Origin of the sequence: Streptomyces sp. NPDC048258 (assembly GCF_043201995.1) — a bacterium.
Lineage (GTDB): Bacteria > Actinomycetota > Actinomycetes > Streptomycetales > Streptomycetaceae > Streptomyces.
The window spans coordinates 217,225-274,895 of the sequence record NZ_JBICZH010000012.1; the positions used below are offsets into that span (position 1 = coordinate 217,225).

Consider the following 57,671-nt stretch of genomic DNA (forward strand, 5'->3'; position numbering starts at 1 on the left):
CTTGTCGTTGAACACCGACGGGATGATGTAGTTCGCGTTCAGCTCGTCCTCGCCGACGACGTCCGCCAGGGCGGTCGCGGCGGCCAGCATCATGTCGGTGTTCACCGTCCGCGACTGGGCGTCCAGCAGGCCGCGGAAGACACCCGGGAAGACCAGCACGTTGTTGATCTGGTTCGGGAAGTCGGAGCGGCCCGTGGCCACCACGGCGGCGGTCTGGCGGGCGACGGCCGGGTCCACCTCGGGGTCCGGGTTCGCGAGCGCGAACACGATCGCACCCTCCGCCATCGCGGCCACGTCCTCGCCGGACAGCACGTTCGGGGCCGAGACGCCGATGAAGACGTCGGCGCCGACCACGGCCTCCTTCAGAGTGCCCGTGTAGCCCTCGGGGTTGGTGTTGTCGGCGATCCAGCGCAGCGGGGAGTCGGGGGCCGCGTCGACGAGGTCGGGGCGGTCCGCGTGCACGACTCCGTGGATGTCGGCGCTGACGGCGTTCTTGACGCCCGCCGCGAGGAGCAGCTTGAGGATGGCCGTACCGGCCGCGCCGGCGCCCGACATGACCACCTTGACGTCCCCAACTGCCTTGCCCACGACGCGAAGTGCGTTGGTGAGCGCGGCGAGCACGACGATCGCGGTGCCGTGCTGGTCGTCGTGGAAGACGGGGATGTCGAGGGCCTCGCGCAGCCGGGCCTCGATCTCGAAGCAGCGCGGCGCGGAGATGTCCTCCAGGTTGATGCCGGCGAAGCCCGGGGCGATGGCCTTGACGATCGCGACGATCTCGTCGGAATCCTGGGTGTCGAGGCAGATCGGCCACGCGTCGATGCCGGCGAACCGCTTGAAGAGGGCCGCCTTGCCCTCCATGACGGGCAGGGCGGCCATCGGGCCGATGTTGCCCAGGCCCAGCACGGCGGAGCCGTCCGTCACGACTGCGACGGAGTTGCGCTTGATGGTGAGGCGGCGTGCGTCCTCGGGGTTCTCGGCGATCGCCATGCACACGCGGGCCACGCCCGGGGTGTAGATCATCGACAGGTCGTCACGGTTGCGGATGGGGTGCTTGGACGCCATCTCGATCTTGCCGCCGAGGTGCATGAGGAAGGTTCGGTCGGAGACCTTGCCGAGGCTGACGCCCTCGATCCCGCGCAGCTTCTCGACGATCTCGTCCGCGTGCGCGGTGGAGGTCGCGGCGATGGTGACGTCGATCCGGAGCTTCTCGTGGCCGGAGGCGGTCACGTCGAGGCCGGTGACCGAGCCGCCGGAGGACTCCACGGCGGTGGTGAGCTGGGAGACCGCGGTTCCGCTCGCGGGCACTTCCAGGCGGACCGTCATCGAATACGAGACGCTGGGCGCCGTTGCCATGGCCGTGTTCCTCTTCTGTCCCTGGTTTTCGCTGTACACACAGGGCCCGGCACACAGCTGGTGTGGCAGGACCTGTTGTCCGATCGTCCCACCTACCCGCCGGTACAAGGTAACCAGCTACAAATTTCGGAAGAACACTTCCACCATACGAGATAGCCGGGGCCCTTCGGAATGGTGGGTCCATACAAAACAGGTCCGCGCCCCCCACGGAGTGGAGGGCGCGGACCTGGTGATGCATCTACGTCGGTGATGCAACTACGTCTATGACACCGACCCGCCATGCTCGCCTCGCGGCAAGTGGTCGCTCTAAGCGACGAAGGTTGGGCCCGGGGGCTTGGATCGAGTCGGTGCCTTCACCAGGCTAACAAAGGATCGCCGGATACGGTCCCCCTCCCGGCAGCCGGTTCCGCACACCACGCTCCTGGCGGCGGACCATACGGCCGAACGGCCCGGGAGCCCTACGGAACCAGCAGCTCCGGCACCCCGTCCGCGTCGGGCTCGTCCCGGTCGCCCGAGACCACCGTCAGCTGCTGCGTCGCGCGCGTCAGCGCCACGTACAGCACCCGCAGGCCCGCCGGGGACTCGTCCGCGATCTCCGCCGGGGAGACGACCACCGTGGCGTCGTACTCCAGGCCCTTGGCCTCCAGGCTGCCCAGCGCCACCGCCCGCTCGCCGAGGTCGGCGAGCCAGCCCGCCGCCTCCGCGCGGCGGTCCATGGCGACGACGACACCGACGGTGCCGTCCACCTGCTCCAGCAGCCTGCGGGTCTCCTCCCGGACCGCTGCGCCCAGATCGCCCCGCGCGGCCGTGAAACGGGGCTCCAGGCCCGTGGAACGCACCGCCGACGGCGGTTCCATGCCGGGCATCGCCAGGCGCAGCACCCGGGAGGCGACCTCGGCGACCTCGGCCGGGTTGCGGTAGTTCACGGTCAGGGTGAACCGCCGGCGCGGCCGGGACCCCAGGGCCTCGTCGCGGGCCGCGGCCGCCTCCTCCGGGTCGGTCCAGGAGGACTGCGCCGGGTCGCCGACCACCGTCCAGGTGCCCATCCGGCCCCGGCGGCCCACCATCCGCCACTGCATCGGCGTCAGGTCCTGGGCCTCGTCCACGATGACGTGCGCGTACTCGGTGCGTTCCGCCGCGAGCCGCTCGGCCCGCTCCCACTGGGTCTCCTCGCGGGTCGGCATCAGCTCCTCCAGCCCGCTGAGCTGGTCCAGCGGGTCCAGCTCCCGCCTCCGCCTCGGCCGTGCGGGGGCGCCGAGCAGCTGCTGGAGCTCGTCCAGCAGCGCCACGTCGTGCACGGAGAGCGGGCCCTTGCCGTCCGGACCGACCCGGCGCAGCGACCGCGCCAGCTGGCGGGTCTCGCGCGGGTTCAGGTCCCGGCGCGACCAGCGGCCGAGCTTGCGCTCGTCGGCCATCGCGGCGAGGACCTTGCGCGGCGTCAGCTCCGGCCACCACGCGTTCAGGAACTCGATGAAGGCGTCCTCGGTGGAGATGTCCTCGTCGAAGGCGGAGCGCAGCTCGGCGGCCAGCTCCGGGTCGCTGTGCCGGCCCGCCCCGCCGGACTTCGCGTACAGCGCGTCGAGCAGCAGCTTGCGGGCGCGCGGGCGCAGCAGGTTGACGGGCGCGGTGCCGCCGAGCACGTTCTGCCGGATCCGGTTCAGCTCGCCGGCCTCCAGCTCCTGGCGGCGGCCGAAGGCCACGACCCGGAGCCGATCGGGGGCGTTGCCGAGCTCCAGAGCGCCCCGTACGGCCTTGCGCAGCACCTTCAGCATCCGCGAGGAGCCCTTGATCCGGGCCACGGCCGGGTCGTCGTACGTGGTCGCCTCGGCGCCGTCGACCAGCGAGCCCAGCGCGCGGATGGCGACCTGGCCCTCCTCGCCGAGGGAGGGCAGCACGCCTTCGGTGTACGCGACGAGCAGCGGGGTCGGGGAGACGATCAGGATGCCGCCGGAGTAGCGGCGGCGGTCCTGGTAGAGCAGGTAGGCGGCACGGTGCAGGGCGACGGCGGTCTTGCCGGTGCCGGGCCCGCCCGCGACCTCGGCGACGGAGGCGGCGGGAGCGCGGATGACCAGGTCCTGCTCGGCCTGGATGGAGGAGACGATGTCCCGCATGGAGTGCGTACGGGCCCGCCCGAGCGCGGCCATCAGGGCGCCGTCGCCGAGGGCGGGGAGCTCCTGGCCGTCGAGGAAGGCGGTGACCTCGGGGCGCATCAGGTCGTCCTCGACGCCGAGCACCTTGCGGCCCTTGGAGCGGATGACGCGGCGGCGCACGACGCGGCCGGGGTCCTTGGGCGTGGAGCGGTAGAACGGCGCGGCGGCCGGCGCGCGCCAGTCGATGACCAGCGGCGCGTAGTCGGAGTCCAGGACTCCGATGCGGCCGATGTGCAGCGTCTCGGCGATGTCGGCCGTGAGGTCCTCGCGGATCGCGTCGTCGGCCGGATCGACCGACGTGTAGGCGCCGTCCGGCCCCTTCTCCCCGTCCTTGCCCAGCACCAGGTCGATGCGGCCGAAGAGGAAGTCCTCGAACTCGTTGTTGAGCCGGTTCAGGTGGATGCCCGCCCGGAAGACCTGCGCGTCGCGCTCGGCGAGGGCCCCGGGGGTGCCCACCTGACCGCGTTTGGCGGCGTCGTTCATCAGGAACTCGGCCTCGTGGATCTTCTCCTCAAGGCGTCTGTACACCTGGTCGAGATGCGTCTGCTCGACCGCGATCTCCCGATCGCGGACGGAATCCGCCGTGCTGTCGACAGCGGCATTCTGCGCGGCCACCAAGGCCCCCTTCTGACGTGCATGGGCGACCGTCAACCGTACGCGAATCGGCACCCTGTCCGCACGCCCGTTCCGGAACCGGCGGGGCGGGGCCTACACCGACCCCGCGGCCAGGGCCCGGCGGCGGTGCCGGGCGACGCGCTCCCGGTTGCCGCACAGCTCGCTGGAGCACCAGCGGCGCCGGTGCCCGCGGGAAGTGTCCAGGTAGACCCGGGTGCAGCCGTCGCCCTCACAGGCCCGCAGCAGCGCCAGGTCGCCGGGGTCGGTCAGCAGCTCGACGGCGTCCCGGGCGACGGCAGCGAGCAGCGCGCCGCACTCCACGCCGCCGCACAGCTCCCGTACGAGGTGGCCTTCCTGGTCCCGTACGGCACACAGGCCCGGGGGTGGCCCGGCGGCCAGTGCGTTGACCCGGGCGAGTGCGTGTTCGTCGGGGCCGGTGCCGTCCAGCTCCGCCCGTACGAGGGTCTCCACATCGCCGCGCAGGTCCCGGAAGGCGGCCGCCCAGTCGGGGCCGACCCGGGTGAGCGGCGTCCGGTCGGGCACCAGCCCGGCCCCGGCGAGCCACTGCCGCAGCTCGTCGCCGTCCCGGATCTCCTCGGCCACCAGGTCCAGGCAGACCCGCCCGGCGTCGAACCGCATGCCCGTCACCGCCTCGCGTCTTGGGGGCGCCCCACCAGAGTGCCCCTCGCCGCCGCGCAGCGGAACCCCCCGTGCGGGTGCGGCCCCACCGCTGCGCGGAGCCTCTCCCCACCCCGCCCTTCCCCCGTTCCCCGGGCTCCGCCCGGACCCGCGCCTCAAAGTCCCCCAGCTACCGCTGGGAGGTGCCCCCAGGCGGGGCTGGCAGGCGGCATCAGCCACATCCAGCCCCGCCGGAGTTTGAGGCGCGGGGTCTGGGGCGGAGCCCCAGGCCGCCCGCCAGGGCGGTCAACGGCCCGGCGGGGCGTCGTGCAGCAGTCGCTGGAAGAGGCGGTGGTCCCGCCAGGCACCGTTGATGTGGAGGTACCGCGGTGCGACGCCGTACGGCTCGAAGCCCGCCTTCGCCAGCACCCGCTGCGAGGCCAGGTTGTCGAGCAGGGTCCCGGCCTCCACCCGGTGCAGGCCCAGGTCGTCGCGGGCGGTCCGGCACACCTCTTCCAGGGCCGCCGTGGCCACGCCCTTGCCGTGCCAGGCCCGGTCCACCCAGTAGCCGACGCCCCCGCTGCACAGCGGCCCGAGCGCGATCGAGCCCAGGTTGATCGCACCGACCGGCTCACCCGTGGCCGCCGCGACCAGCACGTACGGGACCATCCGCCCGGCGTCCTGCTCGGCGAGCATGCCCTCGATCCGGGCCCGCTGCCCCTGCTCGGTGTAGAAGTCCTCCGGCCGGACCGGCTCGAAGGGCGCCATGTACGCCCGGTTCCGCGCGAACGCCTCGGCCAGCCCGGCGGCGTCGCCGGGCCCGAGGCCCCTCATCTCCACCCCGTCAACGATCATCCGGGCACGCTAACCCAGGCCCTCCCCCGACCGGCACCCCCGCCGGTCATCCCGCCGGGGCGTCCGCGTACTTGACCTCCCCGCCCGCGTCCAGCGACAGCCGGTACCCCCGCTTGACCACGGTCTGGATCATCTTCGGCTCCCCCAGCGCCGCCCTCAGCCGGGCCATCGCCGTCTCCACGGCGTGCTCGTCGCGCCCCGCCCCCGGCAGGGCCCGCAGCAGCTCGCCGCGGGCCACCACCCACCCCGGCCGCCGGGCCAGCGCCCGCAGCAGCGCCATCCCGGCCGGCGGCACGGGCCGCAGCTCCGCGTCCACCAGGACCGCGTGCCCGCGGATCTCCACCCGGTGCCCGGCCACCGGCAGCACCCGCGCCCGGCCCGGCAGCTCCTGGCAGAGCAACTGCACCAGCGGGCCCAGCCGGAACCGCTCCGGCTGCACCGTGTCCACCCCGTGCGCCTGCAACGGCAGCGCGGTCACCGGCCCCACGCACGCCGACACCACCCCGCCCCGCAGAGCCGCCAGCACGGCCTCCCGCACGCCCCGCTCCTCGGCCCGGGACAGCAGCGAGGCCGCCGCCGGGGCCGAGGTGAAGCTGACCGCGTCCACCCCGCCGGCGACCACCGCGTCCAGCAGCCGGTCCAGCGGCGCGAGGTCCTCCGGCGCCATCCACCGGTACACGGGGACCACCACCACGTCGGCCCCGCCGGCCCGCAGCGCCTCCACGAAACCGGGCAGCGGCTCCCCGTGCAGCTGGAGCGCGATCCGCCGCCCGGCCACCCCGGCCGACAGCAGCCGTTCCAGTACCTCGGCGAGCGATTCCGAGTCCGGCGACCAGGTCTCCACCAGCCCGGCGGCCCGGATCGCGCCCTTCACCTTCGGTCCGCGCGCCAGCAGTTCGGTGGTCCGCAGCCGCGCCAGCAGCTCTTCGCCGATCCCCCAGCCGTCGGCGGCCTCGATCCACCCGCGGAACCCGATGGCGGTGGTGGCGACCACCGCGTCCGGAGCGCAGCCGATCAGCTCCTTGGTGGCGGCGAGCAGTTCGCTGTCGTCGGCGAGCGGCACGATCCGCAGCGCGGGCGCGTGCAGCACGGCGGCCCCGCGCCGGCGCAGCAGGGCGATCAGTTCGTCCGCCCGGCGGGCGGCGGTGACCCCGACGGTGAAACCTGCGAGCGGCCCGGTGTGCGTGTCGTCGTACATGGTGACCTGCCTTGCCCAGTGGGTCGGTGTCGCGCGGCTGGAACCGAGCCTGCCAAGTCGGCGTGTCAGGCTCGGTTCCCCCGCATTTCGCCCCCGTTAACGGCCATTACACCGACGTGAGCTGCGGCTTCGCCGCCACCTCGGCGCCCGGGACGATCACCGCGGCCGGCCGGCGAAGGTATACCGCCCACGTCACGGCGCAGCACACCCCGTAGAAGCCGAGGAAGGTCACGAAGGCGGCCGTCCCCGACCCGGAGCTCAGGAACGCCTCCCGGAAGACCAGGTTGATGCCGAGCCCGCCGAGCGCGCCCACCGCGCCGATCAGCCCCATCGAGGCTCCGGACAGCCGCCGCCCGTATGCGGCCGCGCCCTCGCCGCTCATGCCGCGGGCCAGCGCCTTGGCCTGGAAGATCCCGGGGATCATCTTGTACGTCGACCCGTTGCCGAGGCCGCTCAGCGCGAAGAGCGCCACGAATCCGACCAGGAACACCGGCAGCGACTCCCGTACCGAGGCCAGGACGACGACCCCGGTCGCGGCGGCCATCGCCACGAAGGTGGCGAGGGTGATCCGCGCCCCGCCGAACCGGTCCGCCAGCGCCCCGCCCACCGGCCGGATCAGGGAGCCGAGCAGCGGTCCGATGAAGGTCAGCGAGGCCGCCTGGAGCGGGGTGCGGCCGAACTGCGTCTGGAGCACCAGCCCGAAGGCGAAGCTGTAGCCGATGAAGGACCCGAAGGTGCCGATGTAGAGGAAGGACATGATCCAGGTGTGCGGCTCGCGGACCGCCTCGCGCACCGCGCCGGTGTCGTTGCGTACGGGTGCCAGGTTGTCCATCCGCAGCGCCGCGAGCGCCGCGGCGGCCACGATCAGCGGGATGTACGCGCCGAGCAGCAGCCGTGGGTGCCCGGCTCCGGCGGTGGCGATGACCAGCAGCGCGGCGAGCTGCACCACGGGGACGCCGATGTTCCCCCCGCCCGCGTTCAGCCCGAGCGCCCATCCTTTCTTGCGCAGCGGGAAGAAGGCGTTGATGTTCGTCATCGACGAGGCGAAGTTGCCGCCGCCGACGCCGGTCAGGGCGGCCACGGCGAGAAAGGTGCCGTACGAGGTCCCGGGCTCCATGACCAGCAGCGCGGCCACGGTCGGCGCGAGCAGGAGCAGGGCGCTGACGACGGTCCAGTTCCGGCCGCCGAAGCGGGCGACGGCGAAGGTGTACGGCACCCGCACGACCGCGCCCACCACGGTCGCCGTCGCGATCAGGGAGAACTTCCCGGCCGGGTCGATCCCGTACTGCGGTCCCATGAAGAGGACCATCACCGACCACAGCGACCAGATGGAGAACCCGATGTGCTCGGAGAGCACCGAGTAGAGCAGGTTGCGGCGGGCGGTCCGCTCGCCCGTCTCCTTCCAGAACGTCTCGTCCTCGGGATCCCACCGCTCGATCCAGCGGCCCCCCTTGCGCGGTGCGGTCGTACCGGTCATCTCACGCCTCCACTGATGTCGCGTCCGTGGTGACGATCTTAGGAACGGCGCGTTTCAGCCTCGGTCCCCGCCGGATGACCGCCGGGAAACCTTGCTCTCACCCACCGCCGGGACCCTGTGTGAGCCGTGCCGGGGTCCAGCTCCCGGGCGGCGGTACGAGCCACCCCCGGTCGGCGGCCAGACCCGTGGCCGCGGCGCGCAGTGCGTCCAGCCCGGGATGGCCGAATCCCTTGCGCCACACCATCGACAGCGGGGACAGCGGCACGGGGTCGGTCAGCGGCCGCTTCACGCAGCCGGGCATGTCGAGGAAGTCCACCGTCGCCAGTACCGGATGGCCGGTCTTCACCATCACCCGGCGGAACTCCTCCTTCCCCACGGCCACGGGGGCGGGCGGCGCCACCTCGATCCCGCGCCCGGCGAACAGCTCGCGCGCGAGCCCCGTCCACTCCACGGTCCGCGGGTTCCCGGCTCCCGCGTACACGGTCTCCCCGGCCAGCTCGTCCAGGCGTACGGCGGCCCGCGCTGCCAGGGCGTGCCCCTCGGGCAGCAGCACGGCGAGCGGCTCGTACCGTACGGGCGCCTGCTCGAGCCGTGCCCGCAGCGCCGGGGCCAGGCCGTCGGCGTACCCGAAGGAGACGTCGAGCCGGCCGGCCGCGATCTCGGCGGCGGCGTGGGTGAGCCCGCTCTCGAACCGGGCCATCAGCTCGCAGTCCGGGGCGAGTTCGCGGGCCCGTTCCAGGACGTGGCGTCCTGTGCTGGGCCCGTCGGTGTTCAGGTCGACGAGCAGCGCGCGGGGGCCGGAGTCAGCGCCGAAGGCGGCGGCCAGTTCCTCGTGCGCGCGCAGCACCCGCCGGGCCAGGGGCAGCAGCCGCTCCCCGTCGGGGGTCAGCTCCACCGCGCGGGTGGTCCGTACGAACAGGCTGGTGTCCAGGGACTGTTCGAGCCGCCGGACGTCCCGGCTGAGGGCCTGCTGGGCGACGTAGAGGCGGGCGGCGGCGCGGGTGAAGTGCAACTCCTCGGCGGCCGCGACGAACCCGCGCAGGAGCCGGGGGTCCACATCACGGGGCATCATCCCCGGAGACTAACAACAGAAGGGAGTTAATGGGTCCCGAACAGGTGTTGGACGGTGGGCCGGGTCCCGGCCGAGGGTGGTGGTCATGCCCCTCATGACCGTCACCGGCACCACGCTCGTCCTCGCCGCGCCGCCCGCCCCGGCCGCCCCGGCCACCCCCGCCCCGCGGCCCCCCGGCCCGTACCGCCGCCTGTTCGCCCTGCCCGGCACCCGCGCCTTCACCGCCGGGAACCTCCTCGCCCGGCTCCCCATGGGCATGTTCGGGATCAGCGCGGTCATGATGATCGCCGGCCAGCGCGGCTCGTACGCCCTCGCCGGGGCGGTCACCGCGACCGGGCTGGCCGCCACGGCACTGGTCGCGCCCTGGACGGCCCGGCTGGTCGACCGCCACGGCCAGGCCCGGATCGCCCTCCCGGCCACCCTGATCGCGGTCCTCGGCTCCCTCTCCCTGATCGTGTGCGTCCGTACGGAGGCCCCGGCCTGGACCCTCTTCGCCTCGTACGCCGCGACCGCCACCACCCCCAACATCGGCGGCATGTCCCGCGCCCGCTGGACGCACCTGCTGCGCGACTCCCCGGCCTCGCACCACACGGCGATGTCCTTCGAGTAGGCCGCCGACGAGCTGTGCTTCATGCTCGGCCCGGTGCTGGCGGCCTTCCTCTGCACGGCCGTCTTCCCCGAGGCGGGCACCGTCACCGGCGCGGCCCTGTTCCTCACGGGGATGCTGCTCTTCACCGCCCAGCGCGCCACGGAGCCCCCGGTGACCGGGGTGGCGGCGGCCCGGCGCGGCTCTCCGCTGCGCGCCCTGGGCCCGCTGCTGGTCCTCTTCCTCTGCCTGGGCCTGGTCTTCGGCTCGATGGAGGTCACCTCGATCGCCTACCTCGACGCCGCGGGCCTGGGCGCCACGTCCGGCCTGGTCCTGGCCCTCCAGGCGGCGGGCTCCTGCGCGGCCGGTCTGCTCTACGGCACCCTGCGCCCGCGCGGCCTGGGCACCTGCCTGGCCATCCTGGCCCCGGCGATGGCCCTGCCGGCCGCGGCCGCGGCCACCGGCTCCGTCCTCCTGCTGGCCCCGGCCCTGCTCCTGGCGGGCATGGCCACGGCCCCGACGATGGTCACCGCGATGTCCCGGATCCATGCCCGCACCCCGCAGGGCCGCCTCAACGAGGGCATGACCCTCGCGGTCACCGCCATCTTCGCGGGCATCGCCGCCGGCTCGGCCACGGCGGGCCTGACCATCGACCACCTCGGCCCGTCGGCGGCCTACGCCCTCCCGGTCGCCGCCGCCCTCCTGGCCCTCCCGCTCGGCACGCGCGTCACGCCGCCCGGAGCCGTACAGGATTCCGGTACCCATTTTGTACCGTAAAACCGTACAAGCCATAGTAGGAGTGGACCATGTCCATAAGCGCCAGCGAAGCCCGGGCGAACCTCTTCCCGCTCATCGAGCGCGTCAACACTGATCACGCCCCGGTGCGCATCACGTCTCGCAGTGGCGACGCCGTCCTCATGTCCGCCGACGACTACGACTCCTGGCAGGAGACCGTCTACCTGCTGCGCTCCCCCGCCAACGCCCAGCGCCTGATGGAGGCCGTCGCCCGCGACCGGGCAGGAGTGCCCACCGTCACCAAAACCATGGATGAGCTGCGGGAGCCGACAAGGGGCAAGGAGTGAGGAGCGTCCACTTCGACTGAAGATCCTCAAGGCCGCTACCACTACTGACGGAGCATGACGAAGGCCCGGCCGCCGTATGGCTGCCGGGCCTTTGCCCACATGGGATGAGTGGAGATGGCGGGAATCGAACCCGCGTCCAACGGTGCAGAAGCAGGGCTTCTCCGAGCGCAGTCCGCTGCGCTTTTCTCAGCCCCGGAGATCACACGGACAAGTCTCCGACGGGCTCAGTCACTGTTTGATTTCCCTCCAACCCCCGTGACCGGGGCTAGAGGTTTAGATCCCTTGTTGACGCCAGGATCCGGACCGGGACCACTTCCGGGCTGACGCTCCTCACAGAGGCTTCAGCTCACTGTTATTAGGCAGCGAGGGTGAAGCGGGAGTTATCGCTCTTGGAGTTGGCGATTATTGTTTGCGACATATGGTTAGCGAGATCATTGCCGCTTCCTCGGCTCGCTTCCCCTGCATCGACATCCGCTGTCGAAACCGATCATCCCCATGTTTTTTTAACAAAATGCTCCACCCGCGAGCGGGGGGTGCTGACGCCATGGTACGCGAAGTGGACCACTGCGTGCCAGAAGATTAAACCGTGCCCCGCTGCTTGCGGCGGACCGCCGAGATCGCCCGGTTCGTCTCGCGGGTGTCCTGCTTCTCCCGCAGCGTCTGCCGCTTGTCGTACTCCTTCTTGCCCTTCGCCAGCGCGATCTCGACCTTCGCGCGGCCGTCCTTGAAGTACAGGGACAGGGGCACGATCGTGTGACCCGACTCGTCCGCCTTCCGCTCCAGCTTGTCGATCTCCTCGCGGTGCATGAGGAGCTTGCGCTTGCGGCGGGCACTGTGGTTCGTCCAGGTGCCCTGGCTGTACTCCGGCACGTGCACGTTGTACAGCCAGGCCTCGCGGCCCTCCACCGACACGAAGCCGTCCACCAGCGAGGCCCGGCCCTGGCGCATCGACTTGACCTCGGTGCCCGTGAGCACGAGACCGCACTCGTAGGTGTCGAGGATCGTGTAGTCGTGCCGCGCCTTCTTGTTCTGGGCGATCAGCTTGCGCCCTTTTTCCTTAGCCATAGTGCCGTCATTTTCGCACTACGGACCCACCCCGAGGCCACCCAATACCTTGGCGGCCCGTTCCTCGACCGCCTCGCCCGCCGCCAGGTCCGGGGTGATGCCGCTCCCGTCCAGGCTGCGGCCCCCCGGTGTGCGGTACGTGCCCACCGTCAGCTCGGCCACCGAGCCGTCCGGGAGCTCGGTGGGCATCTGCACCGAGCCCTTGCCGAAGGTCCGGCTGCCGACCGCCACGGCCCGGCCGCGGTCCTGGAGGGCGCCCGTCACCAGCTCGGCCGCGCTCATCGTGCCGCCGTCGACCAGCGCCACCAGCGGCCGGGCCGTGTCCCCGCCCGGCTCCGCGTACAGGGCGCGCTGGTCTCCCCGTACGTCGTACGTCGCGACCAGCCCCCCGTCCAGGAAGGCGGAGGCGGCCGTCACCGCCTCGGCGACCAGCCCGCCCGGGTTGCCGCGCAGGTCGAGCATGACCCCGGCTCCGGGCGGGGCCTCGCGGACCGCGGCCCTGACCCGTTCACCCGAGCCGCGGGTGAAGGAGGCCACCTTGATGACGGTGATCCCGCCCGCGAGCTGCCGTACCGTCACCGGCTCGGTGCGCAGCTGCTCGCGGCGGACGGTCTCGGTGAGATCGGCGCCGTCGCGGCTCAGGTTCAGTACGACGGGGGTGCCGGCCTCGCCGCGCAGTAAGGCGATCACCTCGGTGACGGCCAGGCCGGTGACGGCGTGCCCGTCGACGCTCAGCAGCCGGTCCCCGGCGCGCAGGCCGGCCCGCGCGGCGGGGCCGCCCGGCTGGACCTTGTCGACCTTGATCAGGCCGTCCCGGCCGCGCTCGGCCCACAGGCCGACGCCGGTCCAGCGGCCGTCGAGGCCCTCGGCGAAGGCGGCGTACTCGCCCTGGTCGTAGACGGTGCCCCAGCGGTCGCCGCTGCGGCTGACCACCTCCTGGGCGGCCTTCTTGCCGGACTTCCCCTCGGCGACGGCCTCGGCGGCGGCGCGGGCCACGGCCTCGCGGTCGGCGGTGCCCGCCGCGCGGGGCACCTCGGGCGCCGCGGCCCCCGTACGGGCGGCGAGGGCGGCGGTGGCGTCCTCGCGGTCCCAGCAGCCGGTGCTCGCGGCGGTGCCGACGGCCGCCAGGAAGGCCAACGTCAAAACGGCCCCGCGACGCATGTCGCGGGGCCGGAGACAGAAGGCGGGAAGACCCGGCATGGCGCCGAGTCTAGGACAAGCCCCGCGCCGGTACGGATGGTTGACCAGACCGCTCGCGGGGCGCTTGTCACACCTTCAGGTACTTGCGCAACGCCAGGAAGGCCGCCAGGGAGGGCATCAGGAGACCGATGAAGAGCACGTACGGCAGCTTGCCGATCATCGCTCCCCAGCCCAGGAAGTCGATGAGCTCCATCCTGTCCCGCAGCGCGAAGCCGTGGTCGATCACGAAGTACTGGCCGGAGACGAGCATGCCGCAGGCGAGGACCGCGCCGATGAGGCCGGCGACGGCCGCCTCCATGATGAAGGGGAACTGGATGTAGAAGCTGGAGGCACCCACCAGCCGCATGATCCCCGTCTCCCGCCTGCGGCTGAACGCCGAGACGCGCACGGTGTTGACGATCAGCAGCAGCGCCACGATCAGCATGATCAGCATGATGCCGAGGGCCGCGATGTTGACCGAGTTGAGGAGCCCGAAGAGGGCCTCCAGCGACTGGCGCTGGTCGTCGACGGTGTGGATGCCGTCCCGGCCGACGAAGGCGGAGGTGACGACCTTGTACTTCTCCGGGTCGTTGAGCTTGACCCGGAAGGACTCCTGCATCTGGTCGGGCGTGATGGAGGAGGCCAGCGCCGTGTGCCCGTACTGCTCCTGGTAGTGCTTGTACGCCTCGTCCGCCGACTCGTGGGCGACGGACTTCACCAGGGACATCTGCTTGAGCTCGGACTCGATCTGCTTCTTCTGCTCGTCGGTCACCGCGCCCTTGCGGCAGGTGGCGACCCCCAGGTCGCCCGCCGACCCGGCCGCCTTGTTGGCGGCCTCGGTGGCCTGCTCGGCGTCCTGCTTGTTGCAGAGGTAGATCGAGACGTTGGCCTTGTCGTACCAGTAGCCCTTCATGCTGCTGACCTGCTCGCGCATGAGCAGGGAGCCACCGAACAGGGCCAGCGACAGGGCCACGGAGATGATGACCGCGAAGGTCATGGTGAGATTGCGACGGAGACCGACGCCGATCTCCGACATGACGAACTGGGCGCGCATTGCGTCTCAGGGACCTTTCAGTGCTGGTAGCCGTAGACGCCGCGCGACTGGTCGCGCACGAGTCGGCCCTGTTCGAGTTCGATGACGCGCTTGCGCATCTGGTCGACGATCTGCTGGTCGTGTGTCGCCATGATCACGGTGGTGCCGGTCCGGTTGATCCGGTCCAGCAGCTTCATGATCCCGACGGAGGTCTGCGGGTCGAGGTTGCCGGTGGGCTCGTCCGCGATCAGCAGGGCGGGGCGGTTGACGAAGGCGCGGGCGATGGCCACGCGCTGCTGCTCACCGCCGGAGAGCTCGCCGGGCATCCGCTCCTCCTTGCCGCCCAGGCCGACCAGTTCCAGGACCTGCGGGACGGCCTTGCGGATCTCGCCCCTCGGCTTGCCGATGACCTCCTGCGCGAAGGCCACGTTCTCGGCCACCGTCTTGTTGGGGAGCAGGCGGAAGTCCTGGAACACGGTCCCCAGCTGGCGCCGCATCTGCGGGACCTTCCAGTTGGAGAGCTTGGCGAGGTCCTTCCCCAGGACGTGCACCTGGCCGTGGCTCGCCCGCTCCTCGCGCAGGATGAGCCGCAGGAAGGTGGACTTGCCGGAGCCGGAGGAGCCGACCAGGAAGACGAACTCGCCCTTCGCGATGTCGAGGGAGACATCTCTGAGTGCGGGACGGCTCTGCTTCGGGTAGGACTTGGAGACGCTGTCGAATCGGATCACGGGTGCACCACGGTCGCCGGGAGTAGGTGTGCGTGACCATACGCGAACGGGCGCGAGGTGTGGACCCGGCACCCGGACTTGCCCCTTTTGTCCCCTGGTCCGGGAGGGTCGCGAGCGTGATTGCCCGGACGGGCCGCGCCGAATGCCGGCGAAGCTGGCACAGTGGTAGGGGGAACGGTCTCGTTCCCCACGGCGTTATGTCTAATGAAGTACAGCTGAGGGGCGAGAGGAGGAGCGCATGACATATGACCGGCTCGTGTGCGCGAACTGCGCCGCACCCGTCAGCCAGGGCCGCTGCCCTGTGTGCCGGGCGAACCGGGAGCGCCTCCAGCAGGAGGGCCCCTTCTCCGGACTGAACCCCGTGGCGCTCATCGTCCTCATGGTGGTCCTCGTGGCCGCTCTGGTACTGGTGGCTCAGCAGACCGCGTAGACGTACCGATCATGCCGGACATGCGGACATGACGAAAGGGCCCGGACACCCCTGGTGTCCGGGCCCTACGCGTACGTGTGGGTCCGCTTACGCGGTCTGCTCCTGCTGCTTGCGCCAGCGGATACCGGCCTCCAGGAAGCCGTCGATCTCGCCGTCGAGCACCGCCTGCGGGTTGCCGACCTCGAACTCCGTCCGCAGGTCCTTGACCATCTGGTACGGGTGCAGGACGTAGGACCGCATCTGGTTGCCCCAGGAGCTGCCGCCGTCCTTGAGGGCGTCCATCTTGGCCTGCTCCTCCTGGCGGCGCCGCTCCAGCAGCTTGGCCTGGAGGACGTTCATGGCGCTGGCCTTGTTCTGGATCTGCGAGCGCTCGTTCTGGCAGGAGACGACGATGCCGGTCGGCAGGTGCGTGATGCGCACCGCCGAGTCGGTCGTGTTGACGCCCTGGCCGCCGGGGCCGGAGGCGCGGTACACGTCGATGCGCAGCTCGCCCTCGTCGATCTCGACGTGGTCGCTGGACTCGACGACCGGCAGCACCTCGACGCCCGCGAAGGAGGTCTGGCGGCGGCCCTGGTTGTCGAAGGGCGAGATCCGCACGAGGCGGTGGGTGCCCTGCTCGACGGAGAGGGTGCCGTAGGCGTACGGGGCCTTGACGACGAAGGTGGTCGACTTGATGCCGGCTTCCTCCGCGTACGAGGTCTCGTAGACCTCGGTCGAGTAGCCGTGGCGCTCGGCCCAGCGCAGGTACATGCGCTGGAGGCGCTCGGCGAAGTCGGAGGCGTCGACGCCGCCGGCCTCGGCGCGGATGTTGACCAGGGCCTCGCGCTCGGCGTACTCGCCGGAGAGCAGGGTCCGGACCTCCATCTCGTCCAGCGCCTTGCGGACGGCGACCAGCTCGGTCTCCGCCTCGGCGAGGGTGTCCGCGTCCTCCATCTCCTGGGCGAGCTCGAAGAGGACCGCGAGGTCGTCGATGCGGCCGCGCAGACTCTCGGTCTTGCGGACCTCGGCCTGGAGGTGCGAAAGCTTGCTCGTGATCTTCTGAGCGGCGTCCGGGTCGTCCCACAGGGACGGCGCGGCGGCCTGCTCCTCGAGCACGGCGATATCTGCCCTCAGCTTGTCGAGGTCCAGGACGGCCTCGATCGACCCCATGGTCGAGGAGAGGGACTTCAGCTCTTCGGAAACATCGACGACTGCCACGGGTCCAGCGTAGCCGGTCATCGGAGGGTGCCGTCCGGGCAGGCCGGATCACCCGTACTGATGAACACGAGGACGGGCGTACGCTCACCGTATGACTGTTCTCCTCGTCAAGCGCCGCCATGTGGACCACATGCGTGTCACGACGACGAGCTGTCTGCCGCCGGACCATCCCCAAGCCTGATCCACCCCGATCCGACTTGGTCCTGTTCGCGGCCCAGCGGCCACGGCGCCATCCCTGCCGGCGGCCCTCCCCCTCCCGCGACCCCCGCCACCTGAAGGGGAACAGGACCCCGTGACATCCGAAACGGAGCCGTCATGCCGTCCGCGCACACCTCCCTCCCCGTCCTGGACCTCTCCCAGGCGGACGACCCGGCCCAGCGGGCCGACTTCCTGAAGAAGCTGCACGCGGCTGCCAGGGACACCGGATTCCTGCACCTCACCGGCCATGGCGTCACGGACGCCGAGACCGCCCGGATCCTGGAGCTGACCAGGGCCTTCTTCGCCCTCCCGGAGGCCGACCGGCTCGCCGTGAGCAATCTGAAATCCCCGCACTTCCGCGGCTACACCCGGATCGGGCACGAGCTGACCGGCGGGGCCTCCGACTGGCGCGACCAGCTGGACATCGGGGCCGAGCGGCCCGCGCCGGAGGTCGGGCCGGCCGACCCGCCGTACCTGTGGCTCGAGGGCCCGAACCTGTGGCCGGAGGCCCTCCCGGAGCTCCGTACCGCGGTGCTGGAGTGGCAGTCCCGGCTGGCGGCGGTGGCCCACCGGCTCCTCCAGGAACTGCTGGTCTCGATCGGCGCCCCGTCGGACTTCTTCGACGAGGCCTTCGCGGACCGCCCCCACCTGCACACCAAGCTGATCCGGTACCCGGGATCCGCCCCGACGGGCACGGACCAGGGCGTGGGGGCCCACAAGGACTACGGCTTCCTGACCCTCCTCCTCCAGGACTCGGTGGGCGGGCTCCAGGTGGTCAGCGACGGCGGCTACCTGGACGTGCCGCCGCTGCCGGGGGCGTTCGTGGTCAACCTGGGCGAGCTGCTGGAGATCGCCACGGAGGGCTACCTCACGGCCACGGACCACCGGGTGGTGAGCCCGCCGGGCGCGGTGGAGCGGTACTCGGTGCCGTTCTTCTACAACCCGCGGCTGGACGCGGTCATCGAGACGGTCCCGGGCGACTACCTGCGGTCGGCCCCCGGCATCGCGCACGACGCGTCGAACCCGCTGCACGCGGAGTACGGCCGCAACGAGCTGAAGGGCTGGGTCCGCGCCCACCCGGCCGTCGCGCGACGCTGGCACCCGGAGCTGGTCGGGGCGTAGCCCCCGCCCCCCCGTCGGCGTGCCGTGTGCGGCGCCGCTGCCGGGGGCTCTGCCCCCGGAACCCTCCCCCAGACTCCGTCCGGGGGGACCCCCAGCGCCTCAAACGCCGGCGGGGCTCGATGTGCCCGGCGGCATCCCAGACGTGCGCGCAGCGCAACCCTGCGCGGCGGCGGGGCTGGATTGCCCGGAGGGCAATTTCAGCCCCGCCGGCGTTTGAGGCGCGGGGTGCGGGGCGGAGCCCCGGTCTTTGAGCCCGGCCGGACACAACCGGCCCAGGCGGGCACCATCCAGCCCCGCCGGCGTTTGAGGCGCGGGGTGCGGGGTGGAGCCCCGGCAGCGGCGCCGCTGCCGGGGCTACGGGGTGCGCGGGCCCGATTGTTTGGTGTCCTGGGGGGCGGCCTGGTCGTCGGGGCCCGAGAGGGCGAGCCAGGTGCCGAGCCCCACCGCGGCGGCCAGCGCGACGGCCGCCGCCGACACGGCCAGCCGCCGCTTGCGCGCGGCCTCGGCCCGGTGCCGCGCAGCGCCGGGCCGGTGCCCGCCGGCCGGCCGCGGCACCCGCGCCGTGCCCAGCGCCCCGCCCGCCAGCTCGTCCGGACCCGGCACCCGCATCGAGGTGTGGGTGTCCCGGTTGGAGTCCGTCGCGGAGCCCGGCACCAGCGGGACCACACCCCGGCGGCGTACCGGATCGGCGGCGACGGCGGCCGGTTCCTCCGACGGGCCCGGATCCGGCTCCGCGTCGTCCGGCTCGTCCACGTCCAGCGGCGGCATCCCGGCCAGCAGCGGCAGCAGGTCCCGGAGGCGTGCGGACAGCTCCGAGGCCCGCAGACGCGACGCCGGCGCCTTGGCCAGGCACTGCACGATCAGCTGCCACAGCTCGTCGGGGATCCCGGGCAGCGGGACGACCGTCTCCGTCACGTGCCGGCGCAGCACCGCGCCCGGGTGGCCCCCGCCGAAGGGGGTGAAACCGGCCAGCAGCTCGTACAGGACCGTGGCCAGGGCATATATGTCGACCGCCGCCCGCGGCGGCAGGCCCTCGACGATCTCCGGCGCCAGGTAGTCCGGGGTGCCGATGATCCGGGTGGTCGGGGCCGAGGCCCGGCCCGCGGAGGCCCGCCGCGGGGTGTCGATCAGCTTGGCCACGCCGAAGTCGGTCAGCAGCGCCGGGTGCGCGCCGCCCGGCCCGAGCGGGCCCTGCATGTCCAGCAGGACGTTCTCGGGCTTGACGTCCCGGTGGACGACCCCGGCCGCATGCGCGGCCGCCAGCGCGTCGGCGACGTCCGCGACGATCGCCACGGCCGCCTCGGGGGCGAGCCGCCGCTCGCGGTCGAGGCGCGTGCGCAGGTCCGTACCGCGTACGAGGTCCATGACGAGGGCCAGGTCGTTGCCGTCGACGACGAGGTCGCGGACGGAGACGACGTGCGGATGGTCCAGGCCGAGCAGCGCGCTGCGCTCCTGGACGAACCGTCCGACCAGCTCCTGGTCGGACGCGAGGTCCTCGCGCAGCAGTTTGACGGCGACGGGGCCGTCAGGCCCCTCGCCCAGCCACACCGTGCCCGCGCTGCCGCGCCCCAGGATCTGGTGCGCGGTGTACCGGCTGCCGATCTTCCGTGCCACGACTGCTCCCTCAGCGGCTGGCGTACGCACCAAAGCTACGCGGCCGGGTGGGCGTTGGAGGCCAGCAGGGGCCCGGATTCGCGGCGACCTTCACTTCTGCGGGCGAAATCACGTCCCAGAAGTCGACAAATCCACGAACTCGGCGCTACGGGGGTCCGTTTCAGGGCGTGGAGGAGCCCGTGGCGTCCCCGATGGCGCCGATCCAGTCGGCGATGCCGCTGCCCCAGCTCCACACCTGGTCCCACCATCCCTTGCCGGTGCCGACCCACTCCTGGAGCGGGGTCAGCTCCCAGATCAGCCACCCGCCCACGAAGAGCAGCAGGATCATGACCAGGCAGCCCTTGAGGCAGCCGAGACCGGGGATCCGCACCGGGTTGGCGCTGCGGCGGCGCGGCTCGCGCGGCTCACGCGGAGCCTGCGGGGGCTGCTGCCGGGGCGGCGGGCTCTGCGGGGGCTGCTGCTGCGGCGGCTGCTGGGGCTGCGGCTGGCGGTACTGGGGCTGAGGCGGCTGCTGGTACGGCTGAGGCTGGCGCTGCTGCTGCGGCTGGTAGTGCTGCGGAGGCGGCGGCGGTGCGTACTGCTGCTGCTGCTGCGGCGGCTGCTGGTACTGCTGCGGCGGCGGGCCCTGCCGGTACGGCTGCTGCGGCTGGTGCTGCGGCGGCGGGGGCGCCTGCCGCTGTGGGCGGCGCCGCAGGGGGTCCTCGCTCGGGTCGAGGTACTGCATCTGCGTCTGCTCGTTGCGGTCGCGGGCGGCGCGCATCTGCGACTCCCACGGGTGCGGCTGGTCCGGCCGCTGCACCGGCGGCATGACCGAGGTGGCGTCGGCCACGCCGGCCGCACCGACCGGCGGCATGACGCTGGTCATCGCGTTCGGGTCGTAGGCGCCGATCGGCACCGCCCCGGCGCCGCCGGGCAGCACCTGGGTGGGGTCCGCGGCACCCGGGGTCTCGGGGACCGGCGCGGGCGAGGGGTCGGGCGCGAGCAGCGCGCCGACGCCGAGCGCAGCCTCCACCTCGGCGGCCGTGGAGTGCACGCCGATGCCGGAGGCGACCACGCGCAGCCCGCGGGCCAGGCTCTCGGCGCTGGGGCGCTCGTTCGGCTCCTTGCGCAGGCAGCGCTCGATGACGGTCCACAGCGGCTCGGGCACGCTCGCGGGGCGCTGCGGGTCCTCGCTGAGGTGGCGGTGGAGCACTTCGAGCGCCGTGCCGCCCGCGAAGGGCGGACGGCCGGTGAGGAGCTCGTAGAGCAGGATGCCGGCGCCGTAGATGTCCACGGCGGAGGTCTGCGGGCGGCCTTCGGCGGACTCGGGGGCGACGTAGGCCGGGGTGCCGACGAACTCGTGCGTACGGGTCAGGCCCGGGGAGTCCGCGAGGCGGGCGATGCCGAAGTCGGTGAGCATCGGCTTCATCTGTCCGCCGCGCTCGTCGAGCAGCACGTTGGCGGGCTTCAGGTCGCGGTGGACCACGCCGTCGGCGTGGCTGGCCGCGAGCGCGTCCGCGATCTGCGCGGTCAGCAGGCTCGCCGCGACGGGGGTGAACGGGCCGTTCTGGCGGAGGTACTTGTGCAGGTCCGGGCCGTCGATCAGGTCCATGACCAGCGCGAGCAGGTCGCCCTCGACGACGAGATCGCGGGTGCGCACGATGTTGGGGTGCGTCAGGCGCAGCAGGACGGAGCGCTCGCGCAGGAAGCGCATGACGATGTCCGCGTCCTGGGCCAGCTCCTCCTTGAGGACCTTGATGGCCACGGTCTCGCCGGGCTGCCCGGCGACGGCCGCCTCGGCGCCCGCGGTCTCTCGCTGGCGGGCACGCCAGACAGTGCCCGTGGCGCCGCGCCCGAGCGGCTCCTCGAGCAGGTATTTGCTGCCGACTGGCCGCACGTCTCGCGCTCCCCTGCTGTCGTCTGCTGTGGTCGATCCGCTGATTGGTTTTCCGGCCCACTCTAGGGGGTGTCCCCGTGGAAGACGCCGGGCGCCGGAGGTTGGTTGCCGCACATATGTACGAAGGGTGATGTTTGCGGGGTATGCCGGAGGCGATTTTCCCCTGCTTGCTGTCCGATTCGAGTGAGGTCGCCGCCGCGCCGCGACCGATCAAGATCACTTGTCGGCGGGTGCCGGGCGTGTTGTCGGCGACAGGTGCGAGGATGCACACGTACGGACGGCACGGGACGGGAGCCCCGCCTTCCGGCAGACCTGACCGGACGACGCGTCCGTGCCGGGTGGGGGGCGATCGGGCAGCCATGTCCCGACATTCCCCTGCCGGGCGCATACACCGCGCACCGCGCAGAAGGGACCGCTGACGGCGATGCAGATCCGGCTGACCGTCCTTGGGTCGCGCAGCGGCCACCAGCCCGCGACCGCCCCCGTGAGCTGTGACGTGCTCGTCACCGCGCCCGCCGGCACCGCGCTGGCCGCGGTCGCCTCCGGGCTCGCGGCGACCGTCGGCGGGCCCGACACCGGGGGCACGGTCGTGCTCTACGCCGGCGCCGAGCGGCTCGACCTGCAGCGGCGGGTGCTGGGCGAACCGCCGCTGGTGGACGGGGCGGTGGTGGCGCTGCACGGCCCGGTCCCGGACGTCCTGCCCGAGGAGAGCCTCGGCGCGCCCCGGCTGCACGTGGTCGCCGGACCCGACGCGGGCGGGGTGCACCTGCTGCACAGCGGGCAGATCCGGGTGGGCCGGTCCGCCGACGCCGACGTCCCGCTGGACGACCCGGACGTGTCCCGGCTGCACTGCGCGGTCACGGTGATGCCCGACGGGCGGGTTTCGGTGGCCGACCTGGACTCGACGAACGGCACCACGCTCGACGGTTCCCCGGTGGGACCGCAGCCGGTGGCCCTGCCGCCGGGCGCGCTGCTGCGGGTGGGCGAGTCCACCCTGCGGCTGGCGCCCGCGGGTGCGACCGACGCCGCTGCCCTGCCGGTGGTACCGGACCTGGAGGGTCACTTCTCGCTCCCCGGCCGCGCCGCGCCGGCCTCCGGCGCGGGGCACGGGGCCGGGCACGCCGCGCGGGGCCCGCGCGGCACCTTCCCCGACCCGCCGCCGACCGCCTCCGGCGCGGCGGGCCCGGCCACCGGCCCCGGCGAGCCCCTGGGGAGCCATCCCGGCCCCGGCACGCCCGGGTGGACGACGACCGGCGGACCGGCCACCAGCCCCGCCGGGCCCCTGGGCGGCCACCCCGAACCCGGCACGCCCGGGTGGACGACGACCGGCGGGTCGCCGGACGCCTCAGGCACCGGCGGGTCCGCCGCGCACCCGCAGACGGGCCCCGCGGGCCAAGACCCCGCCCTGCCCGGCACGGGCCGGACCGGCATCCCCGGCTCGACACCGCACCCCTCCGGCGCGGCAGAGCCGGCCACCGGCGGGTCCGCCGCGCACCCGCAGACGACCCCCGCGGGCCGAGGCCCCGTCCTCCCCGGCACGGGCCGGACCGGCATCCCCGGCTCGACACCGCACCCCTCCGGCGCGGCGGAGCCGGCCACCGGCCCCGGCGCGCCCTTGGAGGGCCGGCCCGCACCTGGCGCGACCGGGTGGCCGGCGCCCGGCGGGTCCGCCGCGTACCCGCAGACGGCCCCCGCGGGCCGAGGCCCAGCCCTGCCCGGCACGGGCCGGGCCGGTACCCCCGGCTCCACGGCGCACGCCTCCGGCTCCGGACCGGGCGAGGCCGGCGGCCCCGCCGCCGGGCCGCAGGGGGCCCACCCCGCCCCTTCCCACAGTGCCGATCGGCGGCTCCGCCGGGTAGCGGGCTCCGCCCCCGACACCGGCGGGGCCGGCGCGGGACGCGGAGGCGTACCGGACCCGGCCGTACCGACGGCGTCCGGCGCAGCCGGGTCCGGAACCCCCGGCCCGGTGCCGGCACACCCGGGGTCGCGCCCGGCAACCGGCGCCCACGGCGCCGGGTTCGGCGCGGGCCGGGACGCCGGGGCCCGGGCGGGACGCGGAGCCGCACCGGACCCGGCCGTGCCCGCGGCGTCCGGCGCAGCCGGGGCCGGCGCCCCCGCCGGGCGCCGCAGGGGGCTCGGGGCCTGGGCCCGCAAGTGGGTACGGGGCGAGGAGGCCGCACAGGCCCCCGTCGAGCCCGCGGCGGCCGCCGAGGCCGCGCCCGATCCCGACGACCCGGCCGCGCTGCTGCTGGCCGCGCTGGGGCCCACCGAACGGTTGTGGTCGCGGGGCCCCGGGCATCCCGGGCTGCTGGACGTGGGGCTCGGCGCCGGGAGCCGGGTGTCGCTGCGCACCGTCGGCGCGCTCGGCATCGCCGGTCCGCGCGCCCGGCTGGCCGGCGTCGCCCGCTGCGTGATCGCCCAGCTCGCGGGACTGCACGCGCCCGGGCAGCTGGAGATCGTGCTCCTCTCCACCGACCGGGCGCGCACGCTCGCCGAGCGCCGGCGCGACTGGGCCTGGCTCGGCTGGCTGCCCCACGTACGGCCCGCGCACGGCCAGGACTGCCGGCTGCTGCTCGCGTACGACCGCGACCAGGCGGCCGCCCGCACCGGTGAGCTGACCCGGCGCCTCGACGACGGTCCGCTCGGCACGCACTGGGCCGCCGCCGACGCCGAGCAGGTCCGGCAGGCCGCCGAGGCCTACGAAGGCCCGTACACGCTCGTCGTCCTCGACGGCGATCCCGGCGCCGGCCCGCTGCGCGACATCACCGGCCGGCTCGCCTCGCACGGCCCGGCCGCCGGGATCCACGTACTGGCGCTGGCCGAGGCTCCGGCCGCGACGCCCGCCTCCCCGGTCACCGAGACGTACGAGGCGGCCTGCGCGAGCACCCCGGCCTTCCGGGACTGCGACGCGGTCGCCCTGCTCAGCGGTGACGTGGCCACGGCGGTACGGACCTTCGCGGTCAGCGGCGGCCGACCGGTCCCGAGCGGTGGCACCGCCACCGCCGACGCCGTCTCCGCGGCCTGGGCCGAGCGGTTCGCCCGGGCGCTGGCGCCGTTGCGCGGCGACGGCGGGACCGTCGAGCCGTACCGGCCGGCCGCCGCCACCCTGCCGGCCACCGCCCGGCTGCTGGACGAACTGGGGCTGGCCCGGGCCACCCCGGCGTCCCTGATGGCCCGTTGGGCCGCCGCCACCGACCAGGGTCAGGGGGTCGGCGGCCTCGCCGAAATCGTGCTGGGCAGCGGGCGGCGCGGCGTCGTCGGCGCCGAGCTGGTCCACGACGGCCCGCACCTGCTCGTCGAAGGGCCCGCCGGCAGCGGGCGGACCGAGCTGCTGCGGTCGGTGGCCGCGTCCCTGTCGGCGGCCGCCCGGCCCGACCGGCTGGGGCTGGTCCTCCTCGACGGGGCGGGCGGCGAGCGCGGCGACGGGCTGCTCCCCTGCACCGAACTCCCGCACGTCTCGGCCCATCTGGTGGCCTCCGATCCGCTGCGGATGCGGGAGTTCGCCCAGGCGCTGGGCGCCGAGCTCAAGCGCCGCGACGAGCTGCTGGACGGGCTGGCGTTCGCCGAGTGGCACGCACGCCGCGAGGTCTCCGACCGCATGGTCTCGCCGCGCCAGCCCACCCCCGGTGAGCTGCGCGGCGACCTGGACAGCCAGCGCACGGGCACGCTCCGGCTGCGCGCCTCGGCCACCCGTACCGATCCCGCGGGGCCGAGCCCGCTGCCCCGCCTGGTGGTGCTGGTCGACGACTTCGACGCGCTGGTCGCGCCGGGGCTCGGCGCGACGGGCCGGCCCGCCGCCGGTTCGGTGGTCCGGGTGCTGGAGGCGGTGGCCCGCGAGGGCGCCCGGCTCGGCGTGCACCTGGTGGCCGCCAGCGCCCGCCCGGACCGTACGGCCGATACCGGGCTGGCCCGGCTGACGACCCTGCGGGTGGAGCTCGACGCCCCCGACCAGCCGGGCCCCGGCCGCGGCCTGCTCCGGTACGCGGACGGCCGGACGGTCGCCTTCCAGGCGGGCCGGGTCACCGGCCGGATCCCACGGACGGCGACCCTGCGGCCGACCGTGGTGCCGGTGGAGTGGGAGCGGATGGGTGATCCGCCGGCCCGCCGCCCGGTGCGTGAGCTGGGCAACGGACCGACCGACCTCGCACTGCTGGCAAGTGCCCTGGACCGGGCCTCGCACCTGGTCTCGGCGATACCCGTGCTGTTCCCGGCGGCCCCCTGACGGCCCCCTCACGGCTCCCCGACAGCCCCGGAGGCGGCCCCCGCATGCCGGGACGCGGTATTGCGGGGGCGCGCGGCTCGGCGTAGACCTGTGGTCCGGGACACATCATGAACCTCGGGGGCAGAGCCATGCGCAAGCACGGAACGAGCCGTACGACGTATCGCTGGGCGGCCCTGGCCGCGGCGGGCGCGCTCGCGCTCACCGCGTGCGGGGGTGACCCGGACGCGAAGACGGATCCGCCGCAGGGCGGGGCCTCGGCCGGGCCGAAGGTCGAATTACCGCAGCTGACAGGTGAGAAGCTCTCGGTCGCCGCCGTCTGGACGGGCCCGGAACAGGAGAACTTCACCAAGGTCCTCAAGGAGTTCGAGAAGCGGACGGGCGCCTCCGTCACCTTCGTCCCGGCCCAGGACCCGATCGTCACCTTCCTCGGTTCGAAGATCGCGGGCGGCGCTCCGCCGGACGTGGCACTGCTCCCGCAGGTCGGGGCGCTGGTCTCGGCGGTGCAGAACAAGTGGGCGCAGCCGGTGGGCCCGGAGGCCCAGGCGCAGCTCGACAAGAACTACTCGGCGGGCTGGAAGACGCTCGGCGCAGTCGACGGCACCCAGTACGGCGTGTACTACAAGGCCGCCAACAAGTCGCTGATCTGGTACAACGCGAAGGCCTTCGAGGCGGCGGGCGTGAAGCCCCCGACGACCTGGAAGGAGCTGATCACCGCGGCCGACACGCTCTCCGCCTCCGGTACGCCGGCGGTCTCGGTGGCCGGCGCGGACGGCTGGACCCTCACGGACTGGTTCGAGAACGTGTACCTCTCCCAGGCCGGCCCGCAGAAGTACGACCAGCTGGCCAAGCATCAGATCAAGTGGACGGACGACAGCGTCAAGCAGGCGCTGACCACGCTGGGCGAGCTGTTCGGGCGCAAGGACTTCCTGGCGGGCGGAGCGAGCGGGGCCCTCTCCACCGAGTTCCCGAAGTCGGTGACGCAGACCTTCACCGGCGGCGACCGCCCGGCGGCCGCGATGGTCTTCGAGGGCGACTTCGTGGCGGTGAACATCGCGCAGACCGAGGCCAAGGTGGGCACGGACGCCCTCGTCTTCCCCTTCCCGGCGGTCGGAGCCAAGGCACCGGTGGTATCGGGCGGTGACGTGGCGGTCGCGCTGAAGCCGTCGAAGGGCGCCCAGGCGCTGCTGACGTTCCTGGCCTCGCCGGACGCGGCGGAGATCCAGGCCCGCGAGGGCGGTTTCGTCTCCCCGAACAAGGGGGTCGATCCGGCCGCCTACCCCAACGACATCCAGCGGGGCATCGCGAAGGCGCTGATCGCGGCGGGCGACGACTTCCGCTTCGACATGTCGGACCAGGCTCCGGCGGCCTTCGGCGGAACGCCGGGCGCCGGGGAGTGGAAGGCGCTCCAGGACTTCCTGGCGAACCCGTCGGACGTGGCGGGCGCCCAGGCGAAACTGGAGGCGGACGCGGCCAAGGCCTACGGGAACTAGTCCGGTGAGGGCCACGGTCACCCGAGCCGCGAAGAACACCGCCCGCGACGCCGAGGCCAGGCGCCGCCGCCTGGTCGCGGCGGCGTTCCTCCTGCCGGCCCTCGTACTGCTCGGGGCGCTGGTCGTGCACCCGATCGGCTACTCGGTCTACCGCAGCTTCTTCGACCGCTCCGGGTCCGCCTTCGTCGGCGGCGACAACTACCGGGAGATCCTGAGCGACCACACGATCCGCACCGCCCTGAAGAACACGGCGCTGTGGGTGGTGCTCGCCCCGACCACGGCGACCGCCCTCGGCCTGATCTTCGCGGTGCTCACCGAACGGGTGCGCTGGGGTACGGCGTTCAAGCTCCTCGTCTTCATGCCGATGGCGATCTCGATGCTGGCGGCGGGCATCATCTTCCGCCTCGTCTACGACCACGACCCCGACCGGGGCGTCGCGAACGCGGTCTGGGTCGGGGTCCACGACACCTTCGCGGAGTCCTCGGCGTTCCCCAAGGCCCGCCCGGGCCGGGACTCCCCGCTGGCGGACGCCGGCGGGGGCGCCTTCGTGACCCGTGATCCCGTACGGGCAGGCACCCCGGTGCTGCTCCCGCTGGTCGGCGTGGCCCCGGAGGCGCTGCCCGAGGGGACCCGTACGGCCAAGGCGGCTCCCGCCGAGCCCGGCAAGGTCACCGGGACGGCCTGGCAGGACTTCACCCGCGGCGGGGGCGGCCGTACGAACACGGTCGACCCCACCGAGCAGGCCTTCGCCGGGATGCGGATCGAGGCGGTCAAGGACGGCAAGGTGGTCGACAGGGCGACGGCCCGCGCCGACGGCACCTTCACCCTGTCCGCGAAGGCCGACGGGGCGCGGCTGCGCCTGCCGGCGGTGAACTTCCAGGAGGCGTACGGGGGAGTCCAGTGGCTCGGCCCGACGCTCGTCACCCCGGCGGTCATCGGGGCGTACGTGTGGATGTGGGCCGGGTTCGCGATGGTGCTGATCGGGGCCGGGCTGGCCGCCGTACCGCGCGAGCTGCTGGAGGCGGCGCGGGTGGACGGGGCGAACGAGTGGCAGGTGTTCCGCCGGATCACCGTCCCTCTGCTGGGGCCCGTCCTGGCAGTCGTGCTCGTCACCCTCGTCATCAACGTCATGAAGATCTTCGACCTGGTCTTCGTGATCGCGCCGGGAGCGGTGCAGGACGACGCGAACGTGCTCGCGCTCCAGCTGTACCGGACCTCCTTCGGCACGGACGCCGATCCGGGCCTGGGCAGCGCGATCGCCGTCCTCCTGCTGGTGCTGGTGGTCCCGGTGATGCTGGTGAACATCCGTAGGCTGCGCAAGGAGGGGTCCCGATGAGCGGTTCCGACCGGACGCCGGACCCGACGCCGGTGGCCGAACCGGCGGTGGCGATACCGGCGGAAGCCGCACCGCCGGCCGGCAGTCGGACGGCGGGGCGGCGGACGGCCGGGAGGCGGACGGCGGGCCGGGCCGCTTACGCCAAGCTCGCCGCGAGCGGCCTCGTGCGCGTCTTCCTGGTCGCGGCCGCGCTGTTCTGGCTGCTGCCCACCCTCGGCCTGCTCATCTCCTCCTTCCTCTCCCCCACCGACCTCAACAAGGGCGGCTGGTGGAAGGTGCTGTCCGCGCCGTCGCGGCTGACGGCCGGCAACTACGAGCGGCTGCTGGCCAACGACACGATCACCGGCTCGCTGCTGAGCACGGTCGCGATCGCCGTCCCGGCGACGCTGCTCGTCCTCGTGCTGGGCGCGTTCGCCGGATACGCCTTCGCCTGGCTGGAGTTCCCCGGACGGGACTGGCTCTTCCTGGTCGTCGTCGGGCTGCTGGTCGTCCCCGTACAGGTGGCGCTGATCCCGGTCTCCGAACTCTTCGGTTACATCGGACTGTTCGAGACCACCGCGGGCGTGGTGCTCTTCCACACCGCCTTCGGTCTGCCCTTCGCCGTGTTCCTGCTGCGGAACTTCTTCGCGGAGATCCCGCGCGAGCTGCTGGAGGCGGCCCGCCTCGACGGCGCGGGCGAACTGCGGCTGTTCGCCCGGGTGGTGCTGCCGCTGGGCGGTCCGGCGATCGCCTCGCTCGGCATCTTCCAGTTCCTGTGGGTGTGGAACGACATGCTGGTCGCGCTGGTCTTCGCGGACTCGGCCAACCCGCCGGTCACGGTCGCGCTCCAGCAGCAGGTACGGCAGTTCGGGAACAACATCGACGTGCTGGCGCCCGGCGCGTTCCTGTCGATGGTGGTGCCGCTCGTCGTCTTCTTCGCCTTCCAGCGGCAGTTCGTCTCGGGGGTGATGGCGGGCGCGATCAAGTGACGCGCTCCGGTCGGCGCGACCCCGATGACGTGCGGTGTTGACCCTGCGTAACCCGAATGCCACACGCTGCGTAACCCGATCGCCACGCCAGGGGTTGCTTGGCAATATGCCCGCCCGCCGACCCCTGGATGTGCCGTGCCCCGGTTCAGCGTCATCGTGCCCGCGTTCAAGGTCCAGGCGTACCTCCAGGAGAGTCTGGACTCGGTCCTGACGCAGTCGTACCCGGATCTGGAACTGATCGCGGTCGACGACGCCTCCCCGGACGCCTGCGGCTCGATCATCGACGAGTACGCGGCCCGGGACCCCCGGGTCACCGCGGTGCACCTGGCGCACAACCTCGGGCTGGGCCCGGCCCGCAACGCGGGCCTGGCCCGGGCCACCGGCGACTACCTGGTCTTCCTCGACGGCGACGACACCCTGGCCCCCGGCGCCCTGCAGGCCATCACCGACCGGCTGAAGGCCACCGGCTCCCCCGACGTCCTGGTCTACGACTACGCGCGCACCTTCTGGACCGGCGAACTGGTGCGCAACCGCCTCTCGCACCGGCTGTCCGAGGAGGGCCCGGCCAGCTTCCGCCTCGCCGACCGCCCGACGCTGCTCGGCATGCTGATGGTGGTGTGGAACAAGGCGTACCGCCGCGAGTACGTGGAGCGCGAGGGCTTCTCCTTCCCGCCCGGCTTCTACGAGGACACCCCCTGGACCTACCCGGCGCTGCTGGCCGCGGAGTCCGTCGCCGTCCTGGACCGGGTCTGCGTGCACTACCGCCAGCGGCGGACGGGGTCGATCCTGACCACCTCCAGCCGCCGCCACCTCGACATCTTCGACCAGTACGACCGGGTCTTCGGCTACCTCGCCGGGCGCCCCGAACTGGAGCGCTGGCGCCCCGCCGTGCACCGGCGGATGGCCGAGCACTTCTGCGCCCTGTACGCCGATCCGCGCCGGCTCCCGCGCGGCATCCGGTCCGAGTTCTTCGGCCGGGCCGCCGCGCTGCTGCGCCGCTACCGGGCCCCGGGCGGGGCGGGCGCGCTGCCGCTGTCCCTGTCCCGGACCGACCGCGTCCGGCACACCCTGATGCGGCTGGGGACCCGGCGCACGTACCGGCTGCTGTCGGTCCTGCGCTCGGCGGCGCTGGCGGCGGGGCGCGGCTGCTCGGCCCTCTGGCGGGGGCTGCGCGAGACCGCGCTCCGGCTCCACTACCGGATCCAGCGCCTCCTTCCCCTCCGCTCCGAACTGGCGGTCTTCTCCGCGTACTGGCACGGCGGTTACGCCTGCAACCCGGCGGCGATCGAGGCGAAGCTGCGCGAGCTGGCGCCCCGGATGCGGACGGCGTGGATCTGCGACCCGGCGCACGCGGCGACCCTGCCCCGGGAGACGGCGGCGCTGCGCCCGGGCTCGGCGGCGTACTGGACGGCCCTCGCCAGGGCCACGTACCTGGTCACGAACGTCAACTTCGAGCGCAGCCTGGTCAAGCGCCGGGGCCAGATCCTGGTCCAGACCCAGCACGGGACCCCGCTCAAGCGGGTCGGCCTCGACCTCCAGGACCGCCCGGCGGCCACCCCGACCACGGACTTCGCGGGCCTGCTGCGGGGCGCCGACCAGTGGGACTACCTGCTCTCCGCGAACCGGCACTCCACCTTGGTCTGGGAGAAGGCCGTCCCGTCCTCGTACACGACCCTCGAATACGGCTACCCCCGCAACGACGTCTTCCACCGCGCCACCCAGGCGGACGTCCTGGACCTGCGCGAACGGCTCGGCATCGCGCCCGGCACGACCGCGGTCCTGTACGCGCCCACGCACCGCGACTACCGGCGCAGCCGGCCGGACCACCTGGACTTCGAGCGGGTGCTGCGCGATCTCGGGCCGCGGTTCACGCTGCTGGTCCGCACGCACCTGACGTACGCGGACTCCCCGGAGGCCGGCCTCGACCCGCACCCGCGTCTGATCGACGTCTCCTCCCACCCCTCGGTGGAGGAACTCTGCCTGGCCTCGGACGCGTTGGTGACGGACTACTCGTCCCTGATGTTCGACTACGCGGCGCTGGACCGGCCGATCGTGATCCACGCGGACGACTGGGAGGCGTACGAAGCCGCCCGTGGCACCTACTTCGACCTCCGCTCCTGCCCGCCGGGGGCGATCGCCCGCACGGAGGACGAGCTGGTGGACATCTTCGCCACGGGCCACTGGCAGGGCTCCCGCTCCGCGCAGCTGCGGTCTGCCTTCCGCGCGCGGTTCTGCTCGTACGACGACGGCAACGCGGCGGAGCGCGTCGTGCGCCGCGTCTTCCTGGGCCAGTCCGCCGCCGCCCCGACCCCGCCGATCATCCCCCTGGAGGACCGCCACCCCACCCCCGCGGCCCCCGCCCCGACCCCGACCCTGACCCCGGTCTGGCCGTAACCGCCGGCGCGGCTCCGCCCCTGGGGCTCCGCCCCTGGGGCTCCGCCCCAGACCCCACGCCTCAAACTCCGGCGGGGCTGAAATTGCCCTCCGGGCAATCCAGCCCCCAGCACTCCCGCTGCGCACACCTACGGCCCGAGCCGGCCAAAACCCAGCCCCGCCAGGCACAAGTCAGCCCCGCCGGGCACAACCCAGCCTCGCCAGGCACAATCCAGCCCCGCCGGGCACAATCCAGCCCCGCCGGCGTTTGAGGCGTGGGGGTCCCCCCGGACGGAGTCTGGGGGAGGGTCCGGGGCGGAGCCCCGGGTCTTGAGCCGCGCGGGCACAACCCAGCCCCGCCGGCGTTTGAGGCGCGGGGTGCGGGGCGGAGCCCCGGTCTTTCAGCCCCGCCGACGATCGAGGCGCAGGCGGCCCCGGGGATCAGGCGGCGCGCAGGCCCGCGACGACCGAGCGGGCCAGGTCGTCCAGGTAGCCGGCGGGCACGGCTTCGCGGACGACCACCTGCCGCCAGTACAGCGGCCCGATCGCCAGATCGAGCGCCCGCCCGGGGTCGACACCCTCCGGCAGCTCGCCCCGCGACACCGCGCCGGAGACGATCCCCTCCGCCATCCGCCGCTGCCCGTCCAGCAGAGCGCCCCGCACCGCGTCCGCGATCTCCGGGTTCCGCGCCGCCTCGACCAGCAGGTCGGGAATCACCGCCGAGGCCACCGGATGCCGCAGCACGTGTGACATGACCTCCAGCAGGGCCCGTACGTCCCCGTACAGCGACCCCGTCTCCGGCACCGGCAGGCCGTCCGCCGCGAAGGCGCCCACCAGGTCCAGGACCAGGTGCAGCTTCGACTTCCACCGGCGGTAGACCGCGGTCTTCCCCACCCCGGCCCGCCGCGCGATGCCCTCGATGGACATCCGGGAGAAGCCGACCGCGGCCAGCTCCTCGACCACCGCCGCCCGGATCGCCTCGGTCACGTCCTCGCGCAGGACGGCGGCCCCGGCAGGGGCACGGCGGGCGGGGGCGGGGGCGGCAGGCTCCGTGGTCATGCACACAGCATAGCTTCGCGCGTCACGACGATACGGTTGCGTTCCGACGAACCGCACCCTACCCTCACCGTAGCGACGATACGGACCCGTCCCTCCCCAGCTGCCGCTGGGAGGTAGTAGCCCCGGCCAGCGCACGCCCCGACCCCGGCGAAAGCGATCCTTGTGACCACCGCGACCGCACCCAAGACCGCACCCGCACCCGCGACCCCCGCGGAGCTGGCCGCCGCCCACGGCCTGACCCTCAGCGGCGCCCGCCCCACGCTCCCCCGCTACATCGCGGAGCTCTGGGGCCGCCGCCACTTCGTCACCGCCTACGCGACCGCCCGTATGCAGGCCACGTACAGCACGGCGAAGCTCGGCCAGGTCTGGCACCTGGTGACCCCGCTGCTCAACGCGGCGGTCTACTACTTCATCTTCGGCATCGTCATGCGGGCCAGCCACGACGTGCCCGACTACGTGCCGTTCCTGATCACCGGCGTCTTCGTCTGGGACTTCATCGGCAGCTCCATCAACGCCGGCACCCGGGCCGTCCACAGCAACCTCGGTCTGGTCCGCGCCCTGCACTTCCCCCGCGCGAGCCTGCCCCTCTCCACCGTCATCCAGCTCTTCCAGCAGCTGCTCGTCACCATGGGCGCTCTGGTCGTCCTGCTGCTCGCCTTCGGCCAGACGCCCGCCCCGTCCTGGTTCCTGGCCGTCCCGACGCTCCTGCTGATGGCCTTCTTCGCCGCCGGCTGCGCGATGGTGCTGGCCCGCATCGGCAGCAAGAGCCCGGACGTCAGCCAGCTGATGCCGTTCGTCCTGCGCACCTGGATGTACTCGTCGGGCGTCATGTGGTCCATCGACTCGATGCTCAAGAGCGACCACCTGCCGCACTGGGTGTCGATGATGCTCAAGCTCAACCCGGCGGCCGTCTACATCGACCTGATGCGCTTCGCGCTGATCGACAGCTTCGAGGCGCACTCGCTTCCGCACCACGTGTGGCCGATCGCCATCGGCTGGGCCCTGCTCGCCGGCGTCGGCGGATTCATCTACTTCTGGAAGGCTGAGGAGGAGTACGGCCGTGGCTGACACCGCAACGAAGACCCGCGTCCCCACCGTGATCGCGGACGAGGTCCACGTCGTCTACAAGGTCCACGCGGGCGGCGGCCGCAAGGGCGGCGCCACCGCGGCGCTCAGCCGGATCTTCTCCGGCAAGCCCGCCCCCGGCGTCCGCGAGGTGCACGCCGTCAAGGGCGTCAGCTTCACCGCGTACAAGGGTGAGGCCATCGGCCTCATCGGCTCCAACGGCTCGGGCAAGTCCACGCTGCTCAAAGCCATCGCCGGCCTTCAGCCGGTGGCCCGCGGCGCGGTCTACTCGCACGGCCAGCCCTCGCTCCTCGGCGTGAACGCCGCCCTGATGAACGACCTGACCGGCGAGCGCAACGTCATCCTCGGCGGCCTCGCGATGGGCATGTCCAGGCAGCAGGTCCAGGAGCGCTACCAGGACATCGTCGACTTCTCCGGCATCAACGAGAAGGGCGACTTCATCTCCCTGCCCATGCGTACGTACTCCTCCGGCATGGGCGCCCGGCTGCGGTTCTCCATCGCCGCCGCCAAGGACCACGACGTGCTGATGATCGACGAGGCCCTGGCCACGGGCGACGCCGCCTTCCAGCGGCGCAGCCAGGCCCGCATCGAGGAACTCCGCGAGCGCGCGGGCACCGTCTTCCTCGTCAGCCACGGCATCAACACGGTCCGCGAGACCTGCGACCGCGCGATCTGGCTGGAGTCGGGCGTCCTGCGCATGGACGGCCCCTCCGCCGAGGTCTGCGACGCGTACGAGGCCTTCACCGCGGGCCGCTGACCCTCCGGCCCCCTTCCCAGCCTCGGCGGGGCAATCCCAGCCCCGCCGGCGGACCAACCCCGGCTCCGCCGGCGTTTGAGGCGCTGGGGGTCCCCCCGGACGGAGTCTGGGGGAGGGTTCGGGGGCAGAGCCCCCGCAACGGAGCCGCACCCGCACGCGAACGGGCCGGGCCCGGGACCACAAGGTCCCGGGCCCGGCCCGTTCCGCGAGAACGACTAGCTATGGGCGCGCAGCAGGCTGCGCATCGTCCGCATCGCCACCGACAGGTTCGCCAGGTCGAAGGCGTCCGAGCCCCGGATCTCGTCCAGGGTCGTCCGGGCCCGCCCGATGATCGCCGCGTTCTTCTCCTCCCACGCCCGGAAGCGCTCCTCGGGAGTCGAGCTGCCGTTGCCCACCGACAGGACGTCGGCGGTCAGGGCCGCGTGCGCCGCGAACAGGTCCTCGCGGATGGAGGCGCGGGCCATGGACTGCCAGCGGTCGGCCCGCGGCAGCTCGATGATCCGGTCCATCAGCTGGGTGATGTCCAGGCGGTCGGCGAGGTCGTAGTAGACCTCGGCGACGTCCAGCGGAGCCACCCCGGTGCGGTCCGCGATCGCGACGACGTCGAGCGTCGGGAAGGCCGAGGAGAAGCCGGCGACCTTGGCCGCCAGTTCCTCCGGGACGCCCTCGCCCGTCAGCTCGTCCATGATCGACTGGTACCACTCCAGGTCGGCGCCGCGCACCAGCTTCGGCAGCTCGGCCCAGACGTGACCGACCCGCTCCGCGAAGAAGTCGATGGTCTCGGTGATCTGGAGCGGCTGCGGCCGGTTGTTCAGCAGCCAGCGAGTACCGCGCTCGACCAGGCGCCGCGAGTGCAGCCGGATCCGGGTCTGGACGCCGGCCGCGACCTTGTTGTCGAGGGCCTCCACCGAGTCCCACACCTCGGCCAGGCCGAAGATCTCACGGGCCGCGAGCTGCGCCCGGACGATCTCCTCCGTGGAGGCGCCGGTCTCCTCGCGCAGGCGGTGCAGGAAGGTCGAACCACCCGTGTTGACGGTGTCGTTGACCAGGAGCGTGGTGGTGATCTCCCGGCGCAGCGCGTGCCCCTCGACCTGCTCGGGGAACTTCTCGCGCAGCGCGGCCGGGAAGTACGCGTAGAGCAGGCGGCGCAGGTACGGATCGTCCGGCAGCTCGGTGGCGATGAGCTCGTCCGCCACCGTGATCTTGGTGTAGGCGAACAGGACGGCCAGCTCCGGCTGGGTCAGGCCCCTGCCGTTGCTCAGCAGCTCACGGATCTGCCGGTCGGTGGGCAGGAACTCCAGCTGCCGGTTGAGCAGGCCTTCGCGCTCCAGGCGGCGCATGAAGCGCTGCTGCGCGTGGAGCAGGCTGGGGGCCTGCGCCGCGCCGTTGGCGAGCGCCGTGTTCTGCGCGTAGTTGTTGCGCAGCACCAGCCCGCCGACCTCGTCGGTCATCTCGGCGAGCAGCTTGTTGCGCTGCTTGACGGTCATGTCGCCGTCCGCGACGACCGCGTTGAGCAGGATCTTGATGTTCACCTCGTGGTCGGAGGTGTCCACGCCGGCGCTGTTGTCGATGGCGTCGGTGTTGATCTTGCCGCCCTCGCCGTCGGCGCCGGAGCGGGCGAACTCGATCCGGCCGAGCTGGGTCAGGCCCAGGTTGCCGCCCTCGCCGATGACCTTGGCCCGCACGTCGGAGCCGTTGACGCGGATGGCGTCGTTGGCCTTGTCGCCGACGTCCGCGTGCGTCTCGGCCGTGGCCTTGACGTACGTACCGATGCCGCCGTTCCACACCAGGTCCACGGGGGCCTTGAGGATCGCCTGCATCAGCTCGGCCGGCGTCATCTTGGTGACGCCCGCCTCGATACCGAGGGCCGCGCGGACCTGCGCGGTGACCGGGACGGCCTTCGCGGAACGCGGGTGGATGCCGCCGCCCGCCGAGATCAGCGAGGTGTCGTAGTCGGCCCACGAGGAGCGCGGCAGCTCGAACAGGCGCCGGCGCTCGGCGTACGAGGTGGCCGCGTCCGGGTTCGGGTCGATGAAGATGTGCCGGTGGTCGAAGGCCGCGACCAGGCGGATGTGCTCGGAGAGCAGCATGCCGTTGCCGAAGACGTCGCCGGACATGTCGCCGACACCGACGACCGTGAAGTCCTGGGTCTGGGTGTCGTGGCCGAGCTCGCGGAAGTGCCGCTTGACGGACTCCCACGCGCCGCGGGCGGTGATGCCCATCCCCTTGTGGTCGTAGCCGGCCGAGCCGCCCGACGCGAAGGCGTCGCCGAGCCAGAAGTTGTACGAGACCGCGACCTCGTTGGCGATGTCGGAGAACGTCGCGGTGCCCTTGTCGGCGGCGACGACGAGGTACGTGTCGTCCCCGTCGTGGCGGACCACGTCCTCGGGCGGCACGACCTCGCCCGCCACCAGGTTGTCGGTGATGTCGAGCAGCGCCGAGATGAACATGCGGTAGCAGGCGATGCCCTCGGCGAGCCAGGCGTCACGGTCCACGGACGGGTCCGGGAGCTGCTTGGCGACGAAGCCGCCCTTGGCGCCGACCGGCACGATCACCGTGTTCTTCACCATCTGCGCCTTGACCAGGCCAAGGATCTCCGTGCGGAAGTCCTCGCGCCGGTCGGACCAGCGCAGACCACCGCGCGCGACCTTGCCGAAGCGCAGGTGCACGCCCTCGACCCGCGGCGAGTACACCCAGATCTCGTACGCCGGGCGGGGCGCCGGCAGGTCCGGGATGGCCTGCGGGTCGAACTTCATCGACACGTAGTCGTGCCACTCGAAGCCCCGCGCCTCCTGGAAGAAGTTGGTGCGCAGGGTGGCCTTGATGAGGGTGAGGAAGGCCCGCAGGATGCGGTCCTCGTCGAGCGAGGCGACCTGGTCCAGGGCCCCGTCCAGCTCCTCCAGCATGGCGTCGACGAGCTCGGTGCCGGCGGTCTGCCGCGCGGGCGACAGCCGGGCCTCGAACAGCGAGACCAGCAGCCGGGTGGTGTGGACGTTGTTGCGGAGGGTGTCCTCCATGTAGTCCTGGCTGAAGGTGGAGCCGGCCTGGCGCAGGTACTTGGCGTACGCGCGCAGGACGACGGCCTGCCGCCAGGTGAGCCCGGCGCTCAGCACCAGGGTGTTGAAGTTGTCGTTCTCCGCCTCGCCGGTCCAGACGGCCGAGAAGGCCTCCTGGAAGCGCTCGCGGGCGTCGTCGCCGAGGTACGAGTCGCCGTTGGCGCCGGCGGCGGGCATCCGCAGGCCGAAGTCGTAGATCCAGGCGCTGACCCGGTCGGTGCGGCGCAGCTCGTACGGGCGCTCGTCGGTGACCTCGACGCCCAGGCGCTGCAGCACCGGCAGGACCGCGGAGAGCGAGACCTGCTCGCCGGTGCGGTAGATCTTGAAGCGGCGCTCGCCGGGGGCCGCGCCGACCGGCTCGTACAGCGAGAGCGCGAACGGGCGGTCGCTGGCGGAGAGCTTCTCCAGGTGGCACAGGTCGGCGACGGCCGCGCGCGGCGAGTGGTCGGCCTTGTAGCCCTCGGGGAAGGAGGTGCCGTACTTGCGCAGCAGTTCGGCGGCGCGCTCCTCACCGAGCTCGGCGACCATGGCCTCGGCGAAGCCGTCGGCCCAGGAGCGGGCGGCGTCGACGAGGCGGCCCTCGATGCGCTCGACGTCGGTGTCGGTGAGGACGGGCAGTTCCTTGCCCTGCGGGACGCGGACGACGAAGTGGATGCGGGAGAGGATCGACTCGGTGTTCCAGGCGGTGAAGTCGACGCTGATGCCGTCGAGCTCCTCCTTCAGGATGTCCATCAGGCGCAGCCGGACGCCGGTGGTGAACCGGTCGCGCGGCAGGTAGACGAGCGCCGAGTAGTAGCGGCCGTACTCGTCCTGGCGCAGGTACAGCCGCAGCCGGCGGCGTTCCTGGAGGTAGAGCACCGAGGTGACGATCGACTGGAGCTGGTCGACGGGCGTCTGGAACAGCTCGTCGCGCGGGTAGGTCTCCAGGATCTGCAGCAGGTCGCGGCCGTCGTGGCTGGACGGCGCGAAGCCGGCCCGCTCGAGGACCTCGGCGACCTTGCGGCGGACGACCGGGACGCGGCGCACGGACTCGGTGTACGCGGCGGAGGAGAACAGGCCGAGGAAGCGGCGCTCGCCGACGACGTTGCCGTCGGCGTCGAACTTCTTGACGCCCACGTAGTCGAGGTACGAGGGGCGGTGCACGGTGGAGCGGCTGTTGGCCTTGGTCAGCACCAGCAGGCGGTGCTCGCGGGCCTTGGCGCGGGCGTCGGCGGGCAGCCGGTTGAAGGACGGCGAGACGGGGTGGCCGTCGTCCTTGCCGCTGTGGTGCGGGTCGGAGCGCAGGATGCCGAGGCCGGTGCCGGGGACGGCCGAGAGGGCGTCGCCGTCGACGAGGTTGTACTCGCGGTAGCCGAGGAACGTGAAGTGGTCGTCGGCGAGCCAGCGCAGCAGTTCGCGGGCCTCTTCGAGCTCGTACTCGCGCAGGTCCGGGGCGGTCGGCTCGTCGGGCAGGCCTTCGGCGATGCGCAGCGCCGCGTCGCGCATCTTCTCCCAGTCCTCGACGGACTCGCGTACGTCGGACAGGACGCGCAGCAGGTCGCCGGTGATCTGCTTGAGGTCGGCGCGGTCGGTCTCGCGGTCGATCTCGACGTGGATCCAGGACTCCACGAGGGAGTCGTGGGGGCGCGCGGTGCGGGGACCGTGCGCGTCGCAGTCGGGGCCGAGGATCTCGATCAGCTTGCCGGCGATGTCACGGCGGACGACGACCTGCGGGTGGATCACGACGTGGATGCCGCGGCCCTGGCGGGACAGCTCGTTGGTCACGGAGTCCACGAGGAAGGGCATGTCGTCGGTGACGACCTCGACGACGGAGTGGCTGGAGGTCCAGCCGTTCTCCTCGACGGTGGGCGTGTGCACGCGCACGTTCGCGGTGCCCTGCGGCCGGTTCTCCGCGAGCCGGTAGTGCGAGAGCGCTGCCCCGAACACGTCGACCGGGTCCCGGTCCAGCAGGTCTTCGGGGGCGGTGTGCAGGTAGTAGCGCTGGAGGTAGGCGAGCACTGTGTCCCGGTCGGGACGCTCCCCCTGCTCGGACCCAGTCGGAAGTAGCCCCCCGGCCGGGCTGTTCTCAGCTACCCGTGCCGCCCGCGCGAGCAGCTCGGCCTTTGCTTCGTCCAGCTTGGTCTGCATGTCCTCTGGCTCCTGTCGCGCGCCATTGCGTGACGTAGGTGAAGAAGGAAGGAAGGGCGTAGCGCCGCGAGGCGGGGAATCCGTTCGGGATCGACGCTATGCCGTCGAGAAGGCCTGCCGGGAGGGAATCGGCCATGATCGGCGAGAGGTCCCGGCGGCGGAAATCAGCGAAGGCCCGGGCACGGTTGTGCGCCGGGCGCAGGCCGGAGGCTCCAGTGCCCCCGATGACTATCGCGCTGATCACGGGTACAAGGCTATCTCGCCCCACCCCCAGGTCGTCATGCACTGCTTCTGTACAAATCTTGGGGTGGAACTTTGACACTCTGGCCAGCGACGTGAAGAGCAGTCCGTGCAGTGGCCTGTCCAGTGCCTATTCGGACAGCTCGCGAGCTGTCCGTACGGCGTCGGCCAGGGTGTCGACGACGGGCACACCGGCCGATTCGAGACTGCTGCGGCTGTGCGAACCGCCCGTGTAGAGGACGGCCCGGGCGCCGACGTGGGCCGCGGCGAGCGCGTCGTCCACGGCGTCTCCGATGAGGACCGTACGTTCCGCGGTCACCCCCGTCCCCTCCAGGGCGGACAGGTGGCGTACGAGATGTCCTGCCTTGCTGGTGTGGGAGGGACCGACGCGTCCGTCGACGCGCAGGAAGTGCCGCTCGATGCCGTGGAACCGTACCAGCGGCACCAGCTTCTCGTGGGGCGCGAGGGACAGCAGCGACTGGGTGAGCCCGTCCCGCTGCCAGCCCTGGAGCAGTTCCAGGGCACCCTCGGCGAGCCCGGCGTCCTCGGCGGCGGCCCAGTAGTGCCGGTGGAACGTGTCGTCCATGACCAGCCACTCCTCATCGGTGGGCAGCCGGCCCATGAGGCGCTCGTAGAACTTGGGCACCGGTACGACGTACAGGTCGCGGTACGTCTCCAGGGTGATCGGCGCGAAGCCGAGCTCGGCGAAGCTGGCGTTGGTCGCAGCCATCACGGCGTCGATGTCGTGGAGCAGCGTGCCGTTCCAGTCCCAGACGATGTGCGTCGCGTGTACGGAGGTCACTTGAGCAGCCCCGGAATCTCCTGCACGCCGAACCACAGCAGCTCGTGGTCCTCGGCTCCGTCGACGGTGAACTGCGCGTCGTCGTCCCCGGCGTCGGCGGCGTCGACGGCCGCGGCGGCGGCGGCCACGTCCTGCTCGGCGTCGTCGGCGTCGACGTGCACGGCGGCGGCCACGGCGAGCCGTACGGCGTCGGCGAGGGCGACCTGGCCGAGGGTGGCCTCGTCGACCCCGGGGGTGGCGGTGGCGGCCTTGTCGGCGACGTCCAGGGCGACGACGACCCGCCTGCGCGGGGCCGCCGGGTCGGCGGCGATCAGCCGCAGGGAGGCGGCCGCGGCGCGGCTCAGGGCCGCGTACTCCAGCTCCTCGATGTCGTCCGACACGTACCACTCGCGCAGCCCGGGCGTGACGGCGTACGCACGCAGCGGACCGGGGCCCAGCTCACCCGCCTTGTGCGCCTCGGCGAGCCCGGGGAGGGTCAGGGGGACGTACACGCGCATGGCCGGCTGCTTTCGGTAGTCGGAAACGTCCCCAGGATACGACCGCCCCCACTCCCACCGGGAGACGGCCGCCCGCCCCCGGGTGCGCGCGACGGCGGCGGGGCCCGCGCCCCTGTGGGTGACGGCCCCGTCCCCCTTCGGGGTGCGGGAGCGGGACCCGCGGCCGTCCACCCCGGTCCCTTCGGGCACGCCGCCGAGGCGCCGGGCAGCGCGCCACGCACTCGGATAGGTGAACCGGGCCGGGGGCTGGGCCCGGGGAGGCGGACGGTTGCGGAGCGTGTTCGGGCGGCCGTAGAAGATCCCCACCAAGTTACCGCCCGGTACCGCTCCGGGCCCGGCCTGTTCGGGGGCAGATCGCGATGGACACCACCACGATGCGCGGCACGATCGGCGGCGAGGCGGCCCGCCGCCGGACCGGCGGCCAGTCCCGGACCCGGCCCGCCGGGAGGCGCGACACGCGGCGCCCGGCGGCCCCGCCGCGGGCCCTTCGGCTCGGCCCGCACCACTGGTTCGCCGAACGCCTCCTGGCAGTCGTCAGCGGCCTCCGGCCGGTCCACTCCCTCCTCGGCCACACCGTCGGCCCCGCCTACCAGCAGCTGGTCACCCTGGCCCCCTCGGGCTGGGGCGACCCCGAGCGCGACCGCCTGCGCCCGGTCGTCCGCCAGTGCGGCCGCTTCACCCCGGGCCCGGGCGTCATCGAGGCCTTCGCCCGCATCGCCACGGGCGACCGCATGACGGCGATGGCCTTCCGCCTGGAACAGGGCCCGGACCTCCGCTGGCGCTGCGCGGCAATCGAAATCCAGGGCCGCCGCCCCTGATCCCCGCCGGCCCACGCCCCAGCCCCGCCGGCGTTCGAGGCGCGGGCTCCGGGCCGGAGCCCCGACCTTCAGCCCCGCCGGCGCTTGAGGCGCAGGGCCCGGGGCGGAGCCCCGACCTTCAGCCCCGCCAGCGTTCGAGACGCGGGGTCCGGGGCGGAGCCCCGATCCTGAGCCCCGCCGGCGTTCGAGGCGCGGGCTCCGGGCCGGAGCCCCGATCCTCAGCCCCGCCGGCGCTTGAGGTGCGGGGGTCCGGGGGCGGAGCCCCCAGCAGCGGCGCCGCACCCGGCATACGACACGGCCGGGGCCGGACACCCCACGGTGTCCGGCCCCGGCCGGTGGATCAGCCCCGGGCGGGGCTACTTCTTGCGGCGACGCCCGCCGGAAGCCTTCTGCGCCTTGCGCCGCTCCGCCCGCGTCATCCCGTCACCGTCACCACCGGCACCCTCGGACTCGAAGTCGCCCTCGACGACCCCGCCCTCCCCGTCGACCGTCGGCGCCGAGAAGTGCAGCCGGTCCGGCCGCTGCGGAGCATCCAGCCCCTTCGCCCGGATCTCCGGACGCCCGGCCGGCACGGGCTCCTTCGTCAGCGACGGCGCCGCGTCCTGCACCGGAAGCTCCTCGACCTGCTGCTCGACCTGAACCTCCAGGTTGAACAGGTAGCCGACGGACTCCTCCTTGATGCCGTCCTGCATGGCGTTGAACATGTCGAAGCCCTCGCGCTGGTACTCGACCAGCGGGTCCTTCTGGGCCATCGCCCGCAGGCCGATGCCCTCCTGCAGGTAGTCCATCTCGTACAGGTGCTCGCGCCACTTGCGGTCCAGCACCGACAGCACCACGCGCCGCTCCAGCTCGCGCATGATGTCGGAGCCGAGCGTCTTCTCGCGCGCCTCGTACTGCTCGTGGATGTCGTCCTTGATGGACTCCGCGATGAACTCGGCGGTGATGCCCGCCCGGTCGCCCGCGGCCTCCTCCAGCTCCTCGATGGTGACCTTCACCGGGTAGAGCTGCTTGAAGGCGCCCCACAGGCGCTCCAGGTCCCACTCCTCGGCGAAGCCCTCGACCGTCTCGGCCGCGATGTACGCGTCGATGGTGTCGTCCATCATGAAGCGCACCTGCTCCTGCAGGTCCTCGCCCTCCAGGACGCGGCGGCGCTCGCTGTAGATGACCTCGCGCTGGCTGTTGAGGACCTCGTCGTACTTCAGGACGTTCTTGCGCGTCTCGAAGTTCTGGGTCTCGACCTGCGACTGGGCCGACGCGATCGCGCGCGTCACCATCTTGTTCTCGATCGGCACGTCGTCCGGCACGTTGGCCATCGCCATGACGCGCTCGACCATCTGCGCCTTGAACAGCCGCATCAGGTCGTCGCCCAGCGACAGGTAGAAGCGGGACTCGCCCGGGTCGCCCTGTCGGCCGGAGCGGCCGCGCAGCTGGTTGTCGATACGGCGCGACTCGTGGCGCTCGGTGCCCAGCACGTACAGCCCGCCGAGGTCCTTGACCTCCTCGAACTCGGCCTTCACGGCTGCCTCGGCCCGGGTGAGCGCCGCGGGGAGGGCGTGCGCCCACTCCTCGATGTGCTCCTCCGGGTCCAGGCCCTGCTGACGCAGCTCGGCCTCGGCGAGGTCGTCCGGGTTGCCGCCGAGCTTGATGTCGGTACCGCGGCCGGCCATGTTCGTGGCGACCGTGACCGCGCCGCGGCGGCCGGCCTGGGCGACGATCGTCGCCTCACGGTCGTGCTGCTTGGCGTTGAGCACCTCGTGCGGGATGCCCCGCTTGGAGAGCTGCTGGGAGAGGTACTCGGACTTCTCGACCGACGTCGTACCGACGAGGATCGGCTGGCCCTTCTCGTGCTTCTCCGCGATGTCGTCGACGACGGCGGCGAACTTCGCGACCTCGGTCCGGTAGATCAGGTCCGGCTGGTCCTTGCGGACCATGTCGCGGTTGGTCGGGATCGGGACGACACCGAGCTTGTAGATCTGGTGGAACTCGGCGGCCTCGGTCATGGCCGTACCGGTCATGCCCGACAGCTTCGAGTAGAGGCGGAAGAAGTTCTGCAGGGTGATCGTGGCGAGGGTCTGGTTCTCGTCCTTGATGTCCACCCCTTCCTTCGCCTCGATCGCCTGGTGCATGCCCTCGTTGTAGCGGCGGCCGGCGAGGATACGGCCGGTGTGCTCGTCAACGATCATGACTTCGCCGTCGAGGACGACGTAGTCCTTGTCCTTCTTGAACAGTTCCTTCGCCTTGATGGCGTTGTTCAGGTAGCCGACGAGCGGGGTGTTCACCGACTCGTAGAGGTTCTCGATGCCGAGCCAGTCCTCGACCTTGGCGACACCGACCTCGTGGATGGCGACGGTGCGCTTCTTCTCGTCGACCTCGTAGTCGCCGGTCTCCTCGATGCCCTTCAGCGGCTGGCCGGGCTCGCCCTTCTTCAGGCGGGTCACCAGCTTCGCGAAGTCCCCGTACCACTTCGTGGCCTGGTCGGCCGGGCCGGAGATGATCAGCGGGGTGCGGGCCTCGTCGACGAGGATCGAGTCGACCTCGTCGACCACGGCGAAGTTGTGGCCGCGCTGGACGAGCTCGTCCTGGGACCACGCCATGTTGTCGCGCAGGTAGTCGAAGCCGAACTCGTTGTTCGTGCCGTAGGTGATGTCGCAGCTGTACTGCTCGCGGCGCTGCGCCGGCGACATGTTCGCCAGGATGCAGCCGACCTCCAGGCCGAGGAACTTGTGCACCCGGCCCATCAGCTCGGAGTCGCGCTCGGCGAGGTAGTCGTTCACCGTGATCAGGTGGACGCCCTTGCCGGACAGCGCGTTCAGGTACGCGGGCAGGGTGCCGACGAGGGTCTTGCCCTCACCGGTCTTCATCTCGGCCACGTAGCCGAGGTGCAGCGCGGCGCCACCCATGATCTGGACGTCGTAGTGACGCTGGCCGAGGACGCGCTTGGCGGCCTCGCGCACGGTCGCGAAGGCCTCGGGCAGCAGGTCGTCCAGGCTCTCGCCGTCCTGGAAACGCTGCTTGTACTCGTCCGTGAGCGCCCGCAACTCGGCGTCGGAGAGGTTGACGAAGTCCTCTTCGATGGAGTTGACCTGGTCCGCGATGCGGTGCAGTTTGCGCAGGATCTTGCCTTCGCCTGCACGCATGAGCTTGTTGAAGACGGACACCGAGGTTTGTCTCCTTGCCGGTCGGGCCTGGGCACTGTACGTACACGGGCACGGCAGGTGGGCCCCACCGCAACGGCCATCGTAAGCGAGGACGTGGTCGCGTCGGGAGGTCCGCCGTGGCCCTAAGGGCGTGAGTGCCCCGATTGAGAACGTACGGGGGACTCCGAAGGTGCCGGGGTAAGGGAAAAGTGTTCGCCCCGAGCGCAGCGGCGAACCAGAATCCCTCCATGGAGCCCACCACCCTGAACACCACCCGACTGGAACTGCGCCCCTTCGCCCCGGCCGACGAGGACGAGGTCTTCGCCATCTGCCAGGACCCCGAGATCCAGCGCTGGACCATGGTCCCCACCCCGTACGAACGCGCGCACGCCCGCGCCTTCGTCGGCGAGCTGGTCCCCGCCGGCTGGCGCGACGGCACCGGCTACTCCTTCGCCGTCCGCCTCGGCTCCGGCGGCCCGCTGGTCGCGGCCGTCGGCGTCCACGTGCACGAGGTCTTCGGGACGAACTCGTACGAGATCGGCTACTGGGCGGCCAAGGAGCACCGCGGGCAGGGGTTCATGACCGAGGCCGTGATCGCCGTCGCCCGCTGGGCCTTCACCGAGCTGGGCGCCGTACGCCTGGAATGGCGCGCCGAGGTCGGCAACGCCGGCTCGCGGGCCGTCGCCGAGAAGGCCGGCTTCCGCATCGAGGGGCTCCTGCGCGCCTCCCTGCACCGCGCCGACACCGTCCGGGACTCCTGGGTGGGCGCCCTGCTCCCCTCCGACCTCGGCCTGACCCCCGCGCTGCCCTACCTGACGTCGGCCGCCGACTAGGGGCTCGGCAGAATCCCGGGTCATGGAGCCGATCACGCTGACCACCGAACGCCTCGTGCTGCGCCCTCACACCCCCGAGGACGCCGCCGAGGTGCACGCCGCCTGCCAGGACCCCGAGATCCAGCGCTGGATCTCGGTGCCCGTCCCGTACGAGCCCGCCCACGCGGAGACCTACGTGACGGAAAGCGTCCCGGCCGGATGGCGCGAGGACACCGCGTACAACTTCGCCGTCCGGCTCGGAACCGACGGCCCGCTGGTCGCCACGCTCGCCGTGCACCGGACCGGTGCGCACACCCACGAGATCGGGTACTGGACCGTCGCCGGGCACCGGGGCCGCGGCTACCTGACGGAGGCCCTGCGGGCAGCCGTCCGCTGGGCGTTCACCGAGGCGGGCGTCGTACGGCTCGTCTGGCGCGCCGGGGTCGGCAACGACGGCTCCCGCGCCGTCGCCGAGCGGGTGGGCTTCCTGATCGAGGGCGTCCAGCGCGCCGGCATGGAACACGGCGGCGTGCTGCTGGACTGCTGGGCCGGCGCACTGCTCCCGTCCGACCTGGGCCTGCCCTCCCGGCTCCCGTACGAGCCCGCTGCCATGGAGAACGGGCCCGGCAGCCGGACGGTACAGCCGCAAGACAGCCCAGCAGGGCGTCAGTCAGTGGCAGAGCCACGACCACCGGAACCCGCTACGAGTATCAATGTCAGTGGCGCCGCCTAGGCTTCGGCGCATGAGCAGCCTGCCTCCGCCGACCGTGTCCCTGTCCGCCGACGAGGCCCGCCGGATCGCCCTGCGCGCGCAGGGCTTCCTCGGGGCGCCCGACCGCCGCGGCGGGGTCCGCGGCGTCCTGCGCCACCTGGGCGCCGTACAGCTGGACACGATCTCGGTCCTGGCCCGCTCGCACGAGCTGATCCCGTACGCCCGCCTGGGCGCGGTCGGCAGGGACACCGTGGAGAAGGCGTACTGGTCCGACCGCCACGCCTTCGAGTACTGGTCGCACGCGGCCTGCATCCTGCCCATCGAGGAATGGCCGCATTTCGCCTTCCGGCGCCGCGCCAACCGGGCCCGCGGCCACCGCTGGCACGTCCTGCCGGACAAGGAGCGCTCGACGAAGGCGGTCCTGGACCGCCTCAAGGCCGACGGCCCGCTGACCTCGACCGAGCTGGGCGGCGCCAAGAACGGCGGCGAGTGGTTCGAGTGGTCCGAGACCAAGATCGCGGTGGAGTGGCTGCTCGACACCGGCGAGGTGGTGTGCAGCGAGCGCCGCGGCTGGAAGCGGGTGTACGACCTCCCCGAGCGCGCCGTCCCCGACGCGCTGCTCCACGACGACCTGGACGACCGCGAGTGCATGCGCCGCCTGGTCGCCCTGGCCGGCCAGTCGCTGGGCGTGGGCACCCGCGCCGACATCGCGGACTACCACCGCCTCAAGGGGGACCAGGTCGACGCGGTGATCGCGGACTCCGGGCTGGTGCCGGTCGCGGTGGAGGGCTGGGCGAAGCAGGCGTGGGCGGACCCCGCGGCGCTCGCGACGACCCCCCGGGGCCGCCACCGCACGACGCTGCTCTCCCCCTTCGACTCGCTGGTCTGGGACCGCCCCCGCACGGAGCGGATCTTCGGCTTCACGCACCGCCTTGAGGCGTACGTCCCCAAGCCGAAGCGGATACACGGGTACTTCGCGATGCCGCTGCTCGCGGGCGGCGGGCTCCAGGGCCGCGTCGACCCGGGCCGCGAGGGGACCACGCTGGTCGCCCGCCAGCTCTCCCTGACGTCCCCGAAGGCGGCCCGCCCGATGGCGGAGGCCCTGCGGGAGGCGGCGGAGTGGGTCGGCTGCGACACGGTCCGCGTCGACCGCGCCCAGAGCCCTCAGGAGGCCGCTGCCGTCGTGGCGGAACTGGCCGCGCTGTAGGCGGCGGCGGGAGGCGGCCGGCGGACGGCGGGAGGCGGCTAGCGGATTTCGAGGATCTTCTCGCGCATCGCGTAGACCACGGCCTCCATCCGGGAGTGCAGCTGCAGCTTCTCCAGGATGTTGCGGACGTGGTTCTTCACGGTGTTCTCGGAGATGAACAACTGCTTGGCGATGTCACGGTTGTTCATGCCGGTGGCCACCAGCTTCAGGACCTCCAGCTCCCGGTCCGTCAGCCTCGGCGCCGGCACCAGCCGCCGCTCGTCGGTCCGCTGGATCATCGACTTGAACTCGGTGAGCAGCTTCGACGCCATCGACGGACTGATCTGCGACTGGCCGTCCGCCACCGCCCGGATCGCCGTGGCCACCTCGTCCGTCGAGATCTCCTTCAGCAGGTACCCGGTCGCACCCGCCTTGATCGCGTCGTAGAGGTCGGCCTCCTCGTCGCTGATCGTCAGCATGATGATCTTCGCGGAGGGGGCCACCTCCTTGATCGAGGTACACGCCTCGATCCCGCCGCGCCTGGGCATCCGTACGTCCATCAGCACGATGTCCGGCAGCAGGTCGGCCGCCTTGTCCACGGCCTCCGCACCGTCCCCCGCCTCGCCGACGACCTGGATGTCCTCCTCCTGCGCGAGGACGATTTCCAGCCCGCGCCGGAACAGCGCGTGGTCGTCGACCACGAGTACCCGGATGGGCTCCCCGGCCGCCGCGCCGGCGGGCTCCGCCGCCGCGTCCGCCGCACGGCAGCCCGTACCGTCGTCACCGCGCACCGGCCCGAAGCTGTCCGCCATCGTTCCTCCCCCTGCCCCTGCATGTGCCGAGCTGCTGGGCCAACCGGAGGGGCACCCCCGCCGGTTGACTGCCCGCCATGATTCCATGCCCGCGGCACGGCGCGGGGGGCCGACGATGGCTGCCTGGCGCATACGCGCCACACGAGAGGCCCGCACAAGAGGCCCCCGCGGGAAGACGGAGCGTCCCGCGGGGGCGGCGAATGATGTGCTCAGCCGCCGAGCGCGCCCCCGGCACCGCCGCGCGGCTGCTCCGAGCTGGAGGCCCCGTCGGGGTTCACGTGGATCACGCCGTAGTCGTACGCGTGACGTCGGTAGACGACGCTGGGCAGCTTCGTCTCGGAGTCGACGAACAGATAGAAGTCGTGGCCGACCAGTTCCATTTCGTAAAGAGCCTGGTCGAGCGACATGGGTGCGGCCGAGTGGGTCTTCTCGCGGACGATGAGCGGGCCTTCGCCCTGCACTTCGAGAGATCCGATCCGGGTGATCGGAACCCCGTTTGCCTTCTCCTCGACGAACGGCTCGCCATTCGCGTTCAGCTGCGCGGCGTCCGGTACGACGTCGGCGACCTCGGCCGCCGAGAGGCGGCCATTGCCACGGCGGGTGTAGCGCTTGTCGTGCTGCTTGCGCAGCCGGGCCTCCAGCTTGTCCTGAGCCAGGTCCAGCGCCGCGTACGGGTCCGCGGCGGCGGCCTCGGCCCGGATCACCGGGCCCCGCGAACGCAGGGTGATCTCCACGCGGTCGGAACGGTCGGCCTGGCGCGGGTTGTGCTCCTTGGACACCTCGACGTCCAAGCTGATCACCTTGGCGTCGAGCTTCTGGATCCGCTCCGGATTCAGCTTCTCGGCCACGTGCTTGCGGAACCGGTCGGGCACCTCGGTCTTGCGGCCCTTGACGACGATGTCCACGCAGAACTCCGTTCCCGGATAGCTCCGCCCGACGGGGCGAAGCGTCTCCCTTTCGCACCAGACTCCGGTGAAGGCCGGAGCCTCGGACTTGGCGACTTTCACCTCCTCCTCCCCCATCGGCAAGATCTACACCCCACCGACTTCGGAGTCGAGAGACAGCGATGCGTGGGGCCTTAAGGCTCGCCAGTCCTCACAACCGAACATATCCCTCTATGGCGGTTGTCGGCACCCGCTACCGGAACGTACTTCCGTCCAGGTGGCCGTTCCCTCTTACTACCTGCAACGATGGGCCTTCCCCCGCAGTTCCAAATCTATTCACGGGATTTTTGCTCCGTGCGGGTTTCCGTGCGAGTCGCGGCCACCACCGCCGCCCGCAGACCCGCCACGCCCGCAAGCCGCGCGGCGCGCACCGCCCGGGCCGCCTCTGTCAGCGTCGCCCCGGTGGTGATCAGATCGTCCACCAGCACGATCGCGGCCCCGCCGGTCAGCCGCACCCCGCCCCGGCACACCTCCAGCGCCCCCGAGAGGTTCTCCCGGCGTTGCCGGGCCCCCAGCCCCGCCTGGTCCGCCACGGCCCGCCGCAGCCGCAGTACGGGCGCCACGCGCGCGGGCACACCGGCCCGCCGCAGCCGGCCCGCCGCGGCGAGGGCGATCCTGCGCGTCGGGTCGTGGCCGCGCGCCCGGACCTGCCGCCGCGCGGACGGGACCGGCACCAGGGCCACCTCCCGCTCCTCTACCCCCACTCCGCCCGCCCACACCGCCGCCGCCAGAGCGGCGCCGAGCGCACCGGCCAGCGGCAGCGCCCCGCGCTCCTTGTGCGCCAGCAGGACAGCCCGTACGGGCCCTTCGTACGCGGCGGCCGCATGGACGGCCGGAAGCCCCTCGGGGCACGGAGACGGCCGCGCCCGCACCGCCCCGGCCCCGCTCAGCGCCTCCCGGCAGCCGGCGCACAGCAGCACCCGGGCGGCCCCGCAGCCCGCGCAGTCGACCGGCAGGACCAGCCCGGCCAGCTCCTGCCACCACCCCCGCATGAGTCCACTCTGCCGGGCCCCGAAGACGCCCGCCACCCCTGTGGACAACGGGCACACGAGGACGTCGGAGCAGGTCAGCCCGGGTACACCGGAGCCTGGCCGCCCGCCATCACGGTGCGCCACTGCGCCCCCGGCGGCAGCCATACGATCCCGTCGTCGTCGGAGTAGGCCACCACCGGCTTCGGCTTCGACTCGTCCTCCGAGGCGGCCGCCGCGACCGCGATCAGCCCGGTGGCGCCGGGCAGGCCCGCCGCGACGATCGAGCCGTCCGCCAGCATGTAGCGGGCCTGCACGATCCCGCCGCTCTCCCGGCCCACCACCAGCAGCCGGCCCCGCGGCGCCCAGCTCATCGCCGTCACGTCCGCCATCTGCGGGGCCGCCGGGCGCAGCTCGCGCACCGACACCGCCGAGGCGTCACCCTTGCCGTCGGGCCGTTCGATCCGCCCGACGAACAGCTTCTTGCGGGCCCCGTCCTGCTGCACGAGCAGCGCGATGCGCACCCCGTCGGAGGAGGCCTTCAGCGAGATGATCCGCCCGCCGTCGAGCCCGGCCACCTGGACCTTCTCCGGGGGCCCGGTCCCGCCGGGCACCCGCCACAGCCCCAGGTGCTGTGGATCCTGGTCGCCGAACCACAGGTCGCCCGCCGCGTCCCAGCTGGGCGCGGTCAGCGTGTTCGGCTTGTTCCCCTTGCCGGGGAACACCGGCTGCGGCATGGGCCCGGACCCGGTCATCGACACGACGTACAGTCCGTGCCCGTCCTCCGAGACCACGGCCGCGCGCCGCTCGTCGTACGTCACGGCCGCCGAGCTGACCTTGAACCCCGGCGGGGTGGCCAGCGGCCCCGGCACCGGATCGGGCCGGTACTGCTGGTCCTCGCTGGAGATGTCGAGCTTCATCCGGACCAGCCGCTTCTCGTTGTCGACGAAGTACTGGTACTCGGGGATCTTCGGCCGGTTGGCGATCGCGGCAGCGCTCACCTCGGTCACCGAACACAGCGAGGACGACTTGCCGTCGGAGCGCAGCAGTTCGACCTGGTCCAGCCGGGAGCCCGTCAGGTCCTTGACCGTGTACAGGAGTTGGGTGGCCATCTTCCGGCACTGCGGCTGCGCGACGTTGTCGGCCTTGTCGTTGAGCGGCACGCGCAGCGTGTTCTGGCCGTCGTACGAAAGGGACTTGGTGCCCGGCCGCAGTTCCGTACCGGTCGGGAAGCTGGACTCGACGACCGGGCTGAGCCACCTGGACGGCCCGGCCAGCAGCGACTGCACCGTCTGCGTGGTGGGATCCATCCGCGAGTCGGGATCGCTGCGCTGGCGCACGTACACGGGGTCGGCGACCAGGGTGCCGCCCGCGAAGTAGTACTTGTTGACCGGCATGTAGATGCGCTGGAAGTCAGACTCGCTCAGCACGAGGCTCTTCGGCGGGCTCGCGATCCGCCACTGCTTGTCCTCCTGGACCAGCTGGAGGAACTCCTCGTACGCCGGGCCGCCGGTCTCCGGCTGGTACGCGCTGCGCTCGTCCACCGTCGCGAGCTTCTTGCCGGTCACCCTCCAGCGGGGCCCCTCGGGGTCCTTCTCGCCGCGGACCGGGGACCGGTCCAGGCCGCCCGAGAGCACGGTGACGGCAGAGCCGGGCTTCCAGCTCTTGGCCGCTTCCTCCGTGAGGTACTTGCGGGCGGTCTCCAGCTGCGGGTCGTCGCTCGTCATCGCCTCCAGGAAACCGTCGACGATCTCGCCCGCACTGGCCTTGTCGGCGGGCGGTACGCCGAACACCCGGACCTGTGAGTCGACGCCCTGCGAGGCCTGCACCGAGCGGATCTCGCCGTGGTCGGGCATCGAGGCGCACCCGGCCAGCAGCAGCCCGGCGACGCCGAGGGCGTACGCCCGTACGGTGCGCAGCCGCCTGCCCCGGGCCCGGGCGCGCGCGGTCCTGGCCCCGGCGCCCATGGGCTCAGCGTCCATGGGCATCGCCATCGGCGTCGGCATCGGTTCGATCCTCCTGTGGTGCCTGCTCGGCCGGCCGGGCCACGACCCTGGCCCCGTTCCCGGGCAGGGCCGTCGGGTCGGCGGGTACGGGCAGCGCTCCGGCGACCGCCGACCGCGGCGGTATCGGCGACCGGTCGCCGCCGTCCGCCGGCTGCCGGTCCGCGGCGCTGCTCGCGGCATCGGCCGCGGCATCGGCGGCGGCCCTGGCCCGGTTGGCCCGGGAGTCCTCGGGTTCCAGCGGGATGGGCGAGCCCCGCAGCGGCTCGTCGGCCGTGCGCGGCAGGGTCAGGCGGAACTGCGAGCCGCCGCCCGGCTCGCCCCACGCCTGGAGCCAGCCGCCGTGCAGCCGGGCGTCCTCGACGGCGATGGACAGGCCGAGGCCGGTGCCGCCCGTCGTACGGGCCCGCGCCGGGTCGGCCCGCCAGAAGCGGTTGAAGACGCGGGTGGCCTCGCCGGGCTTGAGCCCGACGCCGTAGTCCCGTACGGCGACCGCGACGGCCCCGCCCGCGGACGCCAGCCGGACCACCACATCGCGTCCCTCGCCGTGCTCCACGGCGTTGACGACCAGGTTGCGCAGCACCCGCTCCACCCGCCGGGCGTCGGCCTCGGCGATGACCGGCTGGGTGTCGCCGAGGACCCGGATCCGGGTGCCCTTGTGCTCGGCGAGCGGCTCGGCGCCGTCGATGACGCGGCGTACGACGTCCCGCAGGTCGATCGGCTCGGCCTCCAGGGCGGCCGCGCCCGCGTCGAACCGGCTGATCTCCAGCAGGTCGGCGAGGAGCGACTCGAACCGGTCGAGCTGCCCGGCGAGCAGTTCGGCGGAGCGCGCGGTGACCGGGTCGAAGTCGACCCGGGCGTCGTGGATGACGTCCGCGGCCATCCGTACCGTCGTCAGCGGCGTGCGCAGCTCGTGCGAGACGTCCGAGACGAACCGGCGCTGCATCCGCGACAGCTCCTCCAGCTGCTGGATCTTGAGCTGGAGGTTCTGCGCCATCTTGTTGAAGGCCTCGCCGAGGCGGGCGATGTCGTCCTCGCCGGTGACCTTCATCCGCTCCTGGAGCCGGCCCGCCGAGAGCCGCTCGGCGATCCCGGCGGCCATCCGTACGGGGGTCACGACCTGGCGCACGACGAGCCAGGCGATGCCGCAGAGCAGGACGACGACGAACAGGCCCGCGGTCACGATGGTGACCTTGATCAGGTTGAGGGACTCCTCCTCCTGCGTGAGCGGGAAGAGGTAGTACAGGTCGTACGGGTCCCCGTTGATGTCGGTGAGCCGCTTGCCCACGACCAGCGCGGGCTCGGGGGCCTTCTCCCCGGCCCCGGCGGTGTACCGGATCTCGGAGAAGGTCTTGAACGTCCCGGCGGAGTGGTTGACGGCCCGGCGCAGCGCGATGGGCACGCTGGCGGCCGGGTCCACGTTGCCCGAGGCGCGGGCGCCCTTGACCCCCTCGGTGCCGGGCAGGACCTGGTCGCCGGTGCCGGCGCCGAGCGCGACCACCTCGAAGGCGGTCTGGCCGCCACTGGCGAGCTGCTTGACCAGCGAGTTCATCCACGTACTGGCGTCGAGCCCGACCTTGTTGTCGGCGGCGTCGGGCCCGTCCACGGTCGCGGGGGCGTTGGCCTTCTCCTGTGCGACCGCGAACCCGCCCGCGGCCTGGCTCTGCGCCGCCTCCTCCTTGGCGTCGAGGAGGCCCTTGCTGACCTGGGCGATGATGACGAAGCCCAGGGCGAGGACCACCGCGAGCGAGATCAGCAGCGTGGCCGCGACGACCCGGAGCTGGATGTTGCGGCGCCACAGCCGGACAGCCGGAAGCACCGGCCGGCGCAGGAGACGTACGAAAAGCCGCAGCACAGGGCCGCCGGGCGCTCCGTCCTGGAGCAGCCGGCCGCCCCTCAGCGCTCCCCAGCGGGAACCGCCGCGGTCCCTGCCGGGCTGCACGTCAGCTGGGTCCGGCCTTGTAGCCGACACCGCGCACCGTCACGACGATCTCGGGGCGCTCCGGGTCCTTCTCGACCTTGGAGCGCAGGCGCTGCACGTGCACGTTCACCAGCCGGGTGTCCGCCGCGTGCCGGTAGCCCCAGACCTGCTCCAGCAGCACCTCACGGGTGAACACCTGCCAGGGCTTGCGCGCGAGCGCGACCAGCAGGTCGAACTCGAGCGGGGTCAGGGCGATGGAGGCACCGTCCCGCTTGACCGAGTGGCCGGCCACGTCGATGACGAGGTCACCGATGGTCAGCTGCTCGGGGGCGGGCTCCTCCGACCGGCGCAGGCGGGCCCGGATACGGGCCACCAGCTCCTTCGGCTTGAACGGCTTGACGATGTAGTCGTCGGCACCGGACTCCAGGCCCACGACGACGTCGACCGTGTCGCTCTTCGCAGTGAGCATCACGATCGGCACGCCCGACTCGGCCCGGATCAGCCTGCACACCTCTATGCCGTCCCTTCCGGGCAGCATGAGGTCGAGCAGCACCAGGTCCGGCTTCGCCTCCCGGAAGGCAGCCAGTGCCTTGTCACCGTCCGCTACGAACGACGGCTCAAAACCTTCTCCACGCAGCACAATGCCGAGCATCTCGGCCAGCGCGGTGTCGTCGTCGACGACAAGGACGCGTCCCTTCATGGTTGACATCATCCCATTAGCTAATCGTTACCTGGCGGTGAGCTGTCCCACAGCCAAAAGGGCTGGAAATCGCCCCTCGGACCTGCGTGGAGATCAGGTCGACCAGTCTGCCCCGGATCCGGGTGACAATTGAAGGTACGGGCTGCCGAGGATCCGGGGGGACGGCTGGTCCGTTCGTGGACCTCACGTGGCACGATGGCAGCGACCAGCGCCCCCCGCCGCAGCAGGTGCACGTGAAGGAGCGACGATGAACGACTCTCCGGGCTGGGCTACGCCCGGATCCTCTCCGTCCGACGGCGAGCGACCTGGGGCGCCCTCCGACCAGCCGGCCTCCGGCGGCCCCAAGTGGTCGGCCGAGCAGCCGCCGCCGGGCCAGTGGTCCAGCCCGGCTTCCGGCCCGGCCCCCGGCCCCACCCCGCCTCCGCAGGCACCGCCGCAGCAGGGCCAGGGCTGGGGAGGACCGCACGCGGGCCAGTACGGAAGCCCGTACGGCGGCCAGTACGGCCACCCGGGCGGCCCAGGCCAGTGGGGCAAGCCCCCGGCCGCCAAGCCCGGCGTGATCCCGCTGCGCCCCCTGGACATGGGCGAGATCCTCGACGGCGCGGTCACCACCATGCGCGCCCACTGGCGCTCGGTGCTGCCGATCACGCTGGTCGTGGCGACGGTGGTGCAGGTGATGAGCGTGCTCCTGCAGAAGTACGTGATGTCCGACCTCGTCCTCGGCACGGACCCCGCGGCGAACTTCGAGGAGGCGATCAACACCCTCGGCACGGCCGCGGCGGTTTCGATCGGGGTCGCCTTCATCCAGGCCCTCGGGGGCATCGTGGCCACCGCGATGCTCACGATGATCTTCAGCCGGGCCGTCCTCGGCAACAGCTCCACGGTCTCCGCCGCCTGGCGCGAGGCCCGTCCGCAGCTGCCGCGGCTGATCGGACTGACCCTGCTGATGGGACTCGGCTTCACTCTCATCGTCGCCGTACTGATCGTGCCGGGCCTCCTCACCGAGAGCCCGGGACTGGCCATCCTCGGCATCTTCGCCGCGTTCCCGCTGGCCACCTGGCTGTGGATCAAGTACAGCCTGGCCTCGCCCGCCCTGATGCTGGAGAAGAGCACCGTCCTCAAGTCCCTCGGCCGCTCTTCCAAGCTGGTCAAGGGCACGTGGTGGCGCATCTTCGGCATCACCCTCCTCACCGGCGTCATCACCGGCATCGTCGCGGCGATCATCGTCTGGCCGCTGACGTTCCTCGGCATCGGTCTCTTCGGCGGCGGCATGGGCGGCCTGCAGGCCGGCACCGCGTCCACCGCCTGGGGAGCGCTCATCTTCTCCGCGATCGGCGCGATCATCGCGCAGACCATCGTGATGCCGATGCAGTCGGGCGTCACCGTCCTCCTCTACGTCGACCAGCGCATCCGCCGCGAGGGGCTCGACCTGGAGCTCGCCCGGGCCGCGGGCGTCGAGAACTACGGCACGACCGGAGGCTGACACACCGATGATGAGTACGGGGGGCCTCATCACGCGCGCCACGGCGCTCCTGCCGGGCGCGGCGACACCACCGGTCACGACACCGCGCGAGCCTGCCCAGGAGGCGGCCGAGCGCGAACTGTCCAAGCCCATGTACCACCAGAACGACCCGGGGCTGCTGGACCGCGCCCTGCGCAAGTTCTTCGCATGGCTCGACGACCTGTTCGGCGCGGCCTCCGGGGCGACCCCCGGCGGCACGCTCGGCCTCGTCGTGGTCGTCGTCCTGGCCGTCCTGGCCGTCGGCGCCCTGTGGTGGCGGCTCGGCTCCCCCCGCCGGGCCGTCTCCGGCGCGGGCGTCCTCTTCGACGACGGCATCCGCAGCGCCGCCGACCACCGCACGGCCGCCGAGGCCCACGCCGCCGCGGGCCGCTGGACCGAAGCCGTCCAGGAGCGCATGCGCGCCGTCGTCCGCTCCCTGGAGGAGCGCACCCTGCTCGACCCCCGCCCGGGCCGCACCGCCGACGAGGCAGCGGCCGAAGCCGCGGTCTCCCTCCCGGAGCACGCCGGGGACCTCCGCGCGGCCGCCCGCACCTTCGACGACGTCACCTACGGCGGCCGCACCGCCGACGCCGACGCGTACGCCCGCCTGCGCGCCCTCGACCTCACCCTGGACCGCGCCAAGCCGCTCCTGACGGGACCCGCCGCATGACCGGCCCCACCACACCCACCCCCGGC

The 57,671-nt window shown here is 72.6% G+C and carries 42 protein-coding genes, 1 other RNA gene and 1 pseudogene (2 of these 44 only partly in view); 18 read left to right on the forward strand and 26 right to left on the reverse strand.

Annotated elements, in window-relative coordinates:
* From ACGFYQ_RS26670 to ACGFYQ_RS26700, 7 genes are all read right to left on the reverse strand, one after another.
* On the reverse strand, nucleotides 1–1,353 hold the 5' portion of the coding sequence (locus tag ACGFYQ_RS26670) for an NAD-dependent malic enzyme (RefSeq protein ID WP_393748004.1). 51 nt of this gene lie to the left of the window's left edge; only the first 1,353 of its 1,404 coding nucleotides appear in the window; the start codon lies at nucleotides 1,351–1,353; its stop codon lies beyond the left edge, outside the window.
* Nucleotides 1,354–1,811: 458 nt separating this feature from the next.
* Nucleotides 1,812–4,118, reverse strand: a complete 2,307-nt coding sequence (locus tag ACGFYQ_RS26675; RefSeq protein WP_393748006.1) for a HelD family protein — start codon at nucleotides 4,116–4,118, stop codon at nucleotides 1,812–1,814.
* A gap of 93 nt (nucleotides 4,119–4,211) precedes the next feature.
* Entirely contained in the window at nucleotides 4,212–4,757 is a 546-nt protein-coding gene (locus ACGFYQ_RS26680; RefSeq protein WP_393748008.1) for a CGNR zinc finger domain-containing protein, read from the reverse strand.
* A gap of 285 nt (nucleotides 4,758–5,042) precedes the next feature.
* Complete coding sequence (locus tag ACGFYQ_RS26685; RefSeq protein ID WP_393748010.1) at nucleotides 5,043–5,591, reverse strand: GNAT family N-acetyltransferase; 549 nt, start codon at nucleotides 5,589–5,591, stop codon at nucleotides 5,043–5,045.
* 46 nt (nucleotides 5,592–5,637) lie between these two features.
* Nucleotides 5,638–6,789 carry a uroporphyrinogen-III synthase gene (locus tag ACGFYQ_RS26690; protein ID WP_393748012.1) on the reverse strand — a complete coding sequence of 384 codons (1,152 nt, stop codon included), beginning with the start codon at nucleotides 6,787–6,789 and terminating at the stop codon, nucleotides 5,638–5,640.
* Nucleotides 6,790–6,895: 106 nt separating this feature from the next.
* Nucleotides 6,896–8,266, reverse strand: a complete 1,371-nt coding sequence (locus ACGFYQ_RS26695) for an MFS transporter (protein WP_393748014.1) — start codon at nucleotides 8,264–8,266, stop codon at nucleotides 6,896–6,898.
* Between the two features lie 97 nt (nucleotides 8,267–8,363).
* A complete protein-coding gene (locus tag ACGFYQ_RS26700; RefSeq protein WP_393748016.1) occupies nucleotides 8,364–9,338 on the reverse strand; it encodes a LysR family transcriptional regulator in 975 nt (324 codons plus the stop codon).
* Between the two features lie 94 nt (nucleotides 9,339–9,432).
* Here ACGFYQ_RS26700 and ACGFYQ_RS26705 point away from each other — a divergent pair.
* Nucleotides 9,433–10,701: pseudogene (locus ACGFYQ_RS26705) on the forward strand (MFS transporter).
* Nucleotides 10,702–10,730: 29 nt separating this feature from the next.
* Entirely contained in the window at nucleotides 10,731–11,006 is a 276-nt protein-coding gene (locus ACGFYQ_RS26710) for a type II toxin-antitoxin system Phd/YefM family antitoxin (RefSeq protein ID WP_393748018.1), read from the forward strand.
* A gap of 106 nt (nucleotides 11,007–11,112) precedes the next feature.
* Here the strand turns inward: ACGFYQ_RS26710 and ssrA are convergent.
* The 5 genes from ssrA to ftsE all read right to left on the reverse strand — a co-directional run bounded on the left by ssrA (nucleotide 11,113) and on the right by ftsE (nucleotide 15,011).
* Nucleotides 11,113–11,501: a transfer-messenger RNA gene (ssrA, locus tag ACGFYQ_RS26715) on the reverse strand.
* 84 nt (nucleotides 11,502–11,585) lie between these two features.
* Nucleotides 11,586–12,071, reverse strand: a complete 486-nt coding sequence (gene smpB / locus ACGFYQ_RS26720) for an SsrA-binding protein SmpB (RefSeq protein ID WP_393748020.1) — start codon at nucleotides 12,069–12,071, stop codon at nucleotides 11,586–11,588.
* A gap of 18 nt (nucleotides 12,072–12,089) precedes the next feature.
* Complete coding sequence (locus ACGFYQ_RS26725) at nucleotides 12,090–13,271, reverse strand: S41 family peptidase (RefSeq protein ID WP_393748022.1); 1,182 nt, start codon at nucleotides 13,269–13,271, stop codon at nucleotides 12,090–12,092.
* Nucleotides 13,272–13,338: 67 nt separating this feature from the next.
* A complete protein-coding gene (gene ftsX, locus ACGFYQ_RS26730) occupies nucleotides 13,339–14,304 on the reverse strand; it encodes a permease-like cell division protein FtsX (protein WP_362392190.1) in 966 nt (321 codons plus the stop codon).
* Between the two features lie 17 nt (nucleotides 14,305–14,321).
* Entirely contained in the window at nucleotides 14,322–15,011 is a 690-nt protein-coding gene (gene ftsE / locus ACGFYQ_RS26735; protein WP_328925968.1) for a cell division ATP-binding protein FtsE, read from the reverse strand.
* A 238-nt stretch (nucleotides 15,012–15,249) separates the two neighbouring features.
* On the opposite strand from ftsE, the gene ACGFYQ_RS26740 reads away from it, so the two are divergent.
* Nucleotides 15,250–15,441 carry a hypothetical protein gene (locus ACGFYQ_RS26740; RefSeq protein ID WP_030662818.1) on the forward strand — a complete coding sequence of 64 codons (192 nt, stop codon included), beginning with the start codon at nucleotides 15,250–15,252 and terminating at the stop codon, nucleotides 15,439–15,441.
* 87 nt (nucleotides 15,442–15,528) lie between these two features.
* Here the strand turns inward: ACGFYQ_RS26740 and prfB are convergent, their stop codons facing one another.
* Entirely contained in the window at nucleotides 15,529–16,638 is a 1,110-nt protein-coding gene (gene prfB, locus ACGFYQ_RS26745) for a peptide chain release factor 2 (protein WP_328925969.1), read from the reverse strand.
* Between the two features lie 315 nt (nucleotides 16,639–16,953).
* Here prfB and ACGFYQ_RS26750 point away from each other — a divergent pair, with 315 nt between their 5' ends.
* Nucleotides 16,954–17,958: an isopenicillin N synthase family dioxygenase gene (locus ACGFYQ_RS26750; protein WP_393748026.1), complete on the forward strand. Its 1,005-nt coding sequence runs from the start codon at nucleotides 16,954–16,956 to the stop codon at nucleotides 17,956–17,958.
* Nucleotides 17,959–18,312: 354 nt separating this feature from the next.
* Here the strand turns inward: ACGFYQ_RS26750 and ACGFYQ_RS26755 are convergent, their stop codons facing one another.
* Both ACGFYQ_RS26755 and ACGFYQ_RS26760 read right to left on the reverse strand, forming a co-directional pair.
* A complete protein-coding gene (locus ACGFYQ_RS26755; protein ID WP_393748028.1) occupies nucleotides 18,313–19,572 on the reverse strand; it encodes a serine/threonine-protein kinase in 1,260 nt (419 codons plus the stop codon).
* Between the two features lie 160 nt (nucleotides 19,573–19,732).
* Nucleotides 19,733–21,448, reverse strand: a complete 1,716-nt coding sequence (locus ACGFYQ_RS26760) for a protein kinase (RefSeq protein WP_393748030.1) — start codon at nucleotides 21,446–21,448, stop codon at nucleotides 19,733–19,735.
* A gap of 424 nt (nucleotides 21,449–21,872) precedes the next feature.
* Between ACGFYQ_RS26760 and ACGFYQ_RS26765 the strand changes: the two genes are divergently transcribed.
* From ACGFYQ_RS26765 to ACGFYQ_RS26785, 5 genes are all read left to right on the forward strand, one after another.
* Complete coding sequence (locus tag ACGFYQ_RS26765; protein WP_393748032.1) at nucleotides 21,873–25,670, forward strand: FHA domain-containing protein; 3,798 nt, start codon at nucleotides 21,873–21,875, stop codon at nucleotides 25,668–25,670.
* Between the two features lie 128 nt (nucleotides 25,671–25,798).
* A complete protein-coding gene (locus ACGFYQ_RS26770; RefSeq protein ID WP_393748034.1) occupies nucleotides 25,799–27,160 on the forward strand; it encodes an ABC transporter substrate-binding protein in 1,362 nt (453 codons plus the stop codon).
* 4 nt (nucleotides 27,161–27,164) lie between these two features.
* A complete protein-coding gene (locus ACGFYQ_RS26775; RefSeq protein WP_393748036.1) occupies nucleotides 27,165–28,496 on the forward strand; it encodes a carbohydrate ABC transporter permease in 1,332 nt (443 codons plus the stop codon).
* Nucleotides 28,493–29,464 (forward strand): carbohydrate ABC transporter permease, encoded by a 972-nt coding sequence (locus ACGFYQ_RS26780; protein ID WP_393748038.1) that lies wholly within the window; start codon nucleotides 28,493–28,495, stop codon nucleotides 29,462–29,464. Before ACGFYQ_RS26775 ends, ACGFYQ_RS26780 begins: the two co-directional genes overlap by 4 nt.
* A 135-nt stretch (nucleotides 29,465–29,599) precedes the next feature.
* Entirely contained in the window at nucleotides 29,600–31,858 is a 2,259-nt protein-coding gene (locus ACGFYQ_RS26785) for a CDP-glycerol glycerophosphotransferase family protein (protein WP_393748040.1), read from the forward strand.
* Nucleotides 31,859–32,278: 420 nt separating this feature from the next.
* Here ACGFYQ_RS26785 and ACGFYQ_RS26790 read toward each other — a convergent pair whose 3' ends face one another.
* Nucleotides 32,279–32,896 (reverse strand): TetR/AcrR family transcriptional regulator, encoded by a 618-nt coding sequence (locus tag ACGFYQ_RS26790; protein WP_393748042.1) that lies wholly within the window; start codon nucleotides 32,894–32,896, stop codon nucleotides 32,279–32,281.
* Nucleotides 32,897–33,058: 162 nt separating this feature from the next.
* On the opposite strand from ACGFYQ_RS26790, the gene ACGFYQ_RS26795 reads away from it, so the two are divergent.
* Together ACGFYQ_RS26795 and ACGFYQ_RS26800 are read left to right on the forward strand one after the other, a co-directional pair.
* Nucleotides 33,059–33,964, forward strand: coding sequence for an ABC transporter permease (locus ACGFYQ_RS26795; RefSeq protein WP_393748044.1), 906 nt, complete (start codon nucleotides 33,059–33,061; stop codon nucleotides 33,962–33,964).
* Nucleotides 33,957–34,739, forward strand: coding sequence for an ABC transporter ATP-binding protein (locus ACGFYQ_RS26800; protein WP_393748046.1), 783 nt, complete (start codon nucleotides 33,957–33,959; stop codon nucleotides 34,737–34,739). Before ACGFYQ_RS26795 ends, ACGFYQ_RS26800 begins: the two co-directional genes overlap by 8 nt.
* 215 nt (nucleotides 34,740–34,954) lie before the next feature.
* Here ACGFYQ_RS26800 and ACGFYQ_RS26805 read toward each other — a convergent pair whose 3' ends face one another.
* The 3 genes from ACGFYQ_RS26805 to ACGFYQ_RS26815 all read right to left on the reverse strand — a co-directional run bounded on the left by ACGFYQ_RS26805 (nucleotide 34,955) and on the right by ACGFYQ_RS26815 (nucleotide 41,461).
* Nucleotides 34,955–39,922, reverse strand: a complete 4,968-nt coding sequence (locus ACGFYQ_RS26805; protein ID WP_393748048.1) for an NAD-glutamate dehydrogenase — start codon at nucleotides 39,920–39,922, stop codon at nucleotides 34,955–34,957.
* 370 nt (nucleotides 39,923–40,292) lie between these two features.
* On the reverse strand, nucleotides 40,293–40,964 hold the full coding sequence (locus ACGFYQ_RS26810; protein ID WP_393748050.1) for an HAD family hydrolase: 672 nt from the start codon (nucleotides 40,962–40,964) through the stop codon (nucleotides 40,293–40,295).
* The gene (locus tag ACGFYQ_RS26815) at nucleotides 40,961–41,461 is read right to left on the reverse strand and encodes a DUF6912 family protein (protein WP_393748052.1); all 501 of its coding nucleotides are present in this window, start codon (nucleotides 41,459–41,461) and stop codon (nucleotides 40,961–40,963) included. Before ACGFYQ_RS26815 ends, ACGFYQ_RS26810 begins: the two co-directional genes overlap by 4 nt.
* A gap of 359 nt (nucleotides 41,462–41,820) precedes the next feature.
* On the opposite strand from ACGFYQ_RS26815, the gene ACGFYQ_RS26820 reads away from it, so the two are divergent.
* Nucleotides 41,821–42,279: an Rv3235 family protein gene (locus ACGFYQ_RS26820; protein ID WP_393748054.1), complete on the forward strand. Its 459-nt coding sequence runs from the start codon at nucleotides 41,821–41,823 to the stop codon at nucleotides 42,277–42,279.
* 356 nt (nucleotides 42,280–42,635) lie between these two features.
* Here ACGFYQ_RS26820 and secA read toward each other — a convergent pair whose 3' ends face one another.
* Nucleotides 42,636–45,437, reverse strand: a complete 2,802-nt coding sequence (gene secA, locus ACGFYQ_RS26825) for a preprotein translocase subunit SecA (RefSeq protein ID WP_393748057.1) — start codon at nucleotides 45,435–45,437, stop codon at nucleotides 42,636–42,638.
* 227 nt (nucleotides 45,438–45,664) lie between these two features.
* Here secA and ACGFYQ_RS26830 point away from each other — a divergent pair, with 227 nt between their 5' ends.
* The 3 genes from ACGFYQ_RS26830 to ACGFYQ_RS26840 are packed head-to-tail and all read left to right on the forward strand — an operon-like array spanning nucleotide 45,665 to nucleotide 48,147.
* The gene (locus ACGFYQ_RS26830) at nucleotides 45,665–46,249 is read left to right on the forward strand and encodes a GNAT family N-acetyltransferase (RefSeq protein ID WP_393748059.1); all 585 of its coding nucleotides are present in this window, start codon (nucleotides 45,665–45,667) and stop codon (nucleotides 46,247–46,249) included.
* A 22-nt stretch (nucleotides 46,250–46,271) separates the two neighbouring features.
* Nucleotides 46,272–46,961, forward strand: a complete 690-nt coding sequence (locus tag ACGFYQ_RS26835; RefSeq protein WP_393748061.1) for a GNAT family N-acetyltransferase — start codon at nucleotides 46,272–46,274, stop codon at nucleotides 46,959–46,961.
* Nucleotides 46,942–48,147, forward strand: a complete 1,206-nt coding sequence (locus ACGFYQ_RS26840) for a winged helix-turn-helix domain-containing protein (RefSeq protein WP_393748063.1) — start codon at nucleotides 46,942–46,944, stop codon at nucleotides 48,145–48,147. Before ACGFYQ_RS26835 ends, ACGFYQ_RS26840 begins: the two co-directional genes overlap by 20 nt.
* Nucleotides 48,148–48,185: 38 nt before the next feature.
* Here ACGFYQ_RS26840 and ACGFYQ_RS26845 read toward each other — a convergent pair whose 3' ends face one another.
* The 6 genes from ACGFYQ_RS26845 to mtrA form a co-directional block, all read right to left on the reverse strand.
* Nucleotides 48,186–48,938 carry a response regulator gene (locus ACGFYQ_RS26845; protein WP_393748065.1) on the reverse strand — a complete coding sequence of 251 codons (753 nt, stop codon included), beginning with the start codon at nucleotides 48,936–48,938 and terminating at the stop codon, nucleotides 48,186–48,188.
* 209 nt (nucleotides 48,939–49,147) lie between these two features.
* Entirely contained in the window at nucleotides 49,148–49,843 is a 696-nt protein-coding gene (hpf, locus tag ACGFYQ_RS26850; protein WP_393748111.1) for a ribosome hibernation-promoting factor, HPF/YfiA family, read from the reverse strand.
* A gap of 311 nt (nucleotides 49,844–50,154) precedes the next feature.
* Nucleotides 50,155–50,874, reverse strand: a complete 720-nt coding sequence (locus ACGFYQ_RS26855) for a ComF family protein (protein ID WP_393748067.1) — start codon at nucleotides 50,872–50,874, stop codon at nucleotides 50,155–50,157.
* A 74-nt stretch (nucleotides 50,875–50,948) separates the two neighbouring features.
* Entirely contained in the window at nucleotides 50,949–52,856 is a 1,908-nt protein-coding gene (locus ACGFYQ_RS26860; protein WP_393748069.1) for an LpqB family beta-propeller domain-containing protein, read from the reverse strand.
* Nucleotides 52,822–54,795, reverse strand: coding sequence for an MtrAB system histidine kinase MtrB (gene mtrB, locus ACGFYQ_RS26865; protein WP_393748071.1), 1,974 nt, complete (start codon nucleotides 54,793–54,795; stop codon nucleotides 52,822–52,824). The genes ACGFYQ_RS26860 and mtrB overlap by 35 nt, the downstream gene beginning before the upstream one ends.
* Before the next feature lies 1 nt (nucleotide 54,796).
* Nucleotides 54,797–55,486, reverse strand: coding sequence for a two-component system response regulator MtrA (mtrA, locus tag ACGFYQ_RS26870; RefSeq protein WP_360903204.1), 690 nt, complete (start codon nucleotides 55,484–55,486; stop codon nucleotides 54,797–54,799).
* Nucleotides 55,487–55,721: 235 nt separating this feature from the next.
* Between mtrA and ACGFYQ_RS26875 the strand changes: the two genes are divergently transcribed.
* The 3 genes in view from ACGFYQ_RS26875 to ACGFYQ_RS26885 are tightly spaced (at most 7 nt apart) and all read left to right on the forward strand, a layout consistent with a single transcriptional unit that may run on beyond the window.
* Nucleotides 55,722–56,957 carry a hypothetical protein gene (locus ACGFYQ_RS26875; RefSeq protein ID WP_393748074.1) on the forward strand — a complete coding sequence of 412 codons (1,236 nt, stop codon included), beginning with the start codon at nucleotides 55,722–55,724 and terminating at the stop codon, nucleotides 56,955–56,957.
* Nucleotides 56,958–56,964: 7 nt separating this feature from the next.
* Nucleotides 56,965–57,645, forward strand: a complete 681-nt coding sequence (locus ACGFYQ_RS26880) for a DUF4129 domain-containing protein (protein ID WP_393748076.1) — start codon at nucleotides 56,965–56,967, stop codon at nucleotides 57,643–57,645.
* Nucleotides 57,642–57,671, forward strand: the 5' portion of a protein-coding gene (locus ACGFYQ_RS26885) for a DUF4350 domain-containing protein (RefSeq protein ID WP_393748078.1). It continues 1,359 nt past the right edge of the window; 30 of the gene's 1,389 nt are visible here — the first part of the coding sequence; it begins with the start codon at nucleotides 57,642–57,644; the stop codon falls past the right edge of the window. The genes ACGFYQ_RS26880 and ACGFYQ_RS26885 overlap by 4 nt, the downstream gene beginning before the upstream one ends.

Bases quoted from the DNA above. Each gene is read 5' to 3' on its own strand.
- ACGFYQ_RS26680 (WP_393748008.1), bottom strand. From the start codon at position 4,757: ATGCGGTTCGACGCCGGGCGGGTCTGCCTGGACCTGGTGGCCGAGGAG.
- ACGFYQ_RS26685 (WP_393748010.1), bottom strand. From the start codon at position 5,591: ATGATCGTTGACGGGGTGGAGATGAGGGGCCTCGGGCCCGGCGACGCC.
- ACGFYQ_RS26690 (WP_393748012.1), bottom strand. From the start codon at position 6,789: ATGTACGACGACACGCACACCGGGCCGCTCGCAGGTTTCACCGTCGGG.
- ACGFYQ_RS26695 (WP_393748014.1), bottom strand. From the start codon at position 8,266: ATGACCGGTACGACCGCACCGCGCAAGGGGGGCCGCTGGATCGAGCGG.
- ACGFYQ_RS26700 (WP_393748016.1), bottom strand. From the start codon at position 9,338: ATGATGCCCCGTGATGTGGACCCCCGGCTCCTGCGCGGGTTCGTCGCG.
- ACGFYQ_RS26710 (WP_393748018.1), top strand. From the start codon at position 10,731: ATGTCCATAAGCGCCAGCGAAGCCCGGGCGAACCTCTTCCCGCTCATC.
- smpB (WP_393748020.1), bottom strand. From the start codon at position 12,071: ATGGCTAAGGAAAAAGGGCGCAAGCTGATCGCCCAGAACAAGAAGGCG.
- ACGFYQ_RS26725 (WP_393748022.1), bottom strand. From the start codon at position 13,271: ATGCCGGGTCTTCCCGCCTTCTGTCTCCGGCCCCGCGACATGCGTCGC.
- ftsX (WP_362392190.1), bottom strand. From the start codon at position 14,304: ATGCGCGCCCAGTTCGTCATGTCGGAGATCGGCGTCGGTCTCCGTCGC.
- ACGFYQ_RS26740 (WP_030662818.1), top strand. From the start codon at position 15,250: ATGACATATGACCGGCTCGTGTGCGCGAACTGCGCCGCACCCGTCAGC.
- ACGFYQ_RS26750 (WP_393748026.1), top strand. From the start codon at position 16,954: ATGCCGTCCGCGCACACCTCCCTCCCCGTCCTGGACCTCTCCCAGGCG.
- ACGFYQ_RS26765 (WP_393748032.1), top strand. From the start codon at position 21,873: ATGCAGATCCGGCTGACCGTCCTTGGGTCGCGCAGCGGCCACCAGCCC.
- ACGFYQ_RS26770 (WP_393748034.1), top strand. From the start codon at position 25,799: ATGCGCAAGCACGGAACGAGCCGTACGACGTATCGCTGGGCGGCCCTG.
- ACGFYQ_RS26780 (WP_393748038.1), top strand. From the start codon at position 28,493: ATGAGCGGTTCCGACCGGACGCCGGACCCGACGCCGGTGGCCGAACCG.
- ACGFYQ_RS26790 (WP_393748042.1), bottom strand. From the start codon at position 32,896: ATGACCACGGAGCCTGCCGCCCCCGCCCCCGCCCGCCGTGCCCCTGCC.
- ACGFYQ_RS26805 (WP_393748048.1), bottom strand. From the start codon at position 39,922: ATGCAGACCAAGCTGGACGAAGCAAAGGCCGAGCTGCTCGCGCGGGCG.
- ACGFYQ_RS26815 (WP_393748052.1), bottom strand. From the start codon at position 41,461: ATGCGCGTGTACGTCCCCCTGACCCTCCCCGGGCTCGCCGAGGCGCAC.
- ACGFYQ_RS26820 (WP_393748054.1), top strand. From the start codon at position 41,821: ATGGACACCACCACGATGCGCGGCACGATCGGCGGCGAGGCGGCCCGC.
- ACGFYQ_RS26830 (WP_393748059.1), top strand. From the start codon at position 45,665: ATGGAGCCCACCACCCTGAACACCACCCGACTGGAACTGCGCCCCTTC.
- ACGFYQ_RS26835 (WP_393748061.1), top strand. From the start codon at position 46,272: ATGGAGCCGATCACGCTGACCACCGAACGCCTCGTGCTGCGCCCTCAC.
- ACGFYQ_RS26840 (WP_393748063.1), top strand. From the start codon at position 46,942: ATGTCAGTGGCGCCGCCTAGGCTTCGGCGCATGAGCAGCCTGCCTCCG.
- ACGFYQ_RS26845 (WP_393748065.1), bottom strand. From the start codon at position 48,938: ATGGCGGACAGCTTCGGGCCGGTGCGCGGTGACGACGGTACGGGCTGC.
- ACGFYQ_RS26855 (WP_393748067.1), bottom strand. From the start codon at position 50,874: ATGCGGGGGTGGTGGCAGGAGCTGGCCGGGCTGGTCCTGCCGGTCGAC.
- ACGFYQ_RS26860 (WP_393748069.1), bottom strand. From the start codon at position 52,856: ATGCCGACGCCGATGGCGATGCCCATGGACGCTGAGCCCATGGGCGCC.
- mtrA (WP_360903204.1), bottom strand. From the start codon at position 55,486: ATGATGTCAACCATGAAGGGACGCGTCCTTGTCGTCGACGACGACACC.
- ACGFYQ_RS26875 (WP_393748074.1), top strand. From the start codon at position 55,722: ATGAACGACTCTCCGGGCTGGGCTACGCCCGGATCCTCTCCGTCCGAC.
- ACGFYQ_RS26880 (WP_393748076.1), top strand. From the start codon at position 56,965: ATGATGAGTACGGGGGGCCTCATCACGCGCGCCACGGCGCTCCTGCCG.